This window comes from Kutzneria chonburiensis, from assembly GCF_028622115.1.
Taxonomy (GTDB): Bacteria; Actinomycetota; Actinomycetes; order Mycobacteriales; family Pseudonocardiaceae; genus Kutzneria; species Kutzneria chonburiensis.
On the sequence record NZ_CP097263.1, the window covers coordinates 8,567,501 to 8,625,171 of the forward strand.

Annotated in this window: 48 protein-coding genes, 2 tRNA genes, 2 rRNA genes, 1 other RNA gene and 1 pseudogene (1 of these 54 cut by a window edge); 33 read left to right on the forward strand and 21 right to left on the reverse strand. The window is 68.7% G+C overall.

Annotated features, from left to right (window positions below; translation table 11 throughout):
• The 8 genes from M3Q35_RS40005 to M3Q35_RS40040 all read left to right on the forward strand — a co-directional run.
• Positions 1-2,498 (forward strand): 23S ribosomal RNA (locus M3Q35_RS40005) (it extends 616 nt beyond the left edge of the window).
• A gap of 103 nt (positions 2,499-2,601) precedes the next feature.
• Positions 2,602-2,718: ribosomal RNA gene (gene rrf / locus M3Q35_RS40010) — 5S ribosomal RNA — on the forward strand.
• Positions 2,719-2,823: 105 nt separating this feature from the next.
• Positions 2,824-3,687 (forward strand): GNAT family N-acetyltransferase, encoded by an 864-nt coding sequence (locus M3Q35_RS40015; protein WP_273937767.1) that lies wholly within the window; start codon positions 2,824-2,826, stop codon positions 3,685-3,687.
• Positions 3,688-3,941: 254 nt separating this feature from the next.
• Positions 3,942-4,688 (forward strand): type 1 glutamine amidotransferase, encoded by a 747-nt coding sequence (locus tag M3Q35_RS40020; protein WP_273944655.1) that lies wholly within the window; start codon positions 3,942-3,944, stop codon positions 4,686-4,688.
• A 110-nt stretch (positions 4,689-4,798) separates the two neighbouring features.
• Positions 4,799-5,932 (forward strand): inorganic phosphate transporter, encoded by a 1,134-nt coding sequence (locus M3Q35_RS40025; protein WP_273937768.1) that lies wholly within the window; start codon positions 4,799-4,801, stop codon positions 5,930-5,932.
• Positions 5,929-6,153 (forward strand): hypothetical protein, encoded by a 225-nt coding sequence (locus M3Q35_RS40030; RefSeq protein ID WP_273937769.1) that lies wholly within the window; start codon positions 5,929-5,931, stop codon positions 6,151-6,153. The genes M3Q35_RS40025 and M3Q35_RS40030 overlap by 4 nt, the downstream gene beginning before the upstream one ends.
• A 45-nt stretch (positions 6,154-6,198) precedes the next feature.
• Entirely contained in the window at positions 6,199-9,135 is a 2,937-nt protein-coding gene (locus M3Q35_RS40035; protein ID WP_273937770.1) for a bifunctional [glutamine synthetase] adenylyltransferase/[glutamine synthetase]-adenylyl-L-tyrosine phosphorylase, read from the forward strand.
• 18 nt (positions 9,136-9,153) lie between these two features.
• Positions 9,154-10,083: an NADP-dependent oxidoreductase gene (locus M3Q35_RS40040; protein WP_273937771.1), complete on the forward strand. Its 930-nt coding sequence runs from the start codon at positions 9,154-9,156 to the stop codon at positions 10,081-10,083.
• 42 nt (positions 10,084-10,125) lie between these two features.
• Here the strand turns inward: M3Q35_RS40040 and M3Q35_RS40045 are convergent, their stop codons facing one another.
• The 3 genes from M3Q35_RS40045 to glnA form a co-directional block, all read right to left on the reverse strand.
• Positions 10,126-10,353, reverse strand: a complete 228-nt coding sequence (locus M3Q35_RS40045) for a hypothetical protein (protein WP_273937772.1) — start codon at positions 10,351-10,353, stop codon at positions 10,126-10,128.
• Between the two features lie 38 nt (positions 10,354-10,391).
• The gene (locus M3Q35_RS40050) at positions 10,392-10,688 is read right to left on the reverse strand and encodes an Imm32 family immunity protein (protein ID WP_273937773.1); all 297 of its coding nucleotides are present in this window, start codon (positions 10,686-10,688) and stop codon (positions 10,392-10,394) included.
• Positions 10,689-10,854: 166 nt separating this feature from the next.
• On the reverse strand, positions 10,855-12,279 hold the full coding sequence (gene glnA, locus M3Q35_RS40055) for a type I glutamate--ammonia ligase (RefSeq protein ID WP_273937774.1): 1,425 nt from the start codon (positions 12,277-12,279) through the stop codon (positions 10,855-10,857).
• Positions 12,280-12,463: 184 nt separating this feature from the next.
• Here glnA and M3Q35_RS40060 point away from each other — a divergent pair, with 184 nt between their 5' ends.
• A complete protein-coding gene (locus M3Q35_RS40060) occupies positions 12,464-12,928 on the forward strand; it encodes an RDD family protein (RefSeq protein ID WP_273937775.1) in 465 nt (154 codons plus the stop codon).
• A gap of 73 nt (positions 12,929-13,001) precedes the next feature.
• Here M3Q35_RS40060 and M3Q35_RS40065 read toward each other — a convergent pair whose 3' ends face one another.
• Complete coding sequence (locus tag M3Q35_RS40065; protein WP_273937776.1) at positions 13,002-13,736, reverse strand: DUF4191 domain-containing protein; 735 nt, start codon at positions 13,734-13,736, stop codon at positions 13,002-13,004.
• Between the two features lie 73 nt (positions 13,737-13,809).
• Between M3Q35_RS40065 and M3Q35_RS40070 the strand changes: the two genes are divergently transcribed.
• From M3Q35_RS40070 to M3Q35_RS40090, 5 genes are all read left to right on the forward strand, one after another.
• Positions 13,810-15,912, forward strand: coding sequence for an ATP-dependent DNA helicase UvrD2 (locus M3Q35_RS40070; protein WP_273937777.1), 2,103 nt, complete (start codon positions 13,810-13,812; stop codon positions 15,910-15,912).
• 145 nt (positions 15,913-16,057) lie between these two features.
• Positions 16,058-16,291 carry a hypothetical protein gene (locus tag M3Q35_RS40075; RefSeq protein ID WP_273937778.1) on the forward strand — a complete coding sequence of 78 codons (234 nt, stop codon included), beginning with the start codon at positions 16,058-16,060 and terminating at the stop codon, positions 16,289-16,291.
• A gap of 171 nt (positions 16,292-16,462) precedes the next feature.
• The gene (locus M3Q35_RS40080) at positions 16,463-16,846 is read left to right on the forward strand and encodes a WhiB family transcriptional regulator (RefSeq protein ID WP_273944656.1); all 384 of its coding nucleotides are present in this window, start codon (positions 16,463-16,465) and stop codon (positions 16,844-16,846) included.
• Entirely contained in the window at positions 16,843-17,076 is a 234-nt protein-coding gene (locus M3Q35_RS40085) for a hypothetical protein (RefSeq protein ID WP_273937779.1), read from the forward strand. Before M3Q35_RS40080 ends, M3Q35_RS40085 begins: the two co-directional genes overlap by 4 nt.
• A gap of 211 nt (positions 17,077-17,287) precedes the next feature.
• The gene (locus M3Q35_RS40090) at positions 17,288-17,473 is read left to right on the forward strand and encodes a hypothetical protein (RefSeq protein ID WP_273944753.1); all 186 of its coding nucleotides are present in this window, start codon (positions 17,288-17,290) and stop codon (positions 17,471-17,473) included.
• Between the two features lie 4 nt (positions 17,474-17,477).
• Here the strand turns inward: M3Q35_RS40090 and M3Q35_RS40095 are convergent, their stop codons facing one another.
• From M3Q35_RS40095 to M3Q35_RS40105, 3 genes are all read right to left on the reverse strand, one after another.
• Positions 17,478-18,437 carry a hypothetical protein gene (locus M3Q35_RS40095; protein ID WP_273937780.1) on the reverse strand — a complete coding sequence of 320 codons (960 nt, stop codon included), beginning with the start codon at positions 18,435-18,437 and terminating at the stop codon, positions 17,478-17,480.
• 349 nt (positions 18,438-18,786) lie between these two features.
• Entirely contained in the window at positions 18,787-20,097 is a 1,311-nt protein-coding gene (locus tag M3Q35_RS40100) for an ABC1 kinase family protein (protein ID WP_273937781.1), read from the reverse strand.
• A 63-nt stretch (positions 20,098-20,160) separates the two neighbouring features.
• Positions 20,161-21,228 (reverse strand): TOMM precursor leader peptide-binding protein, encoded by a 1,068-nt coding sequence (locus M3Q35_RS40105; protein WP_273937782.1) that lies wholly within the window; start codon positions 21,226-21,228, stop codon positions 20,161-20,163.
• Positions 21,229-21,564: 336 nt separating this feature from the next.
• On the opposite strand from M3Q35_RS40105, the gene M3Q35_RS40110 reads away from it, so the two are divergent.
• Positions 21,565-22,095, forward strand: coding sequence for a M48 metallopeptidase family protein (locus M3Q35_RS40110; RefSeq protein WP_273937783.1), 531 nt, complete (start codon positions 21,565-21,567; stop codon positions 22,093-22,095).
• A gap of 173 nt (positions 22,096-22,268) precedes the next feature.
• On the opposite strand, the pseudogene M3Q35_RS40115 reads toward M3Q35_RS40110, so the two are convergent.
• Positions 22,269-23,608: pseudogene (locus M3Q35_RS40115) on the reverse strand (zinc-dependent metalloprotease).
• Between the two features lie 234 nt (positions 23,609-23,842).
• Here M3Q35_RS40115 and M3Q35_RS40120 point away from each other — a divergent pair.
• Positions 23,843-24,937: a YlbL family protein gene (locus M3Q35_RS40120; RefSeq protein WP_273937784.1), complete on the forward strand. Its 1,095-nt coding sequence runs from the start codon at positions 23,843-23,845 to the stop codon at positions 24,935-24,937.
• Between the two features lie 59 nt (positions 24,938-24,996).
• Here M3Q35_RS40120 and M3Q35_RS40125 read toward each other — a convergent pair whose 3' ends face one another.
• The gene (locus tag M3Q35_RS40125) at positions 24,997-25,554 is read right to left on the reverse strand and encodes a PPA1309 family protein (protein ID WP_273944659.1); all 558 of its coding nucleotides are present in this window, start codon (positions 25,552-25,554) and stop codon (positions 24,997-24,999) included.
• A 172-nt stretch (positions 25,555-25,726) separates the two neighbouring features.
• On the opposite strand from M3Q35_RS40125, the gene M3Q35_RS40130 reads away from it, so the two are divergent.
• From M3Q35_RS40130 to M3Q35_RS40140, 3 genes are all read left to right on the forward strand, one after another.
• The gene (locus M3Q35_RS40130) at positions 25,727-28,708 is read left to right on the forward strand and encodes a UPF0182 family protein (RefSeq protein ID WP_273937785.1); all 2,982 of its coding nucleotides are present in this window, start codon (positions 25,727-25,729) and stop codon (positions 28,706-28,708) included.
• A 68-nt stretch (positions 28,709-28,776) separates the two neighbouring features.
• Positions 28,777-28,850 (forward strand) — tRNA-Met (locus M3Q35_RS40135).
• A 611-nt stretch (positions 28,851-29,461) separates the two neighbouring features.
• A tRNA-Met gene (locus M3Q35_RS40140) sits at positions 29,462-29,535 on the forward strand.
• Positions 29,536-29,639: 104 nt separating this feature from the next.
• Here the strand turns inward: M3Q35_RS40140 and M3Q35_RS40145 are convergent.
• Both M3Q35_RS40145 and M3Q35_RS40150 read right to left on the reverse strand, forming a co-directional pair.
• The gene (locus M3Q35_RS40145) at positions 29,640-29,828 is read right to left on the reverse strand and encodes a hypothetical protein (RefSeq protein WP_273937786.1); all 189 of its coding nucleotides are present in this window, start codon (positions 29,826-29,828) and stop codon (positions 29,640-29,642) included.
• Positions 29,829-30,054: 226 nt separating this feature from the next.
• Positions 30,055-30,966 (reverse strand): hypothetical protein, encoded by a 912-nt coding sequence (locus M3Q35_RS40150; protein WP_273937787.1) that lies wholly within the window; start codon positions 30,964-30,966, stop codon positions 30,055-30,057.
• 120 nt (positions 30,967-31,086) lie between these two features.
• Here M3Q35_RS40150 and M3Q35_RS40155 point away from each other — a divergent pair, with 120 nt between their 5' ends.
• Positions 31,087-32,784: an ABC transporter family substrate-binding protein gene (locus M3Q35_RS40155; RefSeq protein WP_273937788.1), complete on the forward strand. Its 1,698-nt coding sequence runs from the start codon at positions 31,087-31,089 to the stop codon at positions 32,782-32,784.
• A 229-nt stretch (positions 32,785-33,013) separates the two neighbouring features.
• Here M3Q35_RS40155 and M3Q35_RS40160 read toward each other — a convergent pair whose 3' ends face one another.
• From M3Q35_RS40160 to M3Q35_RS40180, 5 genes are all read right to left on the reverse strand, one after another.
• Positions 33,014-34,708, reverse strand: coding sequence for an ABC transporter family substrate-binding protein (locus M3Q35_RS40160; RefSeq protein WP_273937789.1), 1,695 nt, complete (start codon positions 34,706-34,708; stop codon positions 33,014-33,016).
• 185 nt (positions 34,709-34,893) lie between these two features.
• Complete coding sequence (locus M3Q35_RS40165; protein WP_273937790.1) at positions 34,894-36,570, reverse strand: ABC transporter family substrate-binding protein; 1,677 nt, start codon at positions 36,568-36,570, stop codon at positions 34,894-34,896.
• A gap of 5 nt (positions 36,571-36,575) precedes the next feature.
• Positions 36,576-38,750: a dipeptide ABC transporter ATP-binding protein gene (locus tag M3Q35_RS40170; RefSeq protein WP_273937791.1), complete on the reverse strand. Its 2,175-nt coding sequence runs from the start codon at positions 38,748-38,750 to the stop codon at positions 36,576-36,578.
• A complete protein-coding gene (locus M3Q35_RS40175) occupies positions 38,747-39,691 on the reverse strand; it encodes an ABC transporter permease (protein ID WP_273937792.1) in 945 nt (314 codons plus the stop codon). The genes M3Q35_RS40170 and M3Q35_RS40175 overlap by 4 nt, the downstream gene beginning before the upstream one ends.
• Positions 39,692-39,705: 14 nt before the next feature.
• On the reverse strand, positions 39,706-40,686 hold the full coding sequence (locus M3Q35_RS40180) for an ABC transporter permease (RefSeq protein ID WP_273937793.1): 981 nt from the start codon (positions 40,684-40,686) through the stop codon (positions 39,706-39,708).
• A gap of 269 nt (positions 40,687-40,955) precedes the next feature.
• Here M3Q35_RS40180 and M3Q35_RS40185 point away from each other — a divergent pair, with 269 nt between their 5' ends.
• The 8 genes from M3Q35_RS40185 (at position 40,956) to ssrA (ending at position 47,278) form a co-directional block, all read left to right on the forward strand.
• Positions 40,956-41,456 carry a PadR family transcriptional regulator gene (locus tag M3Q35_RS40185; protein WP_273937794.1) on the forward strand — a complete coding sequence of 167 codons (501 nt, stop codon included), beginning with the start codon at positions 40,956-40,958 and terminating at the stop codon, positions 41,454-41,456.
• Positions 41,457-41,528: 72 nt separating this feature from the next.
• Positions 41,529-42,632 (forward strand): peptide chain release factor 2, encoded by a 1,104-nt coding sequence (gene prfB / locus M3Q35_RS40190; protein ID WP_273937795.1) that lies wholly within the window; start codon positions 41,529-41,531, stop codon positions 42,630-42,632.
• Between the two features lie 99 nt (positions 42,633-42,731).
• Complete coding sequence (gene ftsE, locus M3Q35_RS40195) at positions 42,732-43,421, forward strand: cell division ATP-binding protein FtsE (RefSeq protein ID WP_273937796.1); 690 nt, start codon at positions 42,732-42,734, stop codon at positions 43,419-43,421.
• A gap of 54 nt (positions 43,422-43,475) precedes the next feature.
• On the forward strand, positions 43,476-44,378 hold the full coding sequence (ftsX, locus tag M3Q35_RS40200) for a permease-like cell division protein FtsX (RefSeq protein ID WP_273937797.1): 903 nt from the start codon (positions 43,476-43,478) through the stop codon (positions 44,376-44,378).
• Between the two features lie 33 nt (positions 44,379-44,411).
• Complete coding sequence (gene smpB / locus M3Q35_RS40205; protein ID WP_273937798.1) at positions 44,412-44,891, forward strand: SsrA-binding protein SmpB; 480 nt, start codon at positions 44,412-44,414, stop codon at positions 44,889-44,891.
• The gene (locus M3Q35_RS40210) at positions 44,888-45,772 is read left to right on the forward strand and encodes an amidohydrolase family protein (RefSeq protein ID WP_273937799.1); all 885 of its coding nucleotides are present in this window, start codon (positions 44,888-44,890) and stop codon (positions 45,770-45,772) included. The genes smpB and M3Q35_RS40210 overlap by 4 nt, the downstream gene beginning before the upstream one ends.
• A gap of 218 nt (positions 45,773-45,990) precedes the next feature.
• Entirely contained in the window at positions 45,991-46,845 is an 855-nt protein-coding gene (locus tag M3Q35_RS40215; protein ID WP_273944660.1) for an EamA family transporter, read from the forward strand.
• Between the two features lie 58 nt (positions 46,846-46,903).
• Positions 46,904-47,278, forward strand: a transfer-messenger RNA (tmRNA) gene (gene ssrA / locus M3Q35_RS40220).
• Between the two features lie 282 nt (positions 47,279-47,560).
• On the opposite strand, the gene M3Q35_RS40225 is transcribed toward ssrA, so the two are convergent.
• The 5 genes from M3Q35_RS40225 to M3Q35_RS40245 form a co-directional block, all read right to left on the reverse strand.
• Positions 47,561-47,902, reverse strand: a complete 342-nt coding sequence (locus tag M3Q35_RS40225; RefSeq protein ID WP_273937801.1) for a hypothetical protein — start codon at positions 47,900-47,902, stop codon at positions 47,561-47,563.
• Positions 47,903-48,213: 311 nt separating this feature from the next.
• Complete coding sequence (locus M3Q35_RS40230; RefSeq protein WP_273937802.1) at positions 48,214-49,440, reverse strand: adenylosuccinate synthetase; 1,227 nt, start codon at positions 49,438-49,440, stop codon at positions 48,214-48,216.
• 2 nt (positions 49,441-49,442) lie between these two features.
• Complete coding sequence (locus tag M3Q35_RS40235) at positions 49,443-50,354, reverse strand: hypothetical protein (RefSeq protein WP_273937803.1); 912 nt, start codon at positions 50,352-50,354, stop codon at positions 49,443-49,445.
• A 179-nt stretch (positions 50,355-50,533) separates the two neighbouring features.
• Entirely contained in the window at positions 50,534-51,703 is a 1,170-nt protein-coding gene (locus tag M3Q35_RS40240; RefSeq protein WP_379794605.1) for a Glu/Leu/Phe/Val dehydrogenase dimerization domain-containing protein, read from the reverse strand.
• 63 nt (positions 51,704-51,766) lie between these two features.
• Positions 51,767-52,375 carry a TetR/AcrR family transcriptional regulator gene (locus M3Q35_RS40245; protein WP_273937805.1) on the reverse strand — a complete coding sequence of 203 codons (609 nt, stop codon included), beginning with the start codon at positions 52,373-52,375 and terminating at the stop codon, positions 51,767-51,769.
• A gap of 57 nt (positions 52,376-52,432) precedes the next feature.
• On the opposite strand from M3Q35_RS40245, the gene M3Q35_RS40250 reads away from it, so the two are divergent.
• From M3Q35_RS40250 to M3Q35_RS40270, 5 genes are all read left to right on the forward strand, one after another.
• Positions 52,433-54,013 carry an FMN-binding glutamate synthase family protein gene (locus tag M3Q35_RS40250; protein WP_273937806.1) on the forward strand — a complete coding sequence of 527 codons (1,581 nt, stop codon included), beginning with the start codon at positions 52,433-52,435 and terminating at the stop codon, positions 54,011-54,013.
• A 90-nt stretch (positions 54,014-54,103) separates the two neighbouring features.
• Positions 54,104-55,075, forward strand: coding sequence for an efflux RND transporter periplasmic adaptor subunit (locus tag M3Q35_RS40255; RefSeq protein ID WP_273937807.1), 972 nt, complete (start codon positions 54,104-54,106; stop codon positions 55,073-55,075).
• Complete coding sequence (locus M3Q35_RS40260; RefSeq protein ID WP_273937808.1) at positions 55,072-55,761, forward strand: ABC transporter ATP-binding protein; 690 nt, start codon at positions 55,072-55,074, stop codon at positions 55,759-55,761. The genes M3Q35_RS40255 and M3Q35_RS40260 overlap by 4 nt, the downstream gene beginning before the upstream one ends.
• Complete coding sequence (locus M3Q35_RS40265) at positions 55,758-57,050, forward strand: ABC transporter permease (protein WP_273937809.1); 1,293 nt, start codon at positions 55,758-55,760, stop codon at positions 57,048-57,050. The genes M3Q35_RS40260 and M3Q35_RS40265 overlap by 4 nt, the downstream gene beginning before the upstream one ends.
• A 12-nt stretch (positions 57,051-57,062) precedes the next feature.
• Positions 57,063-57,542 (forward strand): DUF309 domain-containing protein, encoded by a 480-nt coding sequence (locus M3Q35_RS40270; protein WP_273937810.1) that lies wholly within the window; start codon positions 57,063-57,065, stop codon positions 57,540-57,542.
• Positions 57,543-57,671: the final 129 nt, after the last annotated feature.

Below are 57,671 nucleotides of genomic sequence, written 5' to 3' on the forward strand. Positions count from 1 at the left end.
TCCGTCAGAGCCTCCTTTGCAGGGGTGATGGCGTGCCTTTTGAAGAATGAGCCTGCGAGTTAGTGGTACGTGGCGAGGTTAACCTGTGTGGGGTAGCCGTAGCGAAAGCGAGTCCGAATAGGGCGTTTTAGTCGCGTGCTCTAGACCCGAAGCGGAGTGATCTAGCCATGGCCAGGGTGAAGCGCGGGTAAGACCGTGTGGAGGCCCGAACCCACCAGGGTTGAAAACCTGGGGGATGAGCTGTGGTTAGGGGTGAAAGGCCAATCAAACTCCGTGATAGCTGGTTCTCCCCGAAATGCATTTAGGTGCAGCGTCGCGTGTTTCGTGGTGGGGGTAGAGCACTGGATGGCCTAGGGGGCCTACAAGCTTACTGAAGTCAACCAAACTCCGAATACCATTACGTGAGAGCGCGGCAGTGAGACTGCGGGCGATAAGGTTCGTAGTCGAGAGGGAAACAGCCCAGAACACCAGCTAAGGCCCCAAAGTGTGTGCTAAGTGGGAAAGGATGTGGGGTCGCCCAGACAACCAGGAGGTTGGCTTAGAAGCAGCCACCCTTTAAAGAGTGCGTAATAGCTCACTGGTCAAGTGGTCCTGCGCCGACAATGTAGCGGGGCTTAAGCACACCGCCGAAGCTGTGTCATTCACGCATTGATCCGCGCGTTCTTTGGAGCGTGTGCAGTCGTGTGGATGGGTAGGGGAGCGTCGTGTGGGGGATGAAGCGGCAGGGGAACCTAGCCGTGGACACTACACGAGTGAGAATGCAGGCATGAGTAGCGAATGACGAGTGAGAAACTCGTCCGCCGGATGACCAAGGGTTCCTGGGCCAGGCTAATCCGCCCAGGGTAAGTCGGGACCTAAGGCGAGGCCGACAGGCGTAGTCGATGGACAACGGGTTGATATTCCCGTACCCGTGTAAACGCGTCCATGGTGAGGCTAGTGATGCTAACCGCCCGAGAGTTGTGGAATCTTCGGAGGAAGCAATAATTGCGCGGGATCCGATCTAGTAGTAGTCAAGCGATGGGGTGACGCAGGAAGGTAGCTCCGCCAGTCAGTGGTAATACTGGTGTAAGCGTGTAGGCTGTCAGGGTAGGCAAATCCGTCCTGACGTTAAGGCTGAGACGTGATGCGTAGCCGATTGAGGCGAAGTAGAGTGATCCTATGCTGTCGAGAAAAGCCTCTAGCGAGTGTTTATGCGGCCCGTACCCCAAACCGACACAGGTGGTCAGGTAGAGAATACCGAGGCGTTCGGGTGAACTGTGGTTAAGGAACTCGGCAAAATGCCCCCGTAACTTCGGGAGAAGGGGGCCGAGGGACTTGAAGCCCCTTGCGGGCTAGGGTTTTTCGGCCGCAGAGAGCAGCGAGAAGCGACTGTTTACTAAAAACACAGGTCCATGCGAAGTCGTAAGACGATGTATATGGACTGACGCCTGCCCGGTGCTGGAACGTTAAGGGGACCGGTTAGTCCTTCGGGGCGAAGCTGAGAACTTAAGCGCCAGTAAACGGCGGTGGTAACTATAACCATCCTAAGGTAGCGAAATTCCTTGTCGGGTAAGTTCCGACCTGCACGAATGGCGTAACGACTTCTCGACTGTCTCAACCACAGGCCCGGTGAAATTGCATTACGAGTAAAGATGCTCGTTACGCGCGGCAGGACGGAAAGACCCCGGGACCTTTACTATAGCTTGGTATTGGTGCTCGGTTCGGCTTGTGTAGGATAGGTGGGAGACTGTGAAGCTGGCACGCCAGTGCTGGTGGAGTCGTCGTTGAAATACCACTCTGGTCGTTCTGGGTGTCTAACCTCGGACCGTGATCCGGTTCAGGGACAGTGCCTGGTGGGTAGTTTAACTGGGGCGGTTGCCTCCCAAAGGGTAACGGAGGCGCTCAAAGGTTCCCTCAGCCTGGTTGGCAATCAGGTGTTGAGTGCAAGTGCACAAGGGGGCTTGACTGTGAGACTGACGGGTCGAGCAGGGACGAAAGTCGGAACTAGTGATCCGGCCATGGCTTGTGGAAGCGTGGTCGCTCAACGGATAAAAGGTACCCCGGGGATAACAGGCTGATCTTGCCCAAGAGTCCATATCGACGGCATGGTTTGGCACCTCGATGTCGGCTCGTCGCATCCTGGGGCTGGAGTAGGTCCCAAGGGTTGGGCTGTTCGCCCATTAAAGCGGTACGCGAGCTGGGTTTAGAACGTCGTGAGACAGTTCGGTCCCTATCCGCCGTGCGCGTTGGAGATTTGAGGAAGGCTGTCCCTAGTACGAGAGGACCGGGATGGACGGACCTCTGGTGTGCCAGTTGTCCCGCCAGGGGCATGGCTGGTTGGCTACGTTCGGGAGAGATAACCGCTGAAAGCATCTAAGCGGGAAGCTTGTTCCAAGATGAGATCTCCTACCTCCTTGAGAGGGTAAGGCCTCCTATAGACGATGGGGTTGATAGGCCAGAGATGGAAGCTCAGTAATGGGTGGAGTTGACTGGTACTAATAGGCCGAGGGCTTGTCTACAAAGACGCTTCGCATCCACTGTGTGGTTCTGAGGGAACCAATCAGGCATGACCTGGACCTGTGTGGGTCTGTGGTTGTGGTCTGTGGGTTATCTTCATAGTGTTTCGGTGGTGTTAGCGGAGGGGAAACGCCCGGTCCCATTCCGAACCCGGAAGCTAAGCCCTCCAGCGCCGATGGTACTGCACTCGTGAGGGTGTGGGAGAGTAGGACGCCGCCGGACAAAATTTGGGAGCCCCCCAGATCTGCATCGCAGGTCTGGGGGCTTTCCCTATTTCTGGCCAAAAACCGCTCGCGGTCCAGCCCAGCGCCGAGGCACAGTGGCGGCATGGAGGAGACCAGGTTCTACGACGACGTCGCCGACTTCTGGGCCGTGGCACAGGATCTGTACGAGGCCGAGCCGGCCAAGCACACCACTGCGCTCAGCGTGATCCACGCGCTGGTTGACGCTCCCCAGCCCGACGCCGCGCCGCCTGTGTTCGTCACACTGCACGACGACACCACCGGCTCGCTGCTCGGTGCCGCGCTTCGGACTCCTCCTTGGCCGATGGCCCTCAGCGGCATCCGACCTGACGGTGTCTCCTTGCTCACCAAGGAACTTCTCGCCGCTCACCCCGAGCTCGACTCCGTCATGGGTCCGCGGGATGTCGTCGATGCCTTCGCCCCGACCTGGGCTGCCGCCACCTCTCGGACCGTCCGGCCCATCCTCGATCTTCGCCTCTACCGCCTGGGCGATCTCCTTGTCCCCCAAGTAGAAGGCCGTGCCCGCTTGGCCTCCGAGGCCGACCTCGACCTGCTCGCCGAGCACTGGGTCGCCTTCTCTTCCGAGGCCAACGCCCACCGCCCCAGCACTTTCGCCGACGCTCGCGATGGCGCTCACCGCCTGTTGACCTTGGGTGCCGGCTATGTCATCTGGGAGGTCGATGGCGTTCCCGTCAGCACTGCTTGCGCCAAGTTCCCCAACGCCGGCGCTTCTCGTATCGGTCCCGTCTACACCCCTCCCGCCCATCGCCAGCACGGCTATGCGGCAGCCGCCACCGCTGCCGCCGCCAGTTGGGCCCTTTCCGCCGGCGCCACCGAGGTTTTGCTTTACACCGACCTCGCCAATCCAACCTCCAACGGCGTCTACCAGCGCATCGGCTTCCGCCCCGTTGCCGACTACGCCGAAGTCGCCTTCGACCAGCCGACCTGACCCCGCGGGTCGGCACCGACCCCACCGCGCGCCGTCGCCTGTCTCCGCAACCGGTCTCGACTTCTTCCCTGCGCTGCTTGATCGTCGGCGTGCACGGCGACCGCGGTCATGGCCTTCGGACCGCCGGCGCAACGGGCCGCTACCGCGCGGGGCCAGGGTGTCGGCGCGCGTTCGCCTTCGTTGCCGATCTGACGCCGCTGCCAAGGCGTGGTCTTGGCGTGGCGGGAAGCGGGATTAGGCTCAGTGGCGTGACTCTGCCTCGCCTGCTCGTCATCCAGCCGTCCGAACACGATCCCGTCGGCCGGCTGGGGGACTGGCTCACGGACGCCGGTGCGGAACTCGACATCGTGATGCCGGGGCGGGACGGGCTGCCGCCGCTGGACGGGTACCAAGGGGTCGTGTGCCTCGGCGGGGAGATGGGGGCGCTGGACGACGCCGAACACCCCTGGCTGGCGGAGGTGCGGCTGCTGCTGTCGAAGGCAGTGGCGACGAAGGTGCCGACGATGGCCGTGTGCCTGGGGGCGCAACTGCTGGCGGTGGCGACGGGCGGCCAGGTGCGGCGGGGTGCGCAAGGCCCGGAGGTGGGGGTGCTGCTGGTCGCGAAGAGGGACACGGCGGCGCGGGATCCGTTGTTCGCGGAGCTGCCGCTGACGCCGGACGTGCTCCAGTTCCACCACGACGAGATCGTGCTGCTGCCGCCCGGCGCGGAACTGCTGGCGTCCTCGCCGCGCTACCCGAATCAGGCATTCCGGGTCGGTTCGGTGGCCTACGGCGTGCAATTCCATATCGAGACGACGCCGGAAATCGTGCTGAAGTGGGCATCCCTGGCACCCGAAGAGGCGGCGCTGGCCCGACCTGGTCAGCTGGAGCCGGACTTCCTGGTGGAGGCGCACGTCACCCTGGCCGAAGCCTGGCAACCGTTTGCGCGTCGGTTCGTGCAGCTCAGTGCGGGCGAGCTGGAGCCGGCCCTGGGGAGTGTGAGAACGCTGCCACTGGTGTGATAACGCGCCGTCACTGTACGTTGCCGGTATGACGCCCAGCTGGTCGTCTGTCACCCCATCCGACGGTGGGGTAGCGTTCTACACATAGTTGCCCACCGCCGGAGGAATTGGTGGACGTCCCCCTACTGGTGGCCGTTGTTGTGCTGACGGCGCTGGCCTTCGATTTCACTAACGGCTTCCACGACACGGCCAACGCGATGGCCACCTCGATCGCGACCGGCGCCCTGCGACCACGAGTCGCCGTCGCCATGTCCGCAGTGCTGAACCTGGTCGGCGCCTTCCTCTCGGTCGAGGTCGCCAAGACCATCTCCGGCGGCATCGTGGACGACCTCAAGATCACTCCCGCGGTGGTGTTCGCCGGACTGGTCGGCGCCATCGTCTGGAACCTCCTGACCTGGCTGGTCGGCCTGCCCTCCAGCTCCTCGCACGCACTGTTCGGCGGCCTGATCGGCGCCACCTGGATCGCCTCGGGCGCCGACGCGGTGCACTTCGGCAAGGTCGTCGAGAAGGTGCTGATCCCGGCGGTCGCCTCGCCGCTGATCGCCGGTCTGATCGCGATGGCCGCCACCTTCCTGACCTACCGCCTGACCCGGTCGGCCGACCGCAAGGTGGTGTCCTCGGGCTTCCGGGTCGGCCAGATCGTCTCGGCCGGCCTGGTCTCGCTGGCCCACGGCACGAACGACGCCCAGAAGACGATGGGCGTGATCACGCTGACGCTGATCACCGCGGGTGCGCTGCCGGCCAACGCCGGCCCGCCGGTGTGGGTGATCGTCAGCGCCGGCACGGCGATCGCGCTCGGCACGTACTTCGGCGGCTGGCGCATCACCCAGACCCTGGGCAAGGGCCTGACCACGATCGACGGCCCCCAGGGCTTCGCGGCGCAGACCAGCGCGGCGGCGGTGATCCTCACGTCCTCGCACCTCGGCTTCGCCCTGTCCACGACGCACGTCGTGTCCGGCAGCATCCTGGGCGGCGGCCTCGGCCGGCGGGCGTCCAACGTCAAGTGGAGCACCGCGGGCCGCATGGTCCTGGCCTGGGTGCTGACGCTGCCGGCGGCGGCCGTGGTAGGCGCCATCGCCAGTTCGATCGCCAGCACCGGCACGGCCGGCGTCATCGTCGTGGCGGTCATCGGCATTGCCGTCGCGACCGGCATCTACCTGGCCTCGCGCCGCCGGCCGGTCACCCCGGACAGCGTCGTCAACGACGAGATCGTGGTCGACGAGCCGATCAAGGTGGCGGCATGAGCGTGAACTGGGCGGCGCTCGGTGAAGTGTTCATCGTCGGCCTGGTGTCGGTGGCCGCGGTGGTGGCGTTGTTCGCCACCGGCATCCGCGGCGTCTCGCAGCGAGTGGCGGCCCGGGCCCAGGGTGGCTCCGGCGCCGCCGGCCTGACGCTCGCGCTCGTGTGTTTCACGGCGTGCTCGGCCGTGGTGCTCTACGGCCTGTTCTTGATCGTCGCCCGTTAGCGAGGTGACGGGGCTCCAGCCGGGAGGACTACGGTTGGGCCCGTCATGACAGATCCACGGTCCACGTTCTCGCCGGCCAGGTTCGGGCTCACCGATCCACGGGCCGAAGACATCCTGCACGCCGGCGGCTGGTGGCGTGGCGGTCCGGTCGAAGGCGCCGAGCTCGTGCTCGGCGCCTTGTCGCGTAGTCCCGACCCGGACCTGGCGCTGCAGAGCCTCGATCGGCTGCGCGAGGCCGCCGGCGGGCAATGGCCGGCCATCGCCGAGGCGCTGAGCACCGACGGCGCGTTCCGCGGCCGGCTGATCGCCGTGCTGGGCTCGTCGACCGCGTTGGGCGACTTCGTGATCGCCAATCCCGACGAGTGGCGGCGGCTGAGCTCGGAAGCCGCGCCGGACCACGACTACACCGCGCATCTGCTGCGTACGGTCGAAGAGGGCGACGTCCGGCAGCTGCGCCGGGCCTATCGGGGGCTGCTGCTGGACATCGCGGCCGCCGACCTGGGGCACCTGGTGCAGCCGGAGATCGCCGAGCTCGGCTACGAGCAGGTGGCGGAGCAGCTGTCCGATCTGGCCGACGCCGCGCTGCGCGCATCCCTCGCACTGGCGGCGAAGCAGGTCGACAAGCCGTCCACGCTGGCCGTGATCGCCATGGGCAAGTGCGGTGGCCGCGAGCTCAACTACGTCAGCGACGTCGACGTGGTCTTCGTGATCGACAACGACGACGACCTGTCGACGGCGACCCGGCTGGCCAGCTCGATGATGCGCATCGCCGGCGAGGCCTGCTTCGAGGTGGACGCGGCGCTGCGCCCGGAGGGAAAGGCCGGCGCGCTGGTCCGGAGCCTGGACGGCCACATCGCGTACTACAAGCGCTGGGCCCGCACCTGGGAGTTCCAGGCGCTGCTCAAGGCGCGGCCGGTCGCCGGCGACGCGGAGGTCGGCCGCCGCTACGTCGAGGCGCTGGCGCCGATGGTGTGGACGGCGGCCGGACGGGAGAACTTCGTCGTCGACGTGCAGGCCATGCGCCGCCGCGTCGAGGACCACGTGCCGAAGGACATCGCCGAGCGGGAGCTGAAGCTCGGCCGCGGCGGGCTGCGAGACGTCGAATTCGCGGTGCAGCTGCTGCAACTCGTGCACGGCCGGTCGGACGAGGCACTGCGCTCGCCCACGACCATGGCGGCATTGGCCGCCCTGGGCTCCGGCGGCTACGTCGGCCGGGCCGACGCGGCTGGATTGGCCGAGTCGTACCGGTTCCTGCGCACGCTGGAGCACCGGCTCCAGTTGCAGCGGCTGCGGCGGACGCACACGTTCCCGGCCGACGACGACCGTTCGGGCCTGCGCTGGCTGGCGCGCTCGGCCGGGCTGTACCCGGACGGCCGGCGTGCGGCGGCGGATGTGCTGCTGGCCGAGTTCCGCCGGCACGGCAACCGGGTGCGTCGCCTGCACGAGAAGCTGTTCTACCGGCCACTGCTGGAATCCGTCGCCCGCGTGCCGACCGAGGGCATGCGGCTGACGACCAAGGAAGCCACGGCCCGCCTCGCCGCCCTCGGCTACACCGCGCCAGACGGCGCGCTCCGACACATCGAGGCGTTGACGTCCGGGGTCTCGCGGCGCGCGGCGATCCAGATGACGTTGCTGCCGGTGTTGCTCGACCTGCTGGCCAACACACCCGATCCGGACGGCGGCCTGCTGGCGTATCGGCGGGTGTCCGAGGCGCTGGCCGATACGCCCTGGTACCTGCGGCTGCTGCGGGACGAGGGTGCCGTGGTCGAGCGGCTCGCGGTCGTGCTGAGCACGTCGAAGCTGGTGCCGGACCTGCTCGTGCGGGCGCCGGAGGTGCTGCGGCTGCTGTCCGAAACGGCGTCGCTGGCGCACCGAAATCCCGTCGAGGTCGCGGGCTCGCTGCGCAGCGCCGTCGGCCGACACGCTGATCTCACGCAGGCCGTCGCGGCGGCGCGGTCGTTGCGCCGGCACGAGCTGCTGCGCGTCGCCTGCGCCGACCTGCTCGGGCTGATCAAGGTCGAAGAGGTGTGCGCGGCGCTGTCCGGTGTGTGGTTGGCGGTGTTGCAGTCCGCGCTGGATGTGGCCTTGCGGTCCGCCGACGGGACGGCGCCGCCGGCGACGATCGCGGTGGTCGGCATGGGTCGGCTCGGCGGCCGTGAGCTCGGCTACGGCTCGGACGCCGACGTGCTGTTCGTGTGCGAACCGCGCAACGGCGCCACCGAAGCCGAAGCCGTCAAGTACGCCAACGGCATCGCCGAGGCGGTTCGACGACTGCTCGCCGCCCCGAGCCAGGATCCGCCGCTCGTGGTCGACGCCGATCTCCGCCCCGAAGGCCGCAACGGGCCGCTGGCCCGGACCTTGAGTTCCTACCAGGCCTACTACGCGCAGTGGTCCGAGGTGTGGGAGGCGCAGGCGCTGCTGCGGGCCAGCAACGTGGCCGGCGACGAGGACCTCGGCCGGCGGTTCTGCGAGATGGTCGACCCCGTCCGCTATCCGGCCGGCGGGCTTGACCCGGCGATGGTGCGGGAGATCCGGCGGATCAAGGCCCGGGTCGACGCCGAGCGGCTGCCCCGCGGCGCGGATCCGACCACGCACACCAAGCTGGGCCGCGGCGGGCTGGCCGACATCGAGTGGACGGTGCAGCTGCTCCAGCTCCAACACGCCGGCGACCGGCCGGAGCTGCGCACCACGTCCACGCTGGAGGGCCTGGCCTTCGCCACCGAACAGGGCCTGATCACCGAGGCCGACGCGGAGGCGCTGACCTCGGCGTGGCTGATGGCGACCAGGGCACGTAACGCTGTGACGCTGGTGCGGGGCAAGCCGACCGACCAGGTGCCAACATCGGGGCGTGAGCTCGCATCCGTGGCGGCCGCGATGGGGTACCCGCAGGGCACCGATCCGGGGGAATTCCTGGACGACTACCGGCGTACCACCCGTCGGGCGCGCAGTGTGGTGGAGCGGATCTTCTACGACGGGCAGTGACGAGCAGCGGAGGTTGTTGTGAAGGCGATCGCGCAGAACGAGTTCGGCGACGCGGGGGTGCTGTCACTCCAGGAGCTGCCGGACCCGCTGGTCGGCCCGGACCAGGTGCTGGTGGCCGTGAAGGCGGCCAGCGTGAACCCGGTGGACTACAAGATCCGCGAGGGCTACGTGCAGGGCGCGCTGCCGCACCACTTCCCGCTCATCCAGGGCTGGGACGCCGCCGGCGTGGTCGTCGCGGTCGGCCCGGCGGCCGACGGCTACGCGCCCGGCGACGAGGTGTTCGGCTACCTGCGCAAGGACCACGTGCAGAACGGCACGTTCGCCGAGCTGGTGGCCGCGCCGGAGCGGGGCCTGGCCCACAAGCCGGCCGGCATCACGTTCGAGCAGGCGGCGGCGCTGCCGCTGGCCGGGCTGACGGCGTTGCAGCTGCTGAAGAAGGTCGGCGTCGGCGAGGGCGACACCGTGCTGGTGCACGCCGCGGCCGGCGGCGTCGGTCACCTGGCCGTGCAGATCGCACGGGCGCTCGGCGCTTCGCGGGTCATCGGCACGGCGTCGGAGCGCAACCACGACTTCCTGCGCTCGCTCGGCGCGGAGCCGGTGACCTACGGCGACGGCCTCGAGGACCGGGTGGCGGCGCTGCTGGGCGGCGACGGCAAGGTCGACGCGGTGCTGGACCTGGTCGGCGGCGAGGCGCTGAGCGTGTCGCCCAAGCTGGTCCGCGATCCGGCCCGTATCGGCTCGATCATCGACGCCAAGGTCCGCGAGCTGGGCGGTCAGTACGTGTTCGTGAAGCCGAACAGCGAGCAGCTGTCCTGGCTGGGGGAGCTCACCGCATCGGGTGAGATCACGGTGGTCATCGAGAAGGTGTTCCCGCTGGCCGAGTCGGCCGACGCGCAGCGCCTGGTCGAGGGCGGCCATGTGCGCGGCAAGGTCGTGATCACGGTCTGAGCGCTGGGGTGGGGCGTGCGGTCACGCCCCACCTCGAGCGGTTCAGGCCACCTCGGCCTCGTCGTCGGTCTCCGCCTCGGGAACGCTGGCGAAGACGTCGACCACCCACTCCTCGACGAACGAGCCGTCGTCGGAGTCGGTGTCCGGGACGAGCCGGTTGGCCAGCGCGACGCCCAGACCGAGCAGGTCTGCGGCGCGCACCGCCTCGGCCGCCTCGGCGGCGGAGTCGAAGTAGTGGGTGGACAGCAGGTTGGTGTCATTCTCGGCCACGGGCGTGACACTAGAGGGTCACCCGAAACGCCCTGCTGTCAGCCTGCCTGCTCGATCCGCACCGGTGACGAGCCACGGTCGACCTCGAGCATGAAGTCGTCGATCCGGTGGTGATAGCGGTCCGGCACGTCCGGTTCGGCCAGCGCCAGCAGCTGCACGGCCAGGCCACGCAGGCCGGCCTTGTCGCCGCGGATGACCACCTCGCCGTGCGGCGTGACGTCGAAGTTCAGCCGGTAGTTCTGCGGCCAGGTCCGGCTCAGGCCGTGCACCGCGTCGTAGACCGGAACGGCGACGACCACCTCGCGCGTGGACTCAACGGGAATGGGTTCGGCCATCTCGCCACCTCCAGCAGCACCTGCTGTTCATCCAACCCGACCGCGCCGGTCGCCTTGTTACGCCTGTGTCACTTTTTCCCTTATGTCGTAAGCAAAAGCCGGGCCCGTCGAGACGGACCCGGCTTCTGCGCGACGTCAAGCTCCGGCGGGGTGAACCCGCCTTCGATCACACGTCGTAGTACAGCGCGAACTCGTACGGGTGCGGGCGCAGCCGCAGCGGGTCGATCTCGTTCTCACGCTTGAGCGCGATCCAGGTCTCGATCACGTCCGGCGTGAACACGCCGCCCTCGAGCAGGAAGTCGTGGTCGCGCTCGAGGTTGTCCAGCACCTCGCCCAGCGACGCCGGCACCTGCGCGACCTCGCGGGCCTCCTCGGGGGGAAGCTCGTAGAGGTCCTTGTCGACCGGGGCCGGCGGCTCGATCTTGTTCTTGATGCCGTCGAGGCCGGCCATCAGCATCGAGGCGAAGGCCAGGTACGGGTTGCCCGACGAGTCGGGGCAGCGGAACTCGACCCGCTTGGCCTTCGGGTTGTTGCCGGTGATCGGGATCCGGATGCACGCGGAGCGGTTGCGCTGCGAGTACACCAGGTTGACCGGGGCCTCGAAGCCGGGGACAAGGCGGTGGTAGGAGTTCACCGTCGGGTTGGTGAAGGCCAGCAGGCTCGGCGCGTGGTGCAGCAGGCCGCCGATGTAGTGGCGCGCGGTGTCGGACAGGCCGCCGTAGCCGGACTCGTCGTAGAACAGCGGCGCGCCGTCCTTCCACAGCGACTGGTGGCAGTGCATGCCGGAGCCGTTGTCGCCGAACAGCGGCTTGGGCATGAAGGTCGCGGTCTTGCCGGCCTGCCACGCCGTGTTCTTGACGATGTACTTGAACAGCTGCAGGTCGTCGGCCGCGTGCAGCAGCGAGTTGAACTTGTAGTTGATCTCGGCCTGACCGGCGGTGCCGACCTCGTGGTGGGCCCGCTCGACGGTGAAGCCGGAGTCGATCAGGTTCAGGGTGATCTTGTCGCGCAGGTCGGCGAAGTGGTCGGTCGGCGAGACCGGGAAGTAGCCGCCCTTGAACTTGACCTTGTAACCCTGGTTGCCGCCCTCCTCGTCACGACCGGTGTTCCACCAGCCGGCGATGGAGTCGATCTCGTGGAAGGAGGCGTTCTCGGCGCTGTCGAAGCGCACCGAGTCGAACAGGTAGAACTCCGCCTCGGCACCGAAGAACGCCTGGTCCGCGACGCCGTTCTCGGCGATGAACAGCTCGGCCTTGCGCGCGATGTTGCGCGGGTCGCGGCTGTAGGCCTCGCGGGTCAGCGGGTCGTGCACGAAGAAGTTGACGATGAGGGTCTTCTCGATGCGGAACGGGTCGATCCGCGCGGTGGCCAGGTCGGGCAGCAGCAGCATGTCCGACTCGTGGATCTGCTGGAACCCGCGCACCGACGAGCCGTCGAAGGCCAGCCCCTCGGCGATGGCATCCGCGTCGAACGACGCCGCCGGCACGGTGAAGTGCTGCATGATGCCTGGCAGGTCGCTGAACCTGACGTCGACGAACTTCACTTCCTCGTCGGAGATGAAGCGCAGGACCTCGTCGGGATTGGTGAACACCCTCGTTGGCTCCTTCGGCTCGTAGCCCGTCCCGGCACGTCGCCGGCTGTTTTCGTGACGAAACTAGGTGGGCGGTGTTGCCCGTCAGTCACCCGGGTGTTTCGCGGGTGTTAACGAGACCGCGGAAAGGGTAGTCCTCCCCCTCGTCATCGCCGGGCTGTGACCGCGGCCTTACCCTGGAGGGGTGAACAGGTGGACCGGTTCGTGGATGTCCGGGCCGCGCGCGGCCATGGAGCCGGGCGGCGGTGACTCGGCTCACCGCTACCGCGGCGAGCGCTTCGGGCTGCCCGAGACCGGCGTCGGCTCGATCCCGTCGACCGCCCGGCGGGCCGTGGCCATGCTCATCGACTGCGTGCTGGCCGGTCTCATCACCGGCCTGTTCACCATGCCCGACCTGCCGCGGAACTGGAGCCTCCTGACCTGGTTCCTGATCGGCGTGGTCGCGGTGTCCTTCTTCGGCTTCACGCCCGGCATGTACGCGATGGGCGTGCGCGTCGCCCGCATCGACGGCTCCGCCATGGTCGGCGTGCCGCGGGCACTGCTGCGCACGTTCCTGGTCGGGCTGATCATCCCGGTCGTGATCTGGGACTACGACTACCGCGGCCTGCATGACCGTCTGGTCGGCACGGTCGTGGTCCGCATGCGCTGAGCTCCTCCATAACGAAAGAGGACTTGGTGGCGTCTCACGCCACCAAGTCCTCTTTCGTGTCAGCTGGGTGTCTTCACCGGCGGCGCATGGCGCGCTGCACGTTGCGCATCTTGGCGCCGGCGGGCAGCGGGCCCTTGGGCAGCGCGGCACCGCGGCTGGCCAGCGCGGCCATGCCCTTCTCGAGCCGGTCAACGTCGGCGTTCGAGATGTTCTTGGGCAGCTTCATCATGTGCTGCTGGAGCTTGCGCAGCGGCACCTCGCCCTCGCCGTTGCCGACGATGAAGTCGTAGATCGGTGTGCTGCCGACGACCCGGGCCAGCCGCTTCTTCTCCTGCGCGAGCAGGTTCTTCACCCGGTGCGGCGCGCCCTCGCCGACCAGGATGACGCCGGGACGGCCGAGCACGCGGTGCACGGCGTCGAACTGCGTGGTGCCGGCCACCGCCTGGGTGACCCGCCAATTGCCGCCGCGCAGGTTGTCCAGGGCCCACGCGGCCGCGCCACTCTGACCCTCCGCCTTGCTGTAGACGTTGCGCGAGACGCGCCGTCCGAACAGCAGCACGGCGGCCAGCGCGCCGAGCACGACGCCGGGGCCGAGGAACAGCCACTGCATGTCCCAGATCAGGCCGATCAGGAACGCGGCGGCGGCCACCCCGACCAGTGCCGCGGCCATGAGCGGCACCAGGGCCTTGTCCTCGCGACGCTGCATCTTGAACGCCTCGAAGATCTGACCGCGCCGAGCCCGCGACTCCGCGCGCTTGGCCCGCGACGCCTCCTTGGCGGCCGCCTTGTCCTCCTGCTTACCAGCCATGTGTCCAGGATAAGGCCGGTGCGTGGACGGGTTGCGCCCTGCTCCGCATTTTCTGTCGGAGGCCTCTGCGAGGATGCGGGGCATGGATGCCGGAGGTCGACTCCTCGAAGACCTGGATCCGGAGCAGCTCGCCGCGGTCACCGCGCCGCGCGGACCGGTGTGCGTGCTGGCCGGGGCGGGCACCGGGAAGACCAGGACGATCACCAGGCGGATCGCCTACCTCGTCGACCGCGGCCACGTGGCGCCGGGCCAGGTGCTCGCCGTCACCTTCACCAAGCGGGCGGCCGGCGAGATGCGGACCCGGCTGCGGGCGCTCGGCGTGACCGGCGCGCAGGCGGTCACCTTCCACGCCGCGGCCCTCCGCCAGCTCCGCTACTTCTGGCCGCGGGTGATCGGTGACGCGCCATGGGAGCTGATCGACGGCAAGCTGCGACTCGTCGGACAGGCGGCCAACCGGCTCGGGGCCCCGACCAGCGCGGAGTCGCTGCGTGACCTGGCCAGCGAGATCGAGTGGGCCAAGGCGTCGCTGATCACCCCGGAGGACTACCCGGCGGCGGTGACCCGCGCGCGGCGTGACGTCCCGATGCCGGCCGAGCAGATCTCCCGCGTCTACCAGGGCTACGAGCAGCTCAAGACCCGGGCGCGGCTGCTCGACTTCGACGACCTGCTGCTGCACACCGCGGCGATCCTGGAGGAGCACTCCGACGTCGCCGTCGAGTTCCGCGACCGGTATCGCTGCTTCGTCGTCGACGAGTACCAGGACGTGACGCCACTTCAGCAGCGGGTGCTCAACGGCTGGCTCGGCGGCCGCGACGACCTGACCGTGGTCGGCGACGCCAACCAGACCATCTACTCCTTCGCCGGCGCCTCGCCGCGACCGCTGCTGGACTTCCCGCGGCGGTTCCCGGAGGCCGTCGTGGTGCGGCTTGAACGGGACTACCGGTCGACGCCCGAGGTGGTGGCGCTGGCCAACCGGGTGATCGGGGCGGCGCGGGACCGCCCGTCCGGGTCGCGGCTGCGCCTGATCGGGCACCGGCCGTCCGGGCCGGAGCCCAAGTTCTCCGAGTTCGACGACGAGCCGGGGGAGGCCGTCGCGGTCGCCGACAAGATCGGCGCGCTGCTGCGCAACGGGGTGCCGGCCAGCGAGGTCGCCATCCTGTACCGGGTCAACGCCCAGTCCGAGGCCTACGAGCAGGCGCTGGCCGAGGCGCAGATCCCGTACCAGGTGCGCGGCGGCGAGCGGTTCTTCAACCGGCCCGAGATCCGGCAGGCGATGGTGTCGCTGCGCGGCGCCGTCAACGGGGCGTCCGAGGCCGGGCTGCCCGAGATCGTCCGCGAGGTGCTCAAGCCGCACGGCCTGTCGCTGGAGCCGCCGACCGGCGGGGCGCAGCGTGAGCGCTGGGAGTCGCTGCTCGCGCTGGTCGAGCTGGCCGAGGAGCTCGACTCCGTGACGCCCGGTGCCGACCTGGCGCGGTTCGTGGCCGAGCTGGACCTGAGGGCCGAGGCTCAGCACCCGCCGACCGTGGAGGGCGTCACGCTGGCGTCGCTGCACGCGGCCAAGGGGCTGGAGTGGGACGCGGTGTTCCTGATCGGCCTGACCGAGGGCACCATGCCGATCCAGCACGCCGACACCGACGAGGCGGCGATCGAGGAAGAGCGCCGGCTGCTCTACGTCGGCGTCACCCGGGCGCGTGAACATCTGTGGCTGTCGTGGTCGCTGTCGCGGACCGCCGGCGGGCGACGGCACCGGCGGCGCAGCCGCTTCCTCTACGGGCTGCTGCCCGAGGACCATCCGGCTGCCCGAACGGTCGGCGGTGGCGCCCAGCGGGAGGCCGCGCCGACGCGGCGGGCCGTGCGGGTCGAGTGCCGGGTCTGCGGCGACACGCTGCTGAACACGCCGGCGATCAAGCTCGGCCGCTGTGCCACCTGTCCGTCCGATGTGGACGAAGAGCTGCTCGACCGGCTGCGCAAGTGGCGGGCGGCCCGGGCCAAGCAGCTGAGGGTTCCTCCGTACGTGGTGTTCACCGACACGACGCTGACCGCCATCGCCGAGCAGCGGCCGCGGGACACCGGGGGCCTGGTGGCGATCTCCGGCATCGGCCCGAGCAAGCTCGACAAGTACGGCGCCGACGTGATCGCCCTGGTCGAGGGGGATGCGGGTGTAGGCTCCACCTGACCGCCGAGAAGTTCTGGCGGAACTTTTCAAAAACCGGTTGCACGCCCCTGCGCAGGGGCAATAGCCTGCATAGGCCGGGCGCGAGACGCCCGAACAACACAAGACCTGAACATCACTTCGAGACCCTGGATGGGAGGCGGACGGCATGGGTACCAACGGCATCAACATTCTGGTTGCACCGGCACCGGCCTATCCGCTCGCCGGGGCTGTCGCCATGTGCGGCAACGCAAGCACGCCAGGTGCCACCAGTGTCTCCGTCGATCTGCTGCGGCCGTGGAAGGCCGAGCAGGTTGAGCGCGCCCTGACCAATGGTCAGTCGGCGTTCGTGAAGGTTCGCAAGCACGTTCTTCTCTGGTCCGCGCAGGAGCGAAGTACCTGACAGGCATGTCAGGCACGGCTCACTGAGGCCGCGGACCCGGGAACGGGACCGCGGCCTTCGTGTATTTCACGGCACTACTCGAACGGCAGGGACATGCACGCCCCGACGTACGACGACTCCACCGCCAACGACACCTGCATGAGCACCACCGAAACCGGGAGGAAGTCCACCATGTTCACCGCCACCGTTCCGATAGAGGGAACTGTGCTGCCCGACTTCGCGGCGCCCACGGGCGCCGGTGTAGCGGAGCTGCTCGACACCGCACCGGGTGCCGGGCTCGACCTGCCCTGCCGGGCCAACAACCCCGACCTGTGGTTCGCCGACGCGCCCGCCGAGCTGGAGCAGGCCAAGGCGCTGTGCGCCTCCTGCCCCGTGCTGGCCGAGTGCCTCACCGCGGCGCTTGCGCGGCGTGAGCCCTGGGGCGTCTGGGGTGGGGAGATCTTCGAGCGTGGCGCGGTCATCCCGCGCAAGCGGCCCCGTGGCCGTCCGCGCAAGAACGACCGCCTCGCCGAGGCGGGCCCCGGGACCACAGGAAAGCAGGAGGCAGCCGCGTGAACACCGTCCGTTACACCGCCGACATCCCGATGATCTCGACGTACGAACCTGAGGGGACCTCGTTCATGTTGCTCGACCAAGAACTCGCACGAATTCGATTGCACGAAGTACGCCAGGTAGCCGAGGAGCAACGCTTGGCCCGCCGGCTCTCCGCCACCTCGCGGTGGCGCAGGGTCGCCGGCTGGGCCACCAGGCGGGCGGAGCGGGCCTCGTCCGCTTACGTCTCCTGAAGAAACACAACAACATGCCGCGTGAGCACGGGACTCGGCCCCTTCGGGGCTGAGCCCCGTGCTTGCGGCGTTTCACCATGCTCACGCCCGGCCGGCGTGCTGCCCCTTGGGGGTGGTGCGCCGGCCGGGCGCGCTTGGTCCAAGGGCCGGCGTCCACTCGGACCTCCAACTCCCCGCCCGCGGCGCGCTGATCTGACTTAGCGTCGACCCCGTGGCAGACAACGAACTCGCGCACTGTTCGATCTGCGGCCGCCGCCGCGACCCCGCCGCCGCGCCCGCCGACGCCCTCGCCTGGGTGTCCGAACGTGAGCGCGGCAGCCAACGCTGGCTGTGCCCCACCTGCGCCCGTGCCCACGTCCGCGACATCGAAGGCAAGCTCCCCGCCGAATACTGGTGACGACTCACCTCGCCCGGTCGGGCAGGGCGTGGACGGGCGGTCGGACCCGGTCGGCGGCGCGGTGGAAGGCCTGGACGAGGTCGCGGCGGACGCCGAGGGGATCGGTGCGGAGGCGGGCGGGAGGGGTCCGCACGACGAGCACGCCGGCGGAAGTGAGCTGGGGCTGGGCCGAACAGAGAGGGGCCTCGGCGAGGCCGAGGCGGAAGTGGTGGGAGCCGACCTCCCAAGCCAGGGCGACGTCGTCCCACCAGGCGTCGACGACGCCGAGCAGGCAGCCGGAGACGTCGCGCAGGGGGACATTCCACCGAGGAGGGGGCACGGCGGCGCCGCGGGCGACCCGCCGGGCGAGCCCCTCGGTGAGGGAGACGACGCCGTCGGAAATGGCGCGAAGGGCGGCGCGAGGAGCGGCGGAACCGCGCTGGTTGCCGGCGTCGAGCTCGGCGCAGAGCTGGGCGACGCTGCAAGCCCCGCAGCGGACGGGGCCGGAAAGCAGGGCACGAAGGCGCAAGGCATCGCGTTCACGGCGGGCGGCGTCGACGACGGCCCGGGGCATGGGGGCGTACTGGAGACCGTCGCGGTCGATCAGGGCGGGCATCCGAGCGGTGCGCTCGACCACGACGTAGCCGTTGGTGGTGGAACGCCGAGCCTCGGGGATGAGCACGTGGACGGCCTCGTCGGCCCGTACGCCGATGTCGTGGTCGAGACCGGCGGCGTCGAGCCCGGTGATGGCGGCGCCCTCGCCGGCGTAGGCCAGGGCGGCCCGAAGCCGCTGCCGACGGCTGGGTTCGCCGCTCGACATCAGCACGACGCCGGGCAGCAGACGCTGCCACGGCCCGTCGGGTCGGCACCGGCGGCCGATGACGGGACCGGGCACGCCGGTGGCGAGCAGCTCGGCGGTGCGGACCACGCCGTCGGGCATGGTGTCCGCGAGCGTCGCCAGGTCGGGCGGCGAGGTGTGCGTCATGACCTCGATGGTCCGACCACGCCGGCCGCCGTGGAATACCGATTCGATTTCTGTGGACAACTCACCATTCGCCGGTGATTCGGGCGGTTGAGGCTGTGGACAACCCAGTCGGAGGAGCCCGTCGCCAGCCTCAGTCCCGCGAGGCCGCGCCGGTGCTTCGCACGGTTGCTGGATTTTCGATCGCCGCCACCCGGCGCACCCCACCACCGAGCCGATGCGGCGTTCGAAAATTCAGCAAGGGCGAGGCACCGGTCACGAGCGGCCTCGCCGCGACGCCGAAGGCGGCGCCAACAAGCACAGCACCGGTCACGAGCGGCCGAGCCGCGACGCCGGAGGCGGCGCCAAAAACTCAGTCGGCGAAGCCGGGCTGCCACCGTGACACGATCGCCCGCGCCGGCACCTCGGCGCCGAGCTGGCACAGGATGCCGGTCGCGCCCATCGTCACCCGGTGGATGAGCAGGTACTGCGGCGGCAGGTTGAGCGACCGCCCGGTGCGGAAGTCCTGCCCACGCAGGTCGCCGATGCGCTCGGCCTGCTGCTGGAGCCACTTACGGGTGAACTTGAAGCGCTTGGTCCGCAGCGGCTCGACGAACGGCCCGAGATAGGCGACGACGTCGTCCGGCTCGACCTCGCTGTCCGGCCGCACGAAGTGCTCGTCCCGCAGCAGCTCGAGCAGCTCCTCGGAACGGTGCTCGAGCGACAGCCGGGTCATCAGCCCCAGCGTCCGCGGCAGGCCGTTCGGCAGCTGCGCCGCCGCGCCGAAGTCGATCACGCACAGCCGGCCGTCGGCCAGCAGCATGAAGTTGCCGGGATGCGGGTCGGCGTGCAGCAGCCCGGTCCGGGCCGGCGAGGAGAAGTGGAACTCCGACAGCAGCGTGCCGGCGTGGTCGCGGGTCTCCTGCTCGCCGTCACGGATGATCGACGCCAGCGGCGTGCCGGTCACCCACTCGGAGATGACGACCATCGGCGCGCTGGCCACCACCTTGGGCACCAGCACGTGCTCGTCGCCGTCGAAGGCCTTGGCGAAGGCCCGCTGGTGCGAGGCCTCGGTCCGGTAGTCGAGTTCCTCGACCATGCGCTCACGCAGCTCGGCCAGCAACGGCTTGATCTCCGCTCCGGGCACCAGCGCCTGGAACAGCCGGCTGAATCGCTGGAGCTGCTTGAGGTCCGACAGCAGCGCCTCGTCCGCGCCCGGGTACTGGACCTTGACCGCGACCTCGCGGCCGTCGTGCCAGATGGCCCTGTGCACCTGCCCGATGCTGGCCGCGGCCGCCGGCACGTCGTCGAACTCCTGGAACCGCTTGGCCCAGCCGGCGCCGAGCTGCTCGGCCAGCACGCGGTGCACGACACGGGCCTCCAGCGGCGGCGCGGCGGCCTGGAGCTTGGTCAGCGCGTCCCGGTAGGGCGCGGCGAGCTCGTCCGGCACGGCCGCCTCGAACACGCTCAGCGCCTGCCCGAACTTCATGGCGCCGCCCTTGAGCTGGCCCAACACCGCGAACAGCTGCTCGGCCGTCTTGGCGTTGAGCTGTGAGCTGACCTCCTCGGCGCTCTGGCCGATCAGCCGCTTGCCCCAGCCGCCGACCACCCGACCGGCTACCCCGATCGGGAGACTGGCGAGCTTCGCGGTCCGCTGCACGGCATTGCGCGGGATATCGGTCACCCGGTGATTCTCCCCTTGAGCTGGGGGGCGACGTGAGTGATCTCGTCCACCCCGGCCTGCGCCCTACACGCTAGCCTCCTCGACCCCGGCCGCGCCGCAGCGGCAGTCCGGATGCGGCTCCCACGGCCGCGTCGTCACCGTGCCGGCCACGGTGTCGATCTCCAGGGCGGCGTTGCCCAAGGCCGGCTCGCCGACACCGGTGAGCCACCAGTCCAGCGTGGCCAGCGCCTGCGCGGCCGCGAAAGCGGCGGTGGCCTGGGTAGCGGCCAGGTCGCCGGGCTGCGGCTGGTCGGCGAGCTGGAGGGCCAGCATCGGCCACGTCGGGTCCAGATCCGTGCGCAGCAGGTCCATGCAGGTCGGGCAGCTCGTCCGACCGGGCACCGTCAGCGGCCCGACCACACCGGTGCCGTGACGCATCCGTACGAGCATGTACGGCACACCCTCGGCGTGCAGCGGGGCGATCAGGTCCTGCGCCGGCACCACGAGGTCGGTGAGCACGGCCAGGTCCGGCTTGCGGGACGGCGGCAGGGGACCGGTCCGCACGGTGCTGGCGGAGCGGTTGATGGCGGCGAGGCCGGCGCCCTGCCGCGGTGTGTCGACGTCGGCGTCGAGGTAGCCGGTGCCGGTGTCCTCGGCCCGTACGGTGCCGACGGCGTCGAAGTCGACGCAGCCGATGCCGGCCGCCGCGAGCAGGCAGGCGACGGCGATGCCCAACCGCCCCTCGCCCCGTACGGAGACGGCGGCCTGCTGCCGGTTGAGCGCCAGCCGGCCGTACGGCTCGCCGGTGCGCAGCGCCCACGCCGTGGCGTCCGCGGCCAGGCGGGGCGGCGTGGGCGGACCGACCGGCAGGGCGGCGTCGTCGAGCAGGCCCGCGTCGGCCAGCGAGCCCAGCATGACCAGGGCCGCCTGTCTGGACTGCGCGTCCGGCAGCCGGGACAGCAGGTCCGGCACCGTGGCCCGGCCGGTCAACCTCGGCAGCAGTTTGATCAGGTCCTCGGACATGCCGTCCAGCAGCACGCCGTGCCGGGGGTCGAGGCCGATCTGCACCTCCTGCTCGTTGCGGCGCAGCACGGCCAGGCCGGGCAGCACCCGGGGCCGCAGCGGCAGGTCCACGGAACGCTTCTGGTCCATGAACGCAGGCTGGCAGTGGCGGCCGGGACCGCAACCGGTCGTCATCCGGCGGAGTGGGTAGCCCGCGGTTCACGATCGGTCGATTGACAGTTCGTCGGAACCGTTCTATTTGTCGGCGTTCGCCGCTCGCTGACGGCACTTGACAGCACCACCCGAGTTGGTGTCCGGCCTCGCCGCGACTCCCCGAACAGCCCAGCCCAGCTGCGCAAACGTGGTCGCGGGCGGTGGTGCCGATCGGGCCGCCGGAACCACCCCCGAGGGGGAACGCGCGGGGCCGGCAGTGCCGGCCGCCACGACCCGGGGCGGATTGTCGGTGCTTGGCCGTACCGTGAACGCGTGGCTGATCCACAGGTGGAGGTTCGCCGCAGCCGGCGACGTCGTCGCACGGTGACGGCATATCGGGAGGGTGACACGGTCATCGTGCTGCTCCCGGCCCAGATGACCCGGGCCGAGGAGGAGCACTGGGTGGCTGAGATGCTGGCGCGCCTGCAGCGGAGCGAGACCCGTCGCAGGTCGCCGGCGCGTTCGTCGGACGACGCACTGCTGACGCGGTGCGCCGAGCTGTCGGCGCGACATCTGGGCAACCGGGCGACGCCCAAGAGCGTGCGTTGGGTGCCGCCGATGCGGACGCGTTGGGCGTCCTGCACGCCGGCCGACGGCACGATCCGGGTCAGCGAGCGGCTGCGTGAGGTGCCGTCGTGGGTGCTGGACTACGTGCTGGTGCACGAGCTGACGCACCTGTTGGTGCCCGGGCACGGGCCCAACTTCTGGAAGCTGGTGCGTGACTATCCACGGACCGACCGCGCGGTCGGCTACCTGGAGGGCCTGTCGGCGGCGGCAGGCTGGGGTATCACCGAGGAGGACTGAGGAAAGCGCGCCACGAAAGTCGCTTTCGTGGCGCCAGAGGCCACGAATCGTTCTTTCGCAGCGGACGATGAGGACAGCCGGCGGACCCGGGCGTGGAGGCCGGGAGGCGCCGGCCACTCGGACAACAGAGCCCGGACGGAACCCGTGGGCTCCGTCCCGGCTCTGGTCCGAGATCAGCTCTGGTCGGGGCCGTTCTCGCCCCGTTCCTTCTCCTCGCGCTCGGTGCGCTCGAGCTCGGCGATGGGATCGTCGCCGAGCTGGGAGCCGCCCAGACGCTCGGCGAACTCCATGGGGTCGTCGAGGTCCTCGGTGGTGGGGATGAGGTCGGGGTGGGCCCAGAGGCCGTCCCGCGTCTCGATGCCGTGCTGGTCGCCGACCAGACGCCAGAGGGCGGCGGCGGCGCGGAGGCGACGGGGCCGCAGCTCGAGGCCGACGAGGGTGGCGAAGGTCTGCTCGGCCGGGCCACCGCTGGCCCGACGGCGGCGCAGCGTCTCGCGAAGGGCCTCGGCCCCGGGGAGGCGCTCGCCGACGGCGTCGCCGACGACGACGTCGACCCAGCCCTCGACCAGCGCCAACAACGTCTCCAGCCGGGTGAGGGCGGCCTTCTGCTCGGGCGTGGTCTGCGGCTCGAGCAGACCGGACCGCATGGCGTCCTCGATGCTGGCGGGGTTGCTGGGGTCGATCTGCGTGGCCAGCTGCTCCAGCGCGGCGGTGTCGACCTTGATGCCCCGGGCGAACTCCTCGACCGTGGCCAGCAGGCGCTGCCGCAGCCACGGCACGTGCGTGAACAGCCGCTGGTGGGCGGCCTCGCGGGCGGCCAGGAAGACGATGACCTCGCTGGCCGGGCGCTCCAGCCCGCCGGTGAACTTCTCGATGTTGGCCGGCAGCAGCGCCGCGGTGCCCTCGGGACCGAGCGGCAGGCCGACGTCGGTGGACGTGACGACCTCGGCGGCCAGCTGCGCCAGGGCGTTGCCCAGCTGCGAGCCGAACGCCATGCCGCCCATCTGGCCGACCATGGCCAGCATCGGGCCGGCGGCGGCCTTGGCCTCCGCGGGCAGCGCGTCGACCCAGGCGCCCGACACCCGCTGCGCCACCGGGTCGAACAGCCGCTGCCAGGTCGACAGCGTCTCGTTCACCCAGTCCGTGGCGGACCAGGCCTTGGCCACCCGCGCACCGGCCGGCAGCGTGGTCGCCGGGTCCAGCCACATCTCGGCCAGGTGCACCGCGTCGGTCACCGCGCTCGTCTGGTCCGCGCCGGCCGTGCCGCCGGACTGGGCCAGCTGCTGCAGTGCGATCTGCTTGGCCAGCTCGTAGTTGACCGGCCCACCACCGGAGGTCTGGGCCTGGCTGAGCATCTGACCCAGCTGGCTGAGCATCTGGCCGAGCTGGCCCATGTCGAAGGGGACGCCCCCGGGCGGCATCCCCCGGGCGGTGTGTTGCCGCCGCCGGAGGAGCCCTCGCCGCGGTCGTCAGGGTTCGGTGACGGATTGAACCCGAACGGCAGATCGGTCATGTCTTCCACGGTACGCCGTGTCGTTGGCGCCGCCTCCGGCGTCGCGGCGAGGCCGCTCGTGACCGGTGCCTCGCCCTTGCTGAATTTCGACCGCCGCGTCGGCGTATCCGGCGGGTCGAGTCGGTAGCGGCGATCGAAATCCAGCAACCGTGCGAAGCACCGGCGCGGCCTCGCGGTCATTCGGGAGGCATGGCGAACGGGCCTCTCACAGACCAACCCGTACCCTGTCGGGTCGTGAGTCAGCAAACTGAGCGGCCTGATCAGGACACCGCTGAGCCGCAGCCTCCACGCCCGCGCCGCGGCGGCCCCGGCCGCCGGACCTGGACGCTGGTGTGGAGCTTCGTGCTGGTGGCGGTCATCGGTCTGCTCGGTGGCGTCGTCTCCATCCCGTACGTGGCGATCGGCCCTGGCCCCACGTTCAACACGCTGGGCAGCGTCGACAACACGACGGTGATCTCGGTGCAGGGTCAGAACACCTTCCCCACCAAGGGGCAGCTGCGGATGACCACGGTGTCGCTGACCGACAGCGTGACGCTGTTCGGCGCGCTGGGCCTGTGGGCGTCCGGGCGGTACTCGCTGGCCCCGCGCGAAGAGTACTTCAAGCCGGGGGAGTCGCAGCAGGACGTGCAGAAGGAGAACGTCCAGCAGTTCACCGACTCGCAGTCCAACGCGCAGGTCGCGGCGCTGCGCTATCTCGGCTACCCGATGAAGGTGCTGGTCGGCACGATCAGCAAGGGCAGCCCGGTGACCGGCGTGCTCAACGCGGGTGACCGGCTGCTGGCGGTGAACGGGGCCAAGGTCAGCACCTCGCAGCAGGTGCAGGACGCGCTCAAGAACACCAAGCCCGGACAGGCCGTGCCGGTCACGTTCCAGCGCGGCACCGCGCCCGAGCAGACGGCGACGATCACGCTCGGCCACGCCGACGACCGGACCTGGGGCTTCATGGGCATCGGCCCGATCGACCGGCCGGACGTGAACTTCCAGGTCAAGATCAGCCTGGCCGATGTCGGCGGCCCCTCGGCCGGCCTGATCTTCGCGCTCAGCATCATCGACAAGCTGACCCCGGACAACCTGGACAACGGCGGCATCATCGCCGGCACCGGCGAGATCACCGACCAGGGCGACGTGAAGCCGATCGGCGGCATCCCGTTCAAGATGATCGCGGCCCGCGAGGCCGGCGCGACGGCGTTCCTGGCGCCGGCCGACAACTGCGCCGAGGCCAAGCAGCACGTGCCGGACGGCCTGAAGCTGATCAAGGTCAGCACCCTGTCCGACGCCGTAACCGCGCTCCAGGCCCTCAAGGCCGGCAAGCCCACCCCCGGCTGCTGACCAATGCAGGGAAGGACGCCTTACCTGCATCCGATGCAGGTAAGGCGTCCTTCCCTGCATCAGGGACGCAGCGTCTGGAGGAGGGCGCCGGTGAGGTTGGGGGCGAGCTCGGGGTGCTCGACGATCTCGTCCGGACGGTCCTGGTCGCCACGCAGGCGCAGCACGCAGGCGGCGGTGCCGTCACGCAGCACGGCCGCCACGAGCCGGGCCTCGCGGCGCTGCGGGTGCTCGGCGGCGACCCGACGCAGCACGGAGGTGTCCTCGGCGTGGGCCACGGAGTCGATCTCGGCCTCGGCGTCCGGCGGCAGCACCACGATCTCCTGCGCCACGGCGCAGCCGGTGACCGCGTCGGGCCACACGATGGACGCCAGCGCGTCACCGAGGTCCTCGCCGGGCAGCTCCTCCTGCGCGATCGGCGTCAGCGCGGCGGCCGGGTCCAGCTGCGCCCGCAGCTCGGGCTGCTGGGCGATCAGCTCGGCCGTCGGGACCAGCGCGAACAGTTGCGGCGCCTGATCCCAGCCGGCTGTGGAGACGAACTCCTCGACCTCGCGGGCCAGGGCGGGCAGCAGCGTCGGCCGGGTCTGGTCGGCGTCGTCATCAGAAGGCACGCCGCCCATCGTCGCATCCGAGGTGGACACTTCCGGCGCACCCCGGCCCCGGTGTTCGCCACCGGCGTCACGCCCGTGTGTCCCGCCCGAGGAACTCAGGACACCGTCCGTAGAGTTGTCACAGGTGGCGAGGCCCGGCAGGGCCGCGTCCGCGACGCCCGCAACCGTAGGAGAGTGCCCCGTGGCTAACCGGCCTCCCGTCGGACTACCCACGCTGTCCCGACGCAGCCGCATCCTGATCGTCGTCGGGGTGGTCGTGCTGATCGGGCTGATCCTCAGCTCACGGGTGCTGTCGACATACATCGACTGGCTCTGGTTCGGCGAGGTCGGCTTCCAGTCGGTGTTCACCACCACGCTGCTCACCAAGGTGGTGCTGTTCCTCGCGGTCGGCGTCGTGGTCGGCGGCCTGGTCTGGGCCAGCCTGTTCCTGGCCTACCGCAGCCGGCCGGTGTTCGTGCCGCTGTCCGGGCCGGACGACCCGGTCTCCCGCTACCGCATGGTCGTGACCCGCAGGCTGAAGCTGTTCGGCATCGGCATCCCGGTCGTGGTCGGCTTCCTGTCCGCGGTCACCGCGACCAACGACTGGCAGCAGGCGCAGCTGTTCCTGCACGGCACCACGTTCGGCAAGACCGACCCGATCTTCAACCTCGACATCGGCTTCTTCGTGTTCACGCTGCCGTTCTACGAGTGGATGCTGAACTGGCTGTTCGTCGCGGTCGCGCTGTCCTTCTTCGGCGCGCTGATCACGCACTACCTGTTCGGCGCCATCCGGCTGGCCGGCCGCGGCGGCCAGCTGTCCGGCCCGGCCCGCATCCAGCTGTCGGTGATCGCCGGCATCTTCGTGCTGCTCAAGGCGGTCGCGTACTTCTTCGACCGGTACGACCTGCTGTTCTCGCAGAACAACCCGCAGGCCTTCGGCGCCACCTACACCGCGCTCAACGCGGTCATGCCGGCCAAGCTGATCCTGCTGTGCATCGCGGTGTTCTGCGCCGCCGCCTTCTTCGCCGGCGCGTTCCTGCGCAACCTGCAGCTGCCGGCCATCGCCACCGCGCTGCTGGTGCTGTCCAGCCTGCTGATCGGCGTGGCCTGGCCGGCCGTGCTGCAGCAGTTCTCGGTCGCGCCCAACGCGAACGAGAAGGAGTCGGTGCCGATCTCGCACAACATCGCGGCCACCAAGGACGCCTTCGGCATCGGCGACGGCAAGGTCAGCACCAAGGTCTACGACAACAAGCCGACCGCGACCAACGACCAGATTAAGAGCGACGTGTCGACGGTGGCCAACGCCCGGCTGCTCGACCCGAGCGTGCTCTACGCGACGTTCAAGCAGTTCCGGCAGGGCCGCAACTTCTACGACTTCCCGCCCAAGCTGGACATCGACCGCTACACGGTCAACGGGGTCACCAGCGACTTCATCGTGGCCGCCCGTGAGGTCAACACCAACGGCCTGGCCGAGAGCCAGAAGAACTGGATCAACGAGCACCTGGTCTACACCCACGGCAACGGCTTCGTCGCGGCCAAGGCCAGCACCGTGACGGCCACCGGCTACCCCGACTTCACGGTCAGCGAGCTCGGCTCGGACGGCAAGGTCAGCGAGGGCGAGATCACCGTCAAGCAGCCCCGGGTCTACTACGGCGAGCTGCAGGGCGACACCAACGACTACGCCATCGTCGGCGGCCCCGACGGGCAGAAAGCCAACGAGGGCCAGGAATACGACACCGACGCGACCAAGTACACGTACCAGGGCAGCGGCGGCGTCTCCATCGGCAACTGGTTCAACCGGCTGGTGTTCGCGGCGTACTACGGCGAGCGGAACATCCTGTTCAACTCGGCCATCACCGACAACTCGAAGATCATGTACTACCGGGACCCGGCCGACCGCGTGAAGAACGTGGCGCCGTGGCTCACCCTCGACAGCGACCCGTACCCCGCGGTGATCAACGGCAACATCGAGTGGATCGTCGACGGGTACACCACACTGACCAACTACCCGTACTCGCAGCAGACCCAGCTCGGCGACGCCACCACCGACTCGACCAACGCCAACGCGAATGCGAGCGGTGCTCGGCAGCCCAACCAGGGCGTCGGCTACATCCGCAACTCGGTCAAGGCCACCGTTGACGCCTACACCGGCCAGGTGAAGCTGTACGCCGTCGACGACACCGACCCGGTGCTCAAGGCCTGGGAAGCCGTCTACCCCAACACCGTGTCGCCGAGCAGCGACATCAGCCCCGAGCTGCGCGCCCACTTCCGCTACCCGGAAGACCTGTTCAAGGTGCAGCGCGGGCTGCTGGCCAAGTACCACGTCACGAGCCCGCAGGACTTCTTCTCCAACGTCGGCTTCTGGAACGTGCCCGGCGACCCCACCGCGGTCGACAACCCGACCAACGTGCAGGCCGTCGCCGCGCAGACCACGCCGCAGCCGCCGTACTACGTGATGTCCGGCAACCCGGCCGCCACCGACTCCAAGGCCAGCTTCCAGCTGACCAGCCCGCTGGTGTTCCTCGGTCGTGACTTCATGTCGGCCTACGTGTCCGTTGCCTCCGACCCGGGGCCCAACTACGGCAAGATAACCGTGCTGCAACTGCCGACGGACACCCAGACACCGGGTCCGAAGCTGATGCAGACCCAGTTCATCACCACCTTCGCCAACCAGCTCAACCTGTTCAAACAGCAGGCCACCAACATCAAGTACGGCAACCTGCTGACCCTGCCGGTCGGCGGCGGCCTGCTCTACGTCGAACCCGTGTACGTGGAACAGAGCCAGAGTTCCAACTCCAACACGTCGTACCCGCAGCTGTCCCGAGTGCTCGTCAGCTACAACGGCGGCGTCGGCTTCGCGCCCAGCTTCACCGACGCGCTCAACCAGGCGCTCAGCGGAGCCAACACCGGCAACCCCGGGACCGGGAACACCGGTGGCACCAGCGGCAGCACCAGCACCAGCCCCACCACCACGACGGGGCAGCCGCCCGCCGGCGGCAGCCCCGACATGGCCAAGGCCGTCGCCGACATCCAGTCCGCGCTCGCCGCCATCAAGAGCGCTCAGCAGAGCGGCGACTTCCAGGCGCTCGGCAACGCCTACAAGGCGCTCGACGACGCCACCAAGGAGTTCAACACCGCCCAGAGCGCGAGCAGCACCAGCCCAACCACCACCGGCGGAAGATGATCTAGGTCACGTGGTGGACACCCGATTTGCATCGGGTGTCCACCACCCCGTATAGTTCCAATTACCGACGCGGGGTGGAGCAGCTCGGTAGCTCGCTGGGCTCATAACCCAGAGGTCGCAGGTTCAAATCCTGTCCCCGCTACAGATTGGGAGATCCCTGTTTGGCTTTCGCCAAACAGGGATCTTTCGCTTTACACTGGGGCTCCCGCCCCAGACCCCGAAGGCAGGGGGCTCCGCCCCTGCACCCCGACGGGACTTCGCTTCGCTCGTCCCTGGTGGTGGGTGCGTTGGGTGGGGCTTCGCTTCGCTCGCCGGGTGTGCCTTTTGGGGTGGTTCCTGGGGCTTCGCTTCGCTCGCCCGGGGCTGGGCTTCGCTTCGCTCGCCGGGGCTGGCTGGCTTCGGTTCTTGCTGCCAACGCTCTTCGGCGTGTCTTTGGCTGGGTGCTCTGCCTCTCTTTCCTTCCCGGCTGTCCCGGTGGGGGCTCCCTTTGCCTCAGTGCGGGTGTCCCTTGGGCCCCTTGCGTCCGGCGTTTGTGGTGGTGGGGGGCTGCTCTGCCTTCTGGCCTCCTTGCTCGTCGCTTTAGGTGCCTCGCTCCCTTCTGGGGCTTGCTCGCTCGTGCTTCCTCCTTGGCCTTCGTCCTGTTGGGTGGGCGACCCTTGGGGGCTGCCTCTCTGGGGTTTGGGCTGGTCAGGGTGGGTTTTGGGGGGTGGTTTGTAATGGGGTTGAGGGGTCGGGTAGAGTACTAATTACCGACGCGGGGTGGAGCAGCTCGGTAGCTCGCTGGGCTCATAACCCAGAGGTCGCAGGTTCAAATCCTGTCCCCGCTACAAATGAGGAGTCCCCGCTTGCGGAACACGCAAGTGGGGATTTTTCGTGTTTGGGGCCTAAAAGAAGTGCGCCGGGGAGGCCGGCGCACTACTGGGGGACTTGCTCAGCTCATGTTCTCGACCCAGAAGTGGGCGCACGCCACGGAACAGACCCGGCCCTCGCCGGTCACCTTGCGGTGCTTGCGGATGTGCTTGCCGCACACCACGCACTCGTCCTTACCGGCCTGCCCGGGAATGCCCCCAGCGGCCCACGCACGCGCGTGCTGCACAACCTTGTGCTCCATCCACTTCATGCCCACAGCGGCACCTCCGCCCATCCACTCCGGTGGACACCTGCCCACCCGCGGTGATGGTCCCGTGACAGCAGGCCCCCTCGAAGAGGGGGAGCCCAACTCCACCGATTCGGAGGATGATCGGGACACTGGGATGGGCGTACGGCGGCACAGCGAGTGACGATCCACGCCATCCGGTGCTACCGGAACACCGCAGTGGGACCGAAAAAGCTACCTGTGGTGGGCGTCACGAAGGATCGGAGCCCCGAAGGGCGGCCAGCCAGAGCGCCAGGGCGGCGGTGATGACGGAGGCGCCGAGCCAACTCCAGATGCCGCTGCCGTCCAAGAAGGCCCAGACCAGGCCGACGATCGGTGCGGGGACGATCAGGACGATGTCGGTGCGGAGCTGGCGCAGCAGGCCGCGGGTGGTTACGGCGCGTGCCCGGACGGAGGCGTCGATCTCGGACGGGTTGTCGACCCGGCGGCCTCGGGGGTCGTCCTTGGCGACCCGGCCGGAGGGATAGAGCACGACGTCGTTGACGCTGGCGGCGACCAGGCGATGGCGGCGGGGGTCGCCGTGCAGTGCGATCGTCGTGGGGGTGGGGAGGGTGACCAGGACCGGGTCGAAGTAGACGGGGATCCAGCGGCGGGGGATGTCCTCGGTCTCGAGCCACGAGCGGGCCATCAGGCCGGACTGGATACGGACCCGGCGGACGGGCACCTGGACCTGGGGGCGGCGGGTGAGGTTGAGGCGGGAGAAGAAGCGGACCAAGGTCACCAGCAGCATCAGGGCGGCGGCGATGGAGATGAACAGGAGCTCGCCGGAGGAGCGGTCGGCGGCGATGAGGGTGGTGGCGCCGGGGATGACGGCGTGCGAGGGCGCGGCGGGGTCGTAGCCGACGGGGACCTTGGTGCCGACGGCGGGCGGCGTCACGTCGAGCGGGACGACGGCGCTGCCCTGGTCCCAGGAGACGGTGACGGTGTCCGCATCCTGGTCGACAAAGGTCACGTGACCCGTGGCCCGGGCGGTGAGCGGAGCCAACGAAGCCCGCGCGGACGTCAAGGTGGCGGCCGAGAACGCGGCGACGATGGCGCATACGGCCAGCACAAGCACAGTGGCGGCCAGGCCGTGTCGCACGGCACGCGTTCGGATGCCCATGACGTCACATCCTGCCCAGCCCGCCTTCCGTAGGTTCCCGCAGGGTGGGAAACGCGCAAGACTCGACTGTCACCTGCATAGTGTGACGAACTGGGAACTGGGGGCTTCAAGGGGAAAGGCATGCTCGTGAGTCGAACGCCACGTGCGCTGCTCGCGGTCGCCGTAACGGTCACCGCGTCCGCACTGCTGTTGTCCGCCTGTGGGGGATCGGCAGGTTCCTCCGCGCCGCCGCCCACCAAGCAGATCGGCCAGAACGACATCAACCCGCTGGCGCGGGACCAGGTCAAGGACGGCGGCGTCCTGCAGTGGGGCGTGCAGGCGTACCCGGCGAACTTCAACATGCTGGCCATCGACGCCAGCAGCGGCGACATCCCGCCGGTGATCCAGTCGTTCGAGCCGACGCCGGCCATCGCCGACGCCGCCGGCAACTGGAACCCGGACCCGGACTACGTCGAGTCGTTCAAGCTGGTCTCCACCGACCCGCAGAAGGTCGAGTACAAGCTCAACCCCAAGGCCAAGTGGAGCGACGGCACGCCGATCACCTGGGAGGACTACAAGTCCGAGTGGCAGGCGCTCAACGGCAAGAACACCGCCTTCCAGCCGCTGAGCACGGCCGGCTACGCCAGCATCTCGACCATCGACAAGGGCGCCGACGACTACGCGTTCACCGTCACCTACAGCCCCAAGCTGGCCGAGTGGTCGAACCTGTTCAACGTGCTCTACCCGAAGTCGCTGACGTCCAGCCCGGACGAGTTCAACCACGGCTGGAAGGACCAGCCCAAGGTCACCGCCGGCCCGTTCAAGATCGACAACCTGGACAAGACCGGCAACAACGTGACCGTGGTGCCCGACCCGAAGTGGTGGGGTGACAAGCCCAAGCTGGACAAGATCGTCTTCAAGTACTACTCCAGCGCCAACGTCGAGGTCGACGGACTAGCCAGCGGGGCCTTCGACTTCGCGAGCGTGTCGTCCAACATCGACGCCTACAAGCGCACCTCGGCGATGAAGAACGTGACGCTGCGGCGGGCCAACCTGCCCAACTACCGCGAGATCGTGTTCAACGGGGCCGGCAACTCCATTCTCAACGACCAGAAGCTGCGCGTGGCGATCATCAAGGGCATCGATCGCGACCCGATCGCCAAGGCCGAGATCAGCCAGCTCATCCCGAACGCCAAGCCACTGGGCAACCACATCTTCCTGCCCGGCTTCGACGGCTACCAGGACAACTCCGCCGGCTACCTGTACAACCAGGACGAGGCCAAGAAGGAGTTGGACGCCGACGGCTGGACGCTGGCGTCGGGGGCCAAGTTCCGCAGCAAGAACGGCAAGCAGCTGACCATCCGCGACGCCATCTCGGCCGGCGCCAAGTCCTCGCTGGACGAGGCCCAGCTGGTGCAGCAGCAGCTCGCGGCGATCGGTGTCGACCTTCAGATCGTGCAGGACGACCCGAACACCTTCTTCGACGAGCACATCACCCCCGGCGACTTCGACATCGCCAACTTCGCGCAGATGGGCGACGGCGCGCCGCCGGTCAACAACGCGCAGAGCTGGTTCACCACCGGCGACCAGGCGCTGGGCAACTCCGGCCGGATCGGCGACGCCAGCATCAACAAGCTGCTCGACCAGGCGTCGGCCGAGCTGGACCAGACCAAGCGGTTCGCGCTGCTCAACGAGGTCGACAAGCAGGTGTGGGCGCTGGGGCACTCGCTGCCGCTCTACCAGCGGCCGTCCATCGTGGCCGTGCGCAACGGCCTGGCCAACTTCGGCAACTCGGGCCTGGCCAGCTACGACTACACCAAGATCGGCTGGGCGAAGTAACCGCAGGTCAGCACGGGGACACTGCGCGGAGACAGTGACGCGACAGTGGACCTGGGTTCAATGGAGGCCAGCACGGGCCGGGTGGTCGAGCCGCCCGCCCCGCGCTGACCAAAACTGGGGGTCAGCGCGGTGCGGATCGCAGCGCTCCCACCCGGCCCGTGCGCTGTCGTGAGCAGGGCACAGAAGAGGGCCCGCGCGTGACGCGCGGGCCCCTCCTGCTTGTCACCGGTTACTTGGTGAAACCGATGTTGATGTAGTCGATCGGGTTGGTCGCGAAGCCCATGGCGCCGTAGTTGGCGACATTGGCCTTCGTGGCGACCGCGCCGGGCAGCTGGTACAGCGGGAGCTCGCCCGCGATGTCCCAGAGCCGCTTGTCGATGTCGTTGGCCAGCTGGGCGCGCTTGGTGTCGTCGATCTCGCCGACCGCCTTGGTGAACGCGTCGTTGATGGCCTGGCTGCCGACGTGGCCGTAGTTCTGCTGGATGTTGCTCGGGTTCTGCAGATCCAGCGAGTAGATGCCCTTGCTGCCGGACATCGGGGTGCTGCTGGCGATCCAGCGGAACGTCACCAGGTCGAAGTTGCCGACGTTGACGTACTTCGGGAAGAAGTCGGCCGTGGGCACCGCGTTGATGGTGACCTTGATGCCGACCTGGGCCAGCTGCTGCTGCAGGATCTTGCCGGTGTCGTCGGAGGCCGGCGTGCTGGAGCTGACGTAGGTCACGTCGAGTTCCTTGCCGTCCTTGGACCGGAACTGGCCGTTCATCTTCCAGCCCAGCGCGTCGAGGTCCTTCTTGGCCTCGTCCACGTTGTACTTCAGGTCACCGGTGTTGTCCTGGTACTGCGGCGTGCCCTGGGCGTAGATGTGGTTGCCCAGCAGCTTCGGGTTCGGCGTGATCTTGCCGATCTCGGCGTTGGCGATGCCCTGCCGGTCAACGGCCTTGAACAGCGCCTGGCGCAGCTTCTGGTCGGCCAGGATGCGGCCCTGGCCGCCGTTGAGCGTCATGTGCACGGTGTCGGGCGCGACGGCCTGGCGCAGCTTGACGTTCTGCATCGTCTTGTACTGGGTGATCGCGGTCAGCAGGGCGTTGGTGTCGGCCACGTCGATCGCGCCGGAGGCCATGGCGTCCGGCATCGACGGACGGGTCATCACCTTGAACAGGATGCCGTCGAGGTGCGGCTTCTTGCCCCACCAGGCCGGATCCCGCACGACCTCGACGGTCTTCGCGGTGTTGTCGATCTTGCCGATCTTGAACGCGTTGGCGGTGATCTTCGGCTCGTCCACCCAGCCGGTGTTGAACTCCTTGGGGTCGGAGTTCAGCTCCTTCGGGTAGAGCGGGCTGAACAGGCCCTTCCACTCACCGAACTTGTTCTTGAAGGTGATCTTGACTTCCTGGTCGTCGGCGCCGCGCTCGACGTTGCCGATGTCCTCGTAGCCGGTGGTGCCGGTCACCTGGTAGGCCGTGTTGGTGCCGTTCATGGCCTTCCACTGGGCCTGGAAGTCCTCCCAGGTGATGGCCCGGCCGTTGGACCACTTGGCCTTCGGGTTGATCTTGAAGTCCAGCACCTGCGGGTCGGTCGACGTCACGTCGGCCGAGACCAGGTAGTCCTTGTTCAGCGAGATCGTGGCGTCGGCGTTCTCGGTGAACAGCCACGGCATCAGCGTGTTGGAGAGCCGGGCGCTGGCGACGTCGTTGCCGTCGACCTCGTTCTGGTTCCAGTTCGCGGACGGAGAGTCGATGGGGAACTGGAGCGTCCCGCCGTCCTTGATGTTGCTGTCCTGCTGCGGGTTGATGTCGTTGACACCGGCCTTGGTGTCGGTCTGCGGCAGCTGTCCGGCGCCGCCGCCTCCGCCGCCGCAGGCGCTGAGGGTGAGCGCCGCAGCGAGCGCCGGCGCCACCAGCGCCAGCACCTTCCTTCTGCCCATCGAACTGACCTCCGTTGTTCCTCCGTAACCATCCGACGTCGTCGGCTGGCCGCCTGCTGGCCCGCGGCCCGCCCCGGTCACCTGGTGTCGCCCGGTGCGTACCTTGGGTGATTCCTCCCCAGTTGTGATACTGGCCCGGCGACCGTGTGGTCGCCGGGCCAGTCGTCACGGATTCATCCGTCTGCTCACTTGAGGAAGCCCATGTTCGCGTAGTCGTACGGGAACTGCGCGAAGCCGAACGCGCCGAAGTTGGCGAGGGTGTTGCGCACCGCGTAGGCCCCCGGCACCTGGTAGGTGGGCAGCAGGTGCCCCTCCTTCCAGATCTCGGTGTCGGCCTGCTGGATCAGGTCGGTGCGCTTGGCGTCGTCCAGCTCGGAACCGGCCTGGTCGAGCAGCTTGTTGATGGTGTCGTTGCCGATCGCGCTGTAGTTCTGCTGGGTGTTGCCCGGCGTGAAGTAGAACGCGGGCGCGTTGGCCGAGATCGGCTGCGGCGGCGCGGACAGGCCGTAGGCGACCAGGTCGTAGGCGCCGCGGTAGACGTAGTTCTTGAACAGCTCGGCCGCCGGCACCGAGTTGATCTTCGCATTGACCCCGGCCAGCTTCAGCTGCGCCTGGACGAGGCCGGAGATCGAGGTGGAGATCGGGTTGCCGGCGTCGATCACGAAGTTGATGTCGAGTTCCTTGCCGTCCTTGGCCCGGTAGTCGCCGCTCTGCTTGTAGCCGAGCTCGTCCAGCTTCTTCTTCGCGGCGTCGAGGTCGAACTTGATCGGCGCCGAGTTGTCCTTGTAGTTCTTGGTGCCCTTGACGAAGAAGTGGTTGCCCAGCGGCGTCGGGTCGGTGCTCATCGGACCGAGCAGCGCCTTGGCGATCGACTTGGTGTCGACGGCCTGCTCGACCGCCACCCGGGTGGCCTGGTCGGCCAGCGGCGTGCCCTTGGCCCCGTTGAAGTCCAGCAGGTTGTACTGGGCCTCGGTGGACTGCCGGATGGTCACGTTCTGGATCGTCTTGGCCCGCTTGTACAGGTCGACGTTGGAACCGATGCGGTAGAAGTCGATCGCGCCGGAGGCCAGCGCGTCCGGCAGGGCGTTGCGGGACACCACCTTGAACAGGATCTGGTCGAGGTGCGGCTTCTTGCCCCACCAGGCCGGGTCCGGCACCACCGACACCGTCTTGGCGGTCAGGTCGATCTTGCCGATCTTGAACGCGCCCGCGGTGATCTTCGGCGCGTCCTCCCAGCCCTTGTTGAACTCGTCCGCCGTCGCGTTGAGCTCCTTGGGGGTCAGCGGGGAGAACAGGCTCTGCCACTCACCGAACGGCTTGTCGAAGGTGACCTTGACGTCCTGGTCGGTGGCGCCCTTCTCGACCTTGCCGATGTTCTCGGTGCCGGTCGTGCTGTTGCACTGGTAGGCCGTGTTCTTGCCGTTGCACGCCTTCCAGTCGGACTCGAAGTCCTCCCACGTGATCGCCCGGCCGTTGGACCACTTGGCCTTGGGGTTGATCTTGTACTCGACCACCTGCGGGCTGGTCGAGACCAGGCTCGCCGACTCCAGGTAGTCCTTGTTCATGGTCAGCGTGTTGTCCTGCTGCGCGGTGAACAGCCACGGCAGCATGGTGTTGATCATCCACTGGCCGGTCTGCGTCGACCCGTCGGTCTGCGCCGGATTCCAGTTGTCCGACAGCGCGTCGACCGGCCACTGCAGGATGCCGCCCTGCTTGACCTTGTCGTCCGGCTGCGCGTTGATGTCGTTCTTGCCGGCGATGGTGTCGTCCGATTTGAGGTTGCCGCCGCCGGAGTTCCCTCCGCCGCAGGCCGTGGCGAGCAGCGCCGCCACGGCCAGCGCCCCCAGAAGCTTCTTGTTCATCGTTTTCAGACCACCTGTTTCGTTCGGGCGAAATGACAGGCCACCTCGTGGTCCTCGCCCTGGGACTCACGGGGCGGCTCCACCTCGATGCACTTCGCCTTGTCCGAATCGGACAGTGTGGCGTGCAGGAAGCACCGGGTGCGGAACCGACAGCCGGACGGCGGGTTCGCCGGGCTGGGCAGGTCGCCGGACAGGATGATGCGCTCGCGCGCCCGCTCCTTGACCGGGTCCGGGATCGGGATCGCGGACAGCAGGGCCTGGGTGTACGGGTGGCTCGGCGCGCCGAACACCGAGTCGACGTCGCCGATTTCGATGATCTTGCCGAGGTACATCACGGCCACCCGGTCGGCGATGTGCCGGACGACGGACAGGTCGTGGGCCACGAACAGGTAGGACAGCCCCAGTTCGGCCTTGAGCTTGTCCAGCAGGTTGATCACACCGGCCTGGATGGACACGTCCAGCGCGGACACCGGCTCGTCCAGCACCAGCACCTTCGGCTCCAGCGCCAGCGCGCGGGCGATGCCGATGCGCTGCCGCTGGCCGCCGGAGAACTCGGCCGGGTAGCGGTCGGCGTGCTCGGCCCGCAGACCGACCAGGTCGAGCAGCTCGGGGATGCGCTTGCGGATGTGCGCGGTGTCGAAACCGTGCACCTGCATGGGTTCCGCGAGTACGTCGCCGACCGGCATGCGGGGATCAAGCGAGGCCAGCGGATCCTGGAACACGACCTGCATGTCCCGGCGGATCGCCTTGCGCCCCTTGGCGTCCAGAGTGGACACGTCCTTGCCCAGCACCGAGATGTTGCCGCCGGTGGGACGGGTGAGGCCGAGGATCTCCATCAGCGTCGTGGTCTTGCCGCAGCCGGATTCGCCGACCAGGCCGAGGGTTTCCTGCTCGCGCACCTCGAAGCTGACGCCGTCGACCGCGTGCACGGTGCCGACCTTGCGCTTGAGGACCACGCCCTTGGTCACCGAGAAGTGCTTGACCAGCGACTCGACGCCGAGCACGACCGGCCGCTCGCTCCGCGGCCGCAGCGCGGCCTTGGGCTCCTCGACCAGTTCCGCGCCGAACACCTCCATGGCCGCCTCGATGGCCGATGCGTTGCTGGCATCGACGCCCTCGATGTCGTCATCGGCGGCGGCCTCGGTCGCGGCCAGCTCGGCGCTGCGGATGCAGGCCGCGCGGTGACCGCTCGTGCTGTCCACTTCGGACAGCGGCGGCTCCTCGGTAAGGCAGTCGTCCACGGCCATCGGGCAGCGCGGCGCGAACGGGCAGCCCGTCGGCAGGTCGACCAGCGACGGCGGCTGTCCCTTGATCGGCACCAGCGGCAGCTTCTCGGCCGCGTCCAAGCGGGGCAGCGAGCCCAGCAGGCCGAGCGTGTACGGCATCCGCGGCTGCTGGTACACCTCGTTGACGTGCCCGGATTCCACGGCCTTGCCGGCGTACATCACCATCAGCCGGTCGGCGAAGCCGGCGACCACGCCGAGGTCGTGGGTGATGATCACGATGCCGGCGCCGGTCACCTCCTTGGCCGTCTTGAGCACCTCGAGCACCTGCGCCTGCACGGTCACGTCCAGCGCGGTGGTCGGCTCGTCGGCGATGATCAGGTCCGGGTCGTTGGCGATCGCCATGGCGATCACCGCACGCTGGCGCATACCGCCGGAGAACTCGTGCGGGAACGCCTTGGAGCGCGCCGACGCGTTCGGGATGCCGACCAGGTCGAGCAGCTCGACCGAGCGGTTGGCCGCGGCCTGCTTGGAAACCTTGCCCCGACCGTGGATGAGCAGCGCCTCCGCGATCTGGTCGCCGACGGTGTACACCGGCGTCAGCGCGGACAGCGGGTCCTGGAAGACCATGGAGATCCGGCGGCCCCGGATCTTCGACAGCTGCACATCGGAAAGGCCTAGCAGCTGCTGGCCCTGGAAGCGGATGGAACCGGTGATCCGTGCCTGTTCGGGCAGCAGACCCATCACGGCCAGCGAGGACACCGACTTGCCGGAGCCCGACTCGCCGACGATGCCCAGCACCTCGCCGCGGTCCACCTGGTAGCTCAGGCCACGCACCGCGTGCACGCGGCCGGCCTCGCTGGGGAAGGAGACGTCGAGGTCGGTGACCTCCAGCACGGCACCGTCGCCGCCGGCGTCGAGGAGCCCCTCGTCCAACGTGATCTCGGAGGCGCTCACGCCAACTTGTCCTTTCGCTTCTCCCGGCGGCGGGCGCGGGATGCCGTCGGGTCCAGCGCGTCGCGCAGGCCGTCGCCGACCACGGCGACCGACAGCAGGGTGATGATCAGCAGCACCGCCGGCGCGTAGAACAGCCACGGGAAGGTCAGCGCCGAGCCGGTGCCGACCGAGATCAGCGTGCCCAGCGAGACGTCTGGCGGCTGCACGCCGAAGCCGAAGTAGCTCAGGCCCGACTCCTGCAGCACCGCGGAGCCGACGTTGATCGTCGCGTCCACGATGAGCAGCGAGGACATGTTCGGCACGATGTGCTTGAAGATGGTGCGCCACGGGGACTGCCCCATGAAGCGCGCGGCGCTCACGTACTCCCGCGTCTTCAGGGTCAGCGTCATGCCGCGCACGATGCGAGCGGTGATCATCCACTGGAAGGCCACCAGCAGCACGACCAGGATCAGCCAGCTGGAGCCCTTGAACAGCGGGCTGGCGATGCTGATGATCAGGAACGACGGCAGCACCAGCAGCAGGTCGACGATCCACATCAGGGCCCGGTCGGTGATGCCGCCGAAGAAGCCGGCGGCCGCGCCGACGACGGCCGACAGCGCGGTCGAGATCACGCCGACCAGCAGGCCGATCGTCAGCGACTTCTGCAGACCGCGCATGCAGGCCACGAACATGTCGGTGCCGATGTTGTCGGTGCCGAACCAGTGCGTGATCGACGGCGGGTCGTAGGTCAGGCTGGTGTCGTGGAACTCGTAGCTGTACGGGGAGAACAGCGGATAGCTGAAGGCCACCACGTACAGCAGAATGATCATGACGATGCCGCCGAGGGCCCAGCGGTTGCGCATGAACCGGCGGCGCACCAGTGCGCCGCGGGATACGGGCTTGCTCTGCACGATGTCGGCCGCGGCTTCCTCAGCGGCGGCCGGGTTCACGGTGGTGCTCATGTGCTTCTGGCCTCCTACACCCGGATCCGCGGGTCGAGCAGGGCGTACAGGACGTCGGACAGCCAGCCGGACAGCAGCACGCAGACAGCGACGAACAGCGTCACCGTGGCGGTCACGTTGGTGTCCTGGTCGTTGATGCCCTGCACCAGCCAGGCCCCCATGCCCTGCCAGTTGAAGATGGTCTCGGTGAACACGCCGCCCACCACCAGCAGACCGAAACCGAAGGCGAACAACGTGGCCATCGGGATCAGCGCGGTGCGCAGGCCGTGCTTGAAGAACGCGCGCCTTCGGGTGAGGCCCTTGGCCTGCGCCGTGCGGAGGAAGTCGCTGCCCAGCACGTCGAGCATCGCGCTGCGCTGATAGCGGCTGTAGTAGGCGATCTGGCCGAGGACGATGGTCACCGTCGGCACGATCAGGAAGCGCAGCCGCTCGTCGAACGCGGCCAGCCAGCCGGCGTCGGCATCGAGCGTTCCGCTGTACTCACCGGTGAACTGGAGCCATTCGCTGCCGGTGGCGTTGTTGATCGCCTGGGCAACCTGCTTCACCAACGGGCCGAGCACCAGCACCGGAGTCGCGAGGATCACATAGGAGAAGAAAGTCGATATGTAGTCGAAGAACTTGTACTGCCGGACGGCACTGGCCACGCCGATCAGAACACCGAGCAGGATGCCGATCGTGATGCCCAGCAGGAACAACCGCAGGCTCACGCCGACCCGTCGCCACAGCTCGTCGGTGATCGCGTGATCCTTGGTCGTCTCGCCGAAGTCGCCGTGCAGCACGCCTTCGCCCCAGGTCAGGAAGCGCACCGGGATCGGCTGGTCCAGGTGCAGCTCGACGCGCTTGGCCTCGAGGGTGGCCGCGGGTGGCGGCGGGTTGTGCTGCCTGAGCAGGCTCAACGGGTCGAACGAGATCGAGGACAGCGTGAAGGACAAGAATGTCGCCACCACGCAGAGCACGATGTAATTGATCAGTCGGCGAACAAGGAAGCCGAACATCGCCTAGCTCCTCCCAACGGCGGAACGGATCCGCGCCCGTCGGTGGAAGGATGAGTATGTGGTGGTCGGAGCGGTCACCCGGGGGATTCTGCGGCTTACTCCCAGTTCTCGCCACCCTCCACCGGCCGGATTCTTGCGCCGATTGGGTAACGAACCGCATGCGCGCTGCTCCGGACGGCGCAACGGCAAGGCCATTCGGTGATCAGCCACTGTGGACTGAACGGCAGACCATTGTGGACAGCCGCTCGTTGCCGTGGCACCGTAGTGGGGTGTCTGAACTGAACGCAACTGCCGCTGCACTGCTCGGATTGCTGCACGACGGTCCCAAGACCGGCGGGCAGCTGGTCACGGCGGCCGGTGAGCGCTTCGGCGCGTTCTTCAGCGTGACCCGCAGCCAGGTCTACCGGGAGCTGCCGGCGCTGGCCGAGCAGGGCCTGCTCAAGTTGGGCAAGCAGGGCCCGCGCTCCAGCCAGCAGTACGTGATCACCGCTGCCGGCAAGAAGGCTTTCAAGACCTGGCTGACCACCGAACCCGGTCCCGACCACCTGCGCTCGCCGCTGATCCTGCGGCTGGTGCACGCCAGCTCGCTGACGCCAAAGCAGCGCGCCGGTCTGGTCGATTCCGCCAAGGTGGTCTACGGGGCGGAGCAGGAGACCCACCGGACGGCCGCCAAGTCGGCCGAGGACCCGTACGCCAAGGCGGTGGCCGAGTTCGCGCTCGCCCACGCCAAGGCCGTGCTGAAGCTCCTGGAAAGCATCCCCACGAGCTGATAGGGGAGTGAAACACTGCTGGACCGGACCGGCCCAGCAGTGTTACTCCGCCCTGACGTAATCTTGTTTGTTGTGAACCCGGACGTCGAAGCCGACCTCAAGGAACTGTCCGCGACCCTGGCGAGTGTCGAGGCCGTGATGGACCTCGACACGCTGCGCGCGGACATCGAGCGCCTGGAGGCCGACGCGGCCCGTCCGGATCTGTGGGACGACGTCGAGACCGCCCAGCAGGTCACCAGCGCGCTCTCGCACAAGCAGGGTGAGCTGCGCCGCGTCACCGGTGTTCGTGGCCGCCTCGACGACGTGGGCGTGCTCTACGAGCTGGCCGAGGACGCCGACGACGCGGACAGCGTGGCCGAGGCCGACGCCGAGCGGGCCAAGCTGCGCGAGGAGATCGCCCAGCTCGAGGTCCGCACCCTGCTCTCCGGCGAGTACGACGAGCGCCAGGCGCTGGTCACCGTGCGTTCCGAAGCCGGCGGCGTGGACGCGGCCGACTTCGCCGAGATGCTCATGCGCATGTACCTGCGCTGGGCCGAGCGCCACGGCTACCCGACCGAGGTCTACGACACCTCCTACGCGGAAGAGGCCGGCATCAAGTCGGCGACCTTCCAGGTCAAGTCGCCGTACGCCTACGGGACGCTGTCGGTCGAGCAGGGCACCCACCGGCTGGTCCGCATCTCCCCGTTCGACAACCAGGGCCGCCGGCAGACCTCGTTCGCCGGCGTCGAGGTGGTCCCGGTGGTCGAGCAGACCGACCACGTGGACATCGACGAGAAGGACCTGCGGGTCGACGTGTACCGCTCGTCCGGCCCCGGCGGCCAGGGCGTCAACACCACCGACTCGGCGGTCCGGCTGACCCACATCCCGACCGGCATCGTGGTGTCCTGCCAGAACGAGCGCTCGCAGCTGCAGAACAAGGCCTCGGCGATGACGGTGCTCCAGGCCAAGCTGCTCGAGCGGCGCCGCCAGGAGGAGCAGGCCAAGATCAACGCGCTCAAGGGCGACGGCGGCTCCAGCTGGGGAAACCAGATGCGTTCCTACGTCCTGCACCCGTACCAGATGGTCAAGGACCTGCGCACGGAGTTCGAGGTCGGCAACCCCTCGGCCGTGCTCGACGGCGACATCGACGGCTTCCTCGAGGCCGGTATCCGCTGGCGCCGCAGCTCCGGGCAGTGACCGGATGTCATGAAATCCGTGTGAGCTGAAGCTGTCGAAATCTCACCCGGACGGGGCTAGATGTCAGGCCGGTAACGGTCGCGGGTAAGCTCGCCGACCGTGATCCGGCTTGAACACGTCACCAAGGTCTACAAGACCTCGACCCGGCCCGCCCTCGACAACGTGAGTGTCGAGATGGGCAAGGGCGAGTTCGTGTTCCTCATCGGCCCCTCCGGCTCCGGCAAGTCCACCTTCCTGCGGCTGCTGCTGCGGGAAGAGGTGCCGAGCAAGGGGCGCGTCTACGTGTCCAACTTCGACGTGGCCAAGATGGCGCGGCGGCGGGTGCCGCGGCTGCGCCAGTCCATCGGCTGCGTCTTCCAGGACTTCCGGCTGCTGCCGACCAAGACGGTGGCCGAGAACGTGGCGTTCGCCCTCGAGGTCATCGGCAAGCCCCGGCACACCATCCAGAAGGTCGTGCCCGAGGTGTTGCAGCTGGTCGGCCTGGACGGCAAGGCCGACCGCATGCCGACCGAGCTCTCCGGCGGCGAGCAGCAGCGGGTGGCGATCGCGCGAGCCTTCGTCAACCGGCCGCTGGTGCTCATCGCCGACGAGCCGACCGGAAACCTGGACCCCGACACCAGCCAGGACATCATGCTGCTGCTGGAGCGGATCAACCGCACCGGCACCACGGTGCTGATGGCGACCCACGACCACTCGATCGTCGACTCCATGCGGCGGCGAGTGGTGGAGCTCGACCACGGCAGGGTCATCCGCGACGACGCCAGGGGCGTCTACGGAGTCGGCCGCTAGCGCCCGTCCCCCGCGGACGCCGAACATTCCCCGAGCCAAGGAACGTCAACCCCGATGCGTGCCAGTTTCGTCTTCAGCGAAGTGATCACCGGGCTGCGCCGGAACATCACGATGACCATCGCGATGATCCTGACCACGGCGATCTCGCTCGGCCTGCTCGGCGGTGGTCTGCTCATCGTGCGCATGATCGACAAGATGCAGCTGATCTACTCCGACAAGGTGCAGGTCATGGTGAGCCTCACCGACGACATCAGCGCCAACGACAAGAGCTGCTCAACGTCGATCTGCGCCAACCTCCAGCGTGAGCTCCAGGGCTCGTCCAACGTGGAGACCGTCACCTTCCAGAACCGGGACCAGAGCTTCCAGCGGTTCCAGCAGCTGTTCCAGGCCGAGCCGGAGCTGCTGCGGCTGACCCGGCCCGAGTCGCTGCCGGCCACGCTCCAGGTCAAGCTGACCGACCCGAGCAAGGCCGACGTGCTGGTCAAGGCGTTCACCGGCAAGCCGGGCGTGAAGACCGTCGACGACCAGGGCGTGTTCCTACAGCGCTTCTTCGGCATCCTGGACAGCGTCCGGTACGCGACGTTCCTGATCGCCCTGGTGCAGGCCGCGGCGGCGGTGCTGCTGATATCCAACACGATCCAGGTGTCGGCGTTCACCCGTCGGGTCGAGGTCGGCATCATGCGCCTGGTCGGCGCGACCCGCTGGTACACCCAGCTGCCGTTCCTCATCGAGGCCGTGGTCGCCGGCGTCGTCGGCTCCATCCTCGGCATCGTCGGACTCGGCCTGGCCAAGGTGTTCTTCCTGGACGCCGCGCTGTCCGGGCCGATCGCATCGGGCGTGCTGCCGCGGCTGGACCTGCTGGACGTGGTGGCCATCTCGCCGATCCTGGTCGGCGTGGCCGCGGTCATCTCGGCCATCACCGGCTACGTGACCCTGCGCCTGTACGTGCGGCTGTAGTAACCGGCTGGCGCGCGGACGTAAAATCGGATCATGCCCAAGGAACAGGGCCGCAAGGCCATCGCGACCAACCGCAAGGCGCGCCACGATTACTCCATCGTGGACACCTATGAGTGCGGTGTCGTCCTCATGGGCACCGAGGTGAAGAGCCTGCGGGCCGGGCGGGCGTCCCTTGTGGACGCCTTCGCCACCGTCGACGACGGCGAGGTCTGGCTGCGCGGGCTGCACATCACCGAGTACGAGATGGGCACGTGGACCAACCACGAGCCCCGCCGCAACCGGAAACTGTTGCTGCACAAGGCCGAGATCCTCAAGCTCATCGGCAAGACCAAGGAGAGCGGCCTGAGCCTCGTCCCGCTGTCCATGTACTTCAAGGACGGCAAGGTCAAGGTCGAGCTGGCGTTGGCCAAGGGCAAGAAGTCCTGGGACAAGCGCCAGACGCTGGCCAAGCGGGACGCCGAGCGCGAGACCACGCGCGCCATCGGCCGCTGGGCCAAGGGCCGTAGGGATTGAGTCTCGCCTCTGACACCGACATCGCCGGGTGGGTCCGGTCGTTGGGCCTGCCCGGCATCGTCGATCTGCACGTGCATTTCCTGCCGACGTCCGTGATGGACAAGGTGTGGGCCTATTTCGACAACGCGGCCGTGCACTACGGGGTCGAATGGCCGATCCACTACCGGCTGCCCGAGGCCGAACGGCTGGCGACGCTGCGGTCGTTCGGCGTGACCGGATTCGCGCCGCTGGTGTATCCGCACAAGCCGGGAATGGCGTCGTGGCTGACGTCGTGGGCGATGGACTTCGGGCATCGCACACCCGGCGCGGTGCCGACGGCGACGTTGTATCCGGAGCCGGGGGTTGCTGCGTACCTGGGTGACGCCGTTGCCGGCGGGGCGCGGTGCGTGAAGGCACACGTGCAGGTCGGGGCGTATGACCCGCGGGATCCGCTGCTGGAGCCGGCGTGGGGGCTGCTGGCCGAGGCCGGGGTGCCGGTGGTCATCCACTGCGGGCACGGGCCGGTGCCGGGGGAGTACACCGGGTTGAAGCTGTTCGAGCAGGTGCTGCGCCGGCACCCGCGGCTGGTCACCGTGCTGGCCCACGCCGGTATGCCCGAGTTCGACGAGGCGCTGCGGCTCGCGGCGGCGTATGAAACCGTTTTTCTGGACACCACCATGGTCGGGACGCCGTTCGCCGAGCGGATGTCGCCGGTGCCGGCGGACTGGTCGGCGCGACTGGCCGACCTCGGCGACCGGGTGGCGCTGGGCACCGACTTCCCCAACATCCCGTACGACTACGCCACGCAGCTGCGGGCCATCGAGTCGTGGGGGCTGGGGGACGACTTCCTGCGGCGGGTGCTCTACGAGACGCCGGCGCGGCTGTTGCGGCTGACGGCGTGAAGAAGCCCCCGTCCTTGGACCTGGGGGTGAACGGGGGCCTCCGGTGGGCCGTCGCTGCGGGAGTGGACGGCTCCACTGTGAAGGACAGTTTTCGCGGCCAACTCTGACGCTTCGGCCGTGGATTCACTCGAATGGAGTATCAAGGGTGTGATCTGTCCGGCATGTCGGGAAGGATTCCGTAAATACCCCGGTTGATGGATGATGTGGCCGTGGGATCGATGGTGTTTGCGCTGGTGGCGGCGCTGGGATACGGACTGAGCGACTTCGTCGGCGGCCTCGCGTCACGGCGTACCCACGTGTTGCGGGTCGTGCTCGTCACCTACCCGGTCGGCCTCGCCGGGCTGCTGCTCGTCGCCCCGCTGGCCGGCGGCCATATCGGCGGATACGACCTGCTCATCGCCATGATCGGCGGCGCCGCCAACGGGCTGGCCATCATCTGGTTCTACAGCGCGCTGGCCACCGGCCCGATGAACGTCGTGTCCCCGCTGACCGCCCTGCTCGTCGCCGGCCTGCCGCTGATCTTCGGGCTCGTCACGGGCGAATCGTTAGGTGCCGTGGCCATCGGCGGCGCACTGCTCGCCGTCATCGCCGTCGTGCTCGTCAGCCGTGAAGAACGCACCGCCGTCGACGAGACCGGGCCCGTCCGCATGACCGCCCGCGTCGGCTGGCTCACCATCGGCTCCGGGGCGGCGTTCGCCGTCTACTTCGTGCTGCTCGACCAGATGCCCCACGACAGCGGGCTCTGGCCCCTCGTCGTCTCCCGCGGCACCGCCACCGCCCTCGTGCTCGCCGCCGCGGTAGCCGCCGGCCAGTTCCGCATGCCGGAACGCTCCGCCGTCGCCCTCTCCGTCACCGCCGGGCTGCTCGACGCCGTCTGCAACACCGCGTTCCTGCTCGCCCTGCGCACCGGACTCCTGGCCGTCGTCAGCGTCCTGACCTCGCTCTATCCCGCCGCCACCGTGCTCATGGCCCGCCTGGTCCTCAAGGAACGCACCGGCCGCGTCCAGCGCTACGGCCTCGCCCTCGCCGCGATCTCCGTCACCCTCATCGCCGGCAGTTCCGCCATCGCGTGAACCGGGATGAACCGCCTGCGCTGACGCGTTATGCTTGGTGGTGTCCGACCCACTACCAGGGGGTGAACGGTTTCGACTCTGAGCGTTGAGTCAGGGGAAGCGTGTAGGTGCAGGCGAGAGACCACCTTCAAGCGTCATCGCAACCAAATAAGCGCCAAGACTAACAGTCGCGCTGACTTCGCTCTCGCTGCCTGAGCAGCCTGAGCGGGTCTGTCGGCCCGGGATCGCCTCCGACCCGGTAGCCGGCATCAGCTAGGAGGCTAAACCGCAGAACCCGGTCGCGGGGGACTGCGGGACAACCACAGCGACTGGGCCCGTCACACCGTCTCGTCTGCGGGAACGGTGGGGCCGAGCAGAGACACAGCAGACTGCACACGGAGAAGCCCTGATAAGGCGACAGAGGACCCGGGTTCGATTCCCGGCACCTCCACTTTGGACGGCCCGTGCCCGCGGAGGGCGCGGGCCGTCGTCGTGTTCGGGTGTTTTGTGGGGCTCTCGCCCCACACCCCAAGCCGGGGCTCCGCCCCTGGACCCCCGATTCGGGCTCGGCTTCGCCATCGCCACCCGGTGGGGCTTCGCTTCGCTCGCCGGCCGGGGCTCGGCTTCGCTTCGCTCGCCGCCGGGTGGGGGCTTCGCTTCGCTCGCCCTGTGGTCGCTTTGTCCTCGCCCTCGGTGCGGCTTTCCTTTGCCCTCCTTCCTTGTTCCTTCCCCCAACTCAGGTTTCTGGGGCGAAGGTCCAGATGGTGGAGGGGCGGCCGGTGGGGCGGTGGCGGATGCGGGCGGTGGTGCGGTGGAGGGTGGGGATGGCGGCCATGAGGCGGTTGAGGTTGGCGGGGTCGGGGCGCTCGCCGCGCAGGGAGGCGGTGGCGGTGACGGCGCGGGTGGCGGAGAAAGACGTGCCGAGCAGGGCCTGGGTGAAGGGGAGGTCGGACCAGAGCTTGGCGGCGAGGAGGGGACGGCAGTGGGTGATGATGCGGTTGTGGTCGAAAGCGAGGGCGGGAGGGGAGTCGAGGGGGAACCACTCGGTGGGGGAGTCGTGGGGGAAGTGACGGCCCACATGGCGATGGAGAGGGTGGGACCACGGGGATCGCGGTTGGGCTCGTCGAAGGTGACCAGCTGGCCTACGGCGGAGATGGCGGCGGCGGGAATGCCGAGCTTGGTGGTTACGGCGCGGCGGGCGTCGTCGGCCAGGCGGGCGCCGCGGGCCAAGAGGACCCCGGGGAGGGCCAGGCGGCCCTGGAAAGGGGAATGGGACCGAGGGGCGATGCCTAGCTGGATGGTCTCGTCGTCAGGCCAGAAACGCAGGGTGAGCACGTCGACGGAGACGGCTGACTGGTCCAGATCCGGGCTGTCGTTCGACACGACGGACTATCCTGCCGTACCCACCAAAGCAGTGGGGACGCGGTGGGCGCGGTCGGGGCCGTGGGCGGTGAGCACCACGGGGACGCCCAGGTGGGTGGCGATGGTGTCGGGGGTGAAGTCCTCTAGTACGGGGCGGGCAGTGGTGAGTAGCTGGGTGAGGTGCTGCTGGTGGGCTAGGTCCTGCCACGGGCCGCAGTGGATGGCGTCGATGACGCCGTTCTCGGTGAGGTAGGCGGTGGCGGACTGGACGCCGGTGTGCTGGTCGAAGTGGGTGACGGAGAGACCGTCGATGCCGCCGCAAGCCTCGATGGCGTAGCGCAGCAAGATCGGATCGAAGTGGCCGACGCGGAAAGTGCCCTGGTATTCGCCGAAGGTGTTGTGGGGCTCGGGTAGGGCCAGGGCGGGGTCCTCGGTGGGGAAAGGGCCGGCGCCGTGGCGGGTGAGGTAGGTGCGGGTCACGCCGAGTACGTACGGGCGGTCGCCGAGGGCGGTGATCATGGCGCGGGCGTGGCGAGGCTCCACTGTGGACCAAGTGGTGTGGGGGTGTAGGCCGCGCCACTCGTCGAGTAGGACGCCCTGTGCGCCTTCGAAAACTAGCTGGCCCTGGGTGGCGAACGAGGCGAGGGCGTCGGGGCCGACGATCTGTACTGCGGCGGCGAATTCGCGGTAGAGGCCGACTAGTTCGGTGATGGAGCCGACGCGGTCGCTGATCAGGGGAGCGTAGTGGTGGGCCAGGTCGTCGAGGAGTCTGGTCAGTAGGCGGATGTCCTGGCAGTCGGCGACTTTTGGGGCGCGGTGGTCGAGGGCGTAGGCGGCGGTCTCGCCGATGCCCAGGCCGCACGAGCCGTGGCGGGCGGCGCCCCGAGCGTCCTCCCGCGCCCGGTTCGCCGCCACGTGGATGGGCGTGGTGAGCAACGCGTCGCCGTCGATGTGTAGTAGTCGCAAGGGATCTGGGACGCCGAGGCGGGCAAGTGCGACCGATTCGGCGGCCAGTGCGATTGGCTCGACGAGCATGTGGCGTGACAACAACGTTGGCACGTTGGCGAATGTGCCGGAGCCGAACTGGGCGAAGCGGTGGTGCCGGCCGTCGGCGACAACGTTGTGTGCTGCCTGCGCGCCGCCGTTGAACCGCACCACCGCGCTCACGGACCCGTTGGCGCACAACCAGTCCACCGTCGCGCCCTTGCCGGCGTCGCCGAAGCCCAGGTCGACGACGATCACGTGCTCCCGCATGGTCAGACCCGAGTCGCCAGCGCGCGGCGGACCGCCTTCGCCTCGGCGTGCGAGCCCACGTCGCGCAGGTCGGCCAACCCGCCGCTCACATCGATCCGGCCTTCGCCGACGCCGACCATCAGGGCGATCAGCTCGCACACCGCGCCCGGGTCCTCCAGGCGCAGAAACCGCTCGCCGAGCAGCGTCGCCCAGTGCGCCGCGATCTCCGGGTCGTTGTAGTAGCTCGACTGCTTGGGCAGCACGTAGAAGACGTGCCAGCGCGCTGCCAGTTCCCGGTAGACGGAGGCCACCGCGACGTCCTGGCTCACCCGGTCGCCGATCACCTCGCGGACGTGGCTCGCGGCCAGACGGGGCTTGTTCAGCTCGTCGCCGATCAGGAACAGGTAGCCCTTCTTGCCGCGCTTCTCCCAGGCGTCCGTCACCACGTGCCGGACCATGAAGTACGCCGCCAGCTCGTAGCTCTCCGACTTCTGCCCGCCCCCGCCGCCTTCCAGCAGGATGTTGCGCAGCTGCTCGTCCATCCGGTTGTCCGACTCGAACTGCCCTACCTGCAACGGCACCCGGTCGCTGTCCGCGTCCCCGATCCCGCCGAACATGATCTGCGGGTCGTCCGCGTATCCCTTGTGGCGCAACAAACCGTGCAGCCGGCCCAGCTTGCTCTGCATGATTCTCGGGACCGTCCCCATGGATCCCGTGACGTCGAACAGCACCGCGATCGGCAGCGAGTTCGCGTGCTCCGCGCTGTCGCGGCACTCCCGCAGCGCGTCCCTCGGGTCCAGCGTCGGGTGCGCCCGCCAGGTCGAGTACTCCTGGCCCTGCATGTCCGCCGTGTAGCCGAAGTCATCCAGCCCCCGACTGGCCCGGAACGTCCGCGCCGCCTGGAATGCGTTGTTGTCCCAGTTGCCGTATCCCATCTCGTGCTCCCCTCTGCGGTGCCGGCGGAACCCCCTGGTCCCCGCCGGCGATGCTTTTAGTCTAGACGACCAAAACTGGGAGGGCAAGGGGGGTGGGGCGAGGGGAGGGAGGTGAGGGTGGGAAGGAGGGGGCGAGGAGGGGTGGGCGGGGGGACGAAGCGGGGAGCGGGGCCTGGGTGCTATGGCAGGGCGGCGATGGCGGCCTGCTGGTCGGCGGTGAAGGACAACGCCGCCTGGCGGAGGGTGGTGCTGGTGGCGCGGGCGAGGGTGAAGACGGTGGTGAGGATGCGGCGCATCTCGGTGCGGATCTGGTGGGTGGCCTGGGGGACGGACGCGTCGATGTCGCCGAAGAGGGTCCACCACCACCAGGCGTTGGTGCCGGAATTGGCGACGAAGTCGGGGACCACGTGGATGCCGCGGGAGGTCAGCAGGGCCTCGGCCGCCGGGAGGACGGGGAGGTTGGCGGCCTCGACGATGAGGGGTGCGGAGATGTGGTGCTGGTTGGTGGGAGTGATGCAGTACGAGATGGCGGCGGGGACCAGGACGTCGGCGCCGATGGAGAGCCACGAAGAGAGAGGCAACGTAGTGTCGGAAGGGCGGAGGGAAGAGCGGGCGATCTCGCCGAAAGCGTTGCGGGAGCGGAGAAGGAGCTCGACGTCGAGGCCGGCGGGGTTGGTGATGACGCCGAGGGAGTCGGAGACGGCGACGATGCGGAGACCGGCCTGGGAGAGGTAACGGGCGGTGGAACCGCCCATGGAACCGAAGCCCTGGATGACGGCACGGGCGCCGTCGCAAGGGATGTCCAGCTGGGATAAGGCGGTCAGAACGGCCTCGGCTACGCCGATGCCGCCGGCGAGGTCGGGCAAGGGGATGCCGTCGACGTCCAACGAGAAGGCTCGGCGGAGGCGGGAAGTTGCGGCGGAGCGGTCGGAAAGCAACGGATAGACGGCCTGGATGGAGCTCTCCATGCCGATCTCGGTGACGACCTCGTCGATGAGCTTCTGTTGTAAGCCAAGGTCTTCGCCGGTGGTCCAATGACGTTCGAGTAGCGCCCGCACGCCCTGGAGATATCGGGTGAGGATACCTCGCATACGAGGGTCATGGGGATCGCAGTCGATGCCACCCTTGGCCCCACCCAATGGGACGTAACGGTTGGCGGGGCGGTAGTAGAGCGCCTCCTTGCGGGTCATGCCGGCGGCAAGCCCTCGAACCTCGGCGAGGGTGCAGCCGTCCCGCATGCGTAAACCGCCGGAGCAGACGCCACGCACGAGCCGGTCGATGACCAAGAAGCCCTGACGTGACGTGACGGGATCGGTCCACGTCACCTCGAGCAGTGGAGCCAAGGCCACCTCCCATGCTGAACCGCGATTCAGTATGGGATCGGCCGTGAGACGGTGTCAAGAAAACGTTTGCTAGGCCTCGGTGAACACCATGGCTGACACGGAGAGCTCCCAGGTCAGCTGGCGGATGAGCGAGGCGTGGAGCTCACGGCGGGGTAGCCGCGCCTTGTGCACGACGGAACGCACGGCGAGACCGTCCAAGAAGGACGTGAGGCGAGAAGCGGCGGCGGCGGAGTCGACGGAGGGAAACAGGTCGGCGGCAACGCCCTCGTCGATGACGGCAGCGATTGCGTCGATCCACCGCCGCTGAAGATCGGCCAACACCCGCGCCAACGCCCTGTCTCGCAAGGCAACCGACCACGCGTCGATCCAGATGGTCCAGCCGCGGGCGGGACCGGTGGGGGAGTACCAGTCGAGGGCGGCGAGGAGTCGGGCCGGCGGCGAGCCGGGGCCGCCGACGATGGAGTCCACAGTGGAGAGATCCTGGGCGCAGGCGTGCACGAGCGCCTCGGACAGCAGGTTCTCCTTGGTGCCGAAGTGGTAGATGATCAAGGCGGGGCTGACGCCGCTGGCCTCGGCGACGTCGGCGACGCGCACGGCGGCCATGCCCAATGCGCGGATCTGGGTGAGCGTCTCGTCGAGCACCTCGGCCCGCCGCGCCGTCGCGGTCTTCCTCGGCATGGCCCGCACTATCCCACCAAATGCTGCGCGCACAGGCCGATCGGTGTTGACTTCCCCGTGCGGATCACGGTGGTGGCGGTGCTGTGGCTGGTCGCGCTGGCGTCGACGGCGCTGGTCGGGGCGTTCTCGCCCTGGTGGCTGTTCCTGACGGTCCCGCTGCTGGCCGTGGCGATCCTGGGTGCCTACGACCTCATCCAGCGCAAACACTCGGTGCTGCGCAACTACCCGGTCCTCGGCCACCTGCGCTTCCTGCTGGAGGCGCTGCGCCCGGAACTCCAGCAGTACTTCGTCGAACGGAATTTCGACGGCCGCCCGTACGACCGGGACGTGCGCAGCATCGTCTACGAACGGGCCAAGGGCACGGATGCGGAGGAACCGTTCGGCACGGAACGCGACGTCTACGCCGTCGGTCACGAGTACCTCAAGGCCTCGATCGCCCCGCTGCCGGTCCCGGACGCCCCACCGAAGGTCATGATCGGTGGCCCGGACTGCTCGAAACCGTACGAAATGGCGCTGCTCAACGTGTCGGCGATGAGCTTCGGCTCGCTGTCGGCCAACGCGGTGCTGGCCCTGAACAAAGGGGCCGAACTCGGCGGATTCGCCCATGACACCGGCGAAGGCGGCCTGTCCGACTACCACCTGCGACATGGTGGCGACCTGGTGTGGGAGATCGGCACCGGCTACTTCGGCTGCCGCACCAAGGACGGCGGCTTCGACGAACAGGAGTTCGCCGACAAGGCTGCGCACGACAGCGTCCGCTGCGTGTCGCTGAAGCTGTCGCAGGGCGCGAAACCGGGCGTCGGCGGCGTGCTGCCGGGCAGCAAGGTCAACAAGGAGATCGCCGCGGTTCGCGACGTTCCGCTAGGCCGGACGGTGATCTCGCCGCCGTACCACCGGGTCTTCAGCACGCCGCGTGAACTGGTCCGATTCATCGCCCACATGCGGGAGCTCGCCGGCGGCAAGCCGACGGGTTTCAAGCTCTGCCTGGGATCCCGCCAACAGTTCCTCGCGGTGTGCAAGGCGATGCTGGCCGAGGGCACCGCCCCCGACTTCATCATCGTTGACGGCGCGGAAGGCGGCACCGGCGCGGCCCCGCTGGAGTACGCCGACAACCTCGGCACGCCGCTGACCGAAGGCCTGATCACCGTGCACAACGCGCTGGTCGGCGCCGGCCTCCGTACGAAGATCAGGATCGGCGCCAGCGGCAAGGTCGCCACCGGCAGCGACATCGTGAAACGCCTGCTGCAAGGGGCCGATTACACCAACGCGGCGCGGGCGATGATGTTCGCGGTCGGCTGCATCCAGGCGCAGCGCTGCCACACCAACCGCTGCCCGGTCGGCGTCACGACCCAGGACGCACGCCGCGCACGGGCGCTGGACGTCGAGGACAAGTCGCTGCGGGTGCAACGATTCCAGCAGTCGACGGTGCGCAGCGCCGTGCAGATCATGTCCTCGATGGGCGTACACGGCCCCGACGAGCTGCGGCCGCACATGCTCTGCCGCCGAACGGATCCCGTGACGGTTCGCACGTACGCCGAGCTCTACGAGTGGCTGCGACCCGGTGAGCTGCTGGATGAGCCGCCGCGGGGCTGGGCCGAGGACTGGGCGGCGGCCGATCCGGACCGGTTCGCGGTGTGACGAACCGGCAAATGTGAGCAACCCGTCACACTCGGCGAGCGTCATCTGGTTGGGTTGATCTATTTCCGTCGAACCGACCATGGGGGATCAGTGCGGACAACTGTCCTCGCCGGCGTGTGCGCGGCCGTCCTGTTGACGGCCGCGTGCTCAGCGGGCGGGCCAACGCCGGAGCCGCCGGGCCTCGCCGCCCGCGACACGACGATGACCACGGTGAAGCCGGCGCACCAGGACCTGAGCAACCAGGTCAGCCTGACCGGGAAGGTGGCGCTGGACCCGGTGTTCGGCATCGCGGCGCCGGTCGACGGCCAGGTGCGCTACCTGGACGTGAAGCAGCCGGACGCGACGCCGACGGCCCCGACGCCGGTGGCCAACATCTGGGCCGGCGGCAAGTCGACCCGGGTCGACGTCCCGGCCGGCGCGACGTTCAGCGGCCGCCTGGTCGACGACAAGTCGACCGTCACCGCGGGCATGCCGGCGGCCTCGGCCAAGTTCGCCGGCTACGGCATCGTGGCCGATCTCGACGGCGCGCAGGCCTACCGGATCGCGGCGGCGACCGGCACGGTGCAGGCGCAGATCAAGGACGGCCCCGGGCCGTTCCCGTGCACGATCCTCGGCACCATCGCGGCGTTGCCGGCCGGCACGCCCGCGCCGTCGACGCCGACCACCCAGGCGCCGCCGAAGTCGGGTGCGGCCGGCCCGACCTTCCTGCCGCCGGGCGTCACCCAGCAACCGCAGCAGCCGTCCGAGCCGACGGGTCTGCGCCTGGTCTGCACGGCCCCGGCCGGCGTGAAGATGATCAACGGTGTGGCGGCCACGCTCCAGGTGGTCACCGCGACCACGAAGGACGCGCTGGTGTTGCCGGTCGAGGCGGTCGCCGGCAGCCAGGGCACCGGCAAGGTGGACGTGGTGGTGGACGGCCACCGCCAGACCAAGGACGTCACGCTCGGCCTGACCGACGGCAAGAACATCGAGATCAAGTCCGGGCTGACCGGCGACGAGACGATCGCCGTGCCGGGCCCGAATTTGCCGGCGCCGCCGCAGGCCGGCGGTCCGACGCGATGACCGAACCGCTGATCCGGCTCTCCGGCGTGACGAAAACCCTTAAGGGCCAGGAAGAACCGCGAACCGTGCTGAACGGCGTCGACCTCACGCTCCACAGTGGACAGAGTGTCGCCGTGCTCGGCCGGTCCGGCTCGGGCAAGAGCACCCTGCTGTCCCTGATCGGCCTGTTCGACCGGCCCGACAACGGCCAGTATCTGTTACGGGACAACGACATCACCCGCGTGTCCGAACGCAGGGCGGCCTCGCTGCGCAGCAGCGAGTTCGGCTTCGTGTTCCAGCGGTTCTTCCTGCTCAAGCACTTGACCGCCGCGCAGAACGTGACGATGGCCCTGGTCAACGGCCAGGGCTGGCTGCCGCGCCGCAAGCGCCGGGCCAAGGTGATGGCGGCGCTGGAGCAGGTCGGCATCGCCCACCTGGCCAAGCATCGCCCGGCCCGGCTGTCCGGCGGCGAGCAGCAGCGGGTGGCCATCGCCCGCGCGCTGGTCCGCGACCCGAAGATCCTCCTGGCCGACGAGCCGACCGGTGCGCTCGACGCGGAGACCGGCAACCTGGTGGTCGAGGTGCTGCGGTCGGCGACGGATCGGGGCTGCGGCCTGATTCTCGTGACGCACGACCGTGATCACGCGGCCAAGATGGGCAGCGTGCTGCACCTGGCCGACGGCGTGCTCGGTCCGGTGACGGCATGATCCGACTGTCCGGCCGGCTGCGCTCGGCCCTGATCATCGGCCTGCAGGGCATCCGGTCCCGCAAGCTGCGCACGCTGTTGTCCATGGTCAGCCTGTTCCTCGGCGTGCTCGCGGTGGTCGCCGTGCAGGCCGGTTCGCAGATCGCGGAACGGGCGGCGCTTGGCGACGTCGAGCTGAACGAAGGCGTCGACGGCACGCTCCAGATGTACCTGCCGCAGAACGACAAGGCGCCGTCGATCGTGCTGGATACCGTGCAGGGCAAGAAGAGCGCGGTCGCGTTGAGCTCGACCCGGGCCTTCATCGGCGAGCCGAACGTCACGCCGATCAACAAGGGCGGCGGCCCGATCGACCAGCCCGGTTACGGCGGCGGCTACTACTGCACGGCCAACGGGGTGTGCAGCCAGGACGCGCCCGGCGAGCAGGGACCGCCGGGGAAGGCGATCGAGCTGACGCTCACCGCGATGACCGGCGATGTCCGGAAGTTCATGCCGTATCGGCTGCAATCGGGGCAGTGGCTGGACTTCGCCTCGGCCCCGTCGCTGGCCCCGCGCATCGTGATCAACACGAAGGCGGCAACGGCGTTCGAGCGCTACAAGGTGCCGGCGCAGATGCGGATCACCGGCGCGCCGGTGGACTCGACGCCGCAGATCATCGGCGTGGTCGACGACGGCGGATACCAGCCGGCCGCGTACGTCCGCTACGACGAGCTGGCCAACTGGCTGCCGAGCGACCCGAACTCCTCGCTGCGGGTTCTGTTGTCCCCGGCCGACACGGCGGTGCAGCAGACCCTCACGGCTCGGCTGGTCGCCGCCGGCGTGCCGGCCGACCAGGTGCACCTACAGCCGATCAACTCCAAGGAGCGTGTGGCCAAGCAGCTGGCGCTGATGCGCTGGATCTTCCTCGGCATGGCCGCGTTGGTGCTGCTCATCGGCGTCGCCGGCATTCTCAACGTCGGTCTGGCCACGGTCGGCGAACGCATCGAGGAATTCGCGCTGCGCCGGGCCCTGGGCACGCCAAGGCTTTTGCTGGCCGGCATCGTGCTGGCCGAGACGTTGCTGACCGGCCTGTTCACGTCCGTGCTGGCGATCGGAGCGGGGATTCTGGGCCTGCGGGTGGCGGTGATGATGTTCGGCCAGGGCGACCGGTTCGCGTTCCTGCGGGACATGGGCTTCCCGTGGCAGGCCGGTGTCGCCGGTGTCGTCGCCGGGCTGATCGCCGGCCTGCTCGGCGGCAGCATCCCGGCGCTGCGGGCGGCCCGCATTCCCATCGCGACGGTGATGCGGGCCTGAGAGAATCGGCCCATGGATCCAAGCGGCTCAAGGGATCGGGACGCGGCCGGTCGGGCCCGCAACGCGCGTCCGCGCGACGGGCTCGGCCGGCCGCTCGCGCACGGCGCCCCCGGCGTCGAACGCCAGCCGGAAGGCATCGTCCGCACACCGGCGCAAACGCTTGCCGAGGCCCAGGACCTGCTCGATGTCGGACGGCCGTTCCACGCCCACGAGGTGCTGGAAGACGCCTGGAAGTCGTCCGACGAGCCGCATCGGCAGCTGTGGCGGGGGATGGCCCAGCTGGCCGTCGGCCTGACCCACGCCGCTCGCGGCAACCGCGCCGGGGCGATGTCCCTGCTGCGCCGAGGGGCCGGCAACATCGAGCCGTACCGCGGGGAGAAACCGTACGGAATCGACATTGCCGGCCTGGTCGGCTGGGCCGAGCGGGTGGCCGACGACGGCGGCGTGCACACGGATCCGCCGCGACTCATGTCAGGAAGGGCCCCTTACTGACGTTGAACGCCAGTATCGGTCCCTTGATCTTGCCGGCGGCGTCGGGAAGGGGTCCTTCCTGACGTTCAACGCCAGGATCGGTCCCTTGATCTTGGGCATTAGGGGCGCGAGAGGCCAGTTCCTGGGGGT

Coding starts and splice junctions, on each gene's coding strand:
- M3Q35_RS40015 (WP_273937767.1), top strand. CDS start 2,824: ATGGAGGAGACCAGGTTCTACGACGACGTCGCCGACTTCTGGGCCGTG.
- M3Q35_RS40030 (WP_273937769.1), top strand. CDS start 5,929: ATGAGCGTGAACTGGGCGGCGCTCGGTGAAGTGTTCATCGTCGGCCTG.
- M3Q35_RS40035 (WP_273937770.1), top strand. CDS start 6,199: ATGACAGATCCACGGTCCACGTTCTCGCCGGCCAGGTTCGGGCTCACC.
- M3Q35_RS40050 (WP_273937773.1), bottom strand. CDS start 10,688: ATGGCCGAACCCATTCCCGTTGAGTCCACGCGCGAGGTGGTCGTCGCC.
- M3Q35_RS40065 (WP_273937776.1), bottom strand. CDS start 13,736: ATGGCTGGTAAGCAGGAGGACAAGGCGGCCGCCAAGGAGGCGTCGCGG.
- M3Q35_RS40070 (WP_273937777.1), top strand. CDS start 13,810: ATGCGGGGCATGGATGCCGGAGGTCGACTCCTCGAAGACCTGGATCCG.
- M3Q35_RS40075 (WP_273937778.1), top strand. CDS start 16,058: ATGGGTACCAACGGCATCAACATTCTGGTTGCACCGGCACCGGCCTAT.
- M3Q35_RS40080 (WP_273944656.1), top strand. CDS start 16,463: ATGTTCACCGCCACCGTTCCGATAGAGGGAACTGTGCTGCCCGACTTC.
- M3Q35_RS40095 (WP_273937780.1), bottom strand. CDS start 18,437: ATGACGCACACCTCGCCGCCCGACCTGGCGACGCTCGCGGACACCATG.
- M3Q35_RS40105 (WP_273937782.1), bottom strand. CDS start 21,228: ATGGACCAGAAGCGTTCCGTGGACCTGCCGCTGCGGCCCCGGGTGCTG.
- M3Q35_RS40125 (WP_273944659.1), bottom strand. CDS start 25,554: ATGGGCGGCGTGCCTTCTGATGACGACGCCGACCAGACCCGGCCGACG.
- M3Q35_RS40145 (WP_273937786.1), bottom strand. CDS start 29,828: ATGAAGTGGATGGAGCACAAGGTTGTGCAGCACGCGCGTGCGTGGGCC.
- M3Q35_RS40150 (WP_273937787.1), bottom strand. CDS start 30,966: ATGGGCATCCGAACGCGTGCCGTGCGACACGGCCTGGCCGCCACTGTG.
- M3Q35_RS40155 (WP_273937788.1), top strand. CDS start 31,087: ATGCTCGTGAGTCGAACGCCACGTGCGCTGCTCGCGGTCGCCGTAACG.
- M3Q35_RS40160 (WP_273937789.1), bottom strand. CDS start 34,708: ATGGGCAGAAGGAAGGTGCTGGCGCTGGTGGCGCCGGCGCTCGCTGCG.
- M3Q35_RS40165 (WP_273937790.1), bottom strand. CDS start 36,570: ATGAACAAGAAGCTTCTGGGGGCGCTGGCCGTGGCGGCGCTGCTCGCC.
- M3Q35_RS40175 (WP_273937792.1), bottom strand. CDS start 39,691: ATGAGCACCACCGTGAACCCGGCCGCCGCTGAGGAAGCCGCGGCCGAC.
- M3Q35_RS40180 (WP_273937793.1), bottom strand. CDS start 40,686: ATGTTCGGCTTCCTTGTTCGCCGACTGATCAATTACATCGTGCTCTGC.
- ftsX (WP_273937797.1), top strand. CDS start 43,476: ATGCGTGCCAGTTTCGTCTTCAGCGAAGTGATCACCGGGCTGCGCCGG.
- smpB (WP_273937798.1), top strand. CDS start 44,412: ATGCCCAAGGAACAGGGCCGCAAGGCCATCGCGACCAACCGCAAGGCG.
- M3Q35_RS40215 (WP_273944660.1), top strand. CDS start 45,991: ATGGTGTTTGCGCTGGTGGCGGCGCTGGGATACGGACTGAGCGACTTC.
- M3Q35_RS40230 (WP_273937802.1), bottom strand. CDS start 49,440: ATGCGGGAGCACGTGATCGTCGTCGACCTGGGCTTCGGCGACGCCGGC.
- M3Q35_RS40235 (WP_273937803.1), bottom strand. CDS start 50,354: ATGGGATACGGCAACTGGGACAACAACGCATTCCAGGCGGCGCGGACG.
- M3Q35_RS40245 (WP_273937805.1), bottom strand. CDS start 52,375: ATGCCGAGGAAGACCGCGACGGCGCGGCGGGCCGAGGTGCTCGACGAG.
- M3Q35_RS40260 (WP_273937808.1), top strand. CDS start 55,072: ATGACCGAACCGCTGATCCGGCTCTCCGGCGTGACGAAAACCCTTAAG.
- M3Q35_RS40265 (WP_273937809.1), top strand. CDS start 55,758: ATGATCCGACTGTCCGGCCGGCTGCGCTCGGCCCTGATCATCGGCCTG.
- M3Q35_RS40270 (WP_273937810.1), top strand. CDS start 57,063: ATGGATCCAAGCGGCTCAAGGGATCGGGACGCGGCCGGTCGGGCCCGC.